Annotated in this window: 38 protein-coding genes and 1 pseudogene (1 of these 39 cut by a window edge); 26 read left to right on the top strand and 13 right to left on the bottom strand. The window is 70.2% G+C overall.

The window, feature by feature from the left end; genetic code table 11:
• Positions 1-2,098 carry the 5' portion of an FdhF/YdeP family oxidoreductase gene (locus E3T48_RS13950; RefSeq protein ID WP_134524637.1) on the bottom strand. 218 nt of this gene lie to the left of the window's left edge, so only the first 2,098 of its 2,316 coding nucleotides appear in the window; it begins with the start codon at positions 2,096-2,098; its stop codon lies beyond the left edge, outside the window.
• A gap of 231 nt (positions 2,099-2,329) precedes the next feature.
• Between E3T48_RS13950 and E3T48_RS13955 the strand changes: the two genes are divergently transcribed.
• Both E3T48_RS13955 and E3T48_RS13960 read left to right on the top strand, forming a co-directional pair.
• The gene (locus E3T48_RS13955; protein ID WP_134524638.1) at positions 2,330-4,567 is read left to right on the top strand and encodes a glycosyltransferase; all 2,238 of its coding nucleotides are present in this window, start codon (positions 2,330-2,332) and stop codon (positions 4,565-4,567) included.
• Entirely contained in the window at positions 4,564-5,877 is a 1,314-nt protein-coding gene (locus E3T48_RS13960; RefSeq protein ID WP_134524639.1) for a glycosyltransferase, read from the top strand. The genes E3T48_RS13955 and E3T48_RS13960 overlap by 4 nt, the downstream gene beginning before the upstream one ends.
• A gap of 185 nt (positions 5,878-6,062) precedes the next feature.
• On the opposite strand, the gene E3T48_RS13965 is transcribed toward E3T48_RS13960, so the two are convergent.
• The 4 genes from E3T48_RS13965 to E3T48_RS13980 form a co-directional block, all read right to left on the bottom strand.
• A complete protein-coding gene (locus tag E3T48_RS13965) occupies positions 6,063-6,611 on the bottom strand; it encodes a DUF2017 domain-containing protein (protein WP_478213393.1) in 549 nt (182 codons plus the stop codon).
• Positions 6,611-6,895, bottom strand: a complete 285-nt coding sequence (clpS, locus tag E3T48_RS13970) for an ATP-dependent Clp protease adapter ClpS (RefSeq protein WP_241974927.1) — start codon at positions 6,893-6,895, stop codon at positions 6,611-6,613. The genes E3T48_RS13965 and clpS overlap by 1 nt, the downstream gene beginning before the upstream one ends.
• Positions 6,896-6,973: 78 nt before the next feature.
• The gene (locus E3T48_RS13975) at positions 6,974-7,663 is read right to left on the bottom strand and encodes a YoaK family protein (RefSeq protein ID WP_338145243.1); all 690 of its coding nucleotides are present in this window, start codon (positions 7,661-7,663) and stop codon (positions 6,974-6,976) included.
• A gap of 83 nt (positions 7,664-7,746) precedes the next feature.
• Positions 7,747-8,469: a nucleotidyltransferase family protein gene (locus E3T48_RS13980; RefSeq protein WP_134524641.1), complete on the bottom strand. Its 723-nt coding sequence runs from the start codon at positions 8,467-8,469 to the stop codon at positions 7,747-7,749.
• 149 nt (positions 8,470-8,618) lie between these two features.
• Here E3T48_RS13980 and E3T48_RS13985 point away from each other — a divergent pair, with 149 nt between their 5' ends.
• Together E3T48_RS13985 and pulA are read left to right on the top strand one after the other, a co-directional pair.
• Positions 8,619-9,104, top strand: a complete 486-nt coding sequence (locus E3T48_RS13985) for a SixA phosphatase family protein (RefSeq protein ID WP_134524642.1) — start codon at positions 8,619-8,621, stop codon at positions 9,102-9,104.
• 574 nt (positions 9,105-9,678) lie between these two features.
• Positions 9,679-15,426 carry a pullulanase-type alpha-1,6-glucosidase gene (gene pulA, locus E3T48_RS13990; RefSeq protein WP_134524643.1) on the top strand — a complete coding sequence of 1,916 codons (5,748 nt, stop codon included), beginning with the start codon at positions 9,679-9,681 and terminating at the stop codon, positions 15,424-15,426.
• A 170-nt stretch (positions 15,427-15,596) separates the two neighbouring features.
• On the opposite strand, the gene E3T48_RS13995 is transcribed toward pulA, so the two are convergent.
• From E3T48_RS13995 to E3T48_RS14005, 3 genes are all read right to left on the bottom strand, one after another.
• A complete protein-coding gene (locus E3T48_RS13995; protein ID WP_134524644.1) occupies positions 15,597-18,398 on the bottom strand; it encodes a molybdopterin-dependent oxidoreductase in 2,802 nt (933 codons plus the stop codon).
• Positions 18,395-19,255: an FAD binding domain-containing protein gene (locus E3T48_RS14000; protein WP_134524645.1), complete on the bottom strand. Its 861-nt coding sequence runs from the start codon at positions 19,253-19,255 to the stop codon at positions 18,395-18,397. Before E3T48_RS14000 ends, E3T48_RS13995 begins: the two co-directional genes overlap by 4 nt.
• 159 nt (positions 19,256-19,414) lie before the next feature.
• Entirely contained in the window at positions 19,415-19,936 is a 522-nt protein-coding gene (locus tag E3T48_RS14005) for a MogA/MoaB family molybdenum cofactor biosynthesis protein (RefSeq protein WP_241986828.1), read from the bottom strand.
• 114 nt (positions 19,937-20,050) lie between these two features.
• Here E3T48_RS14005 and E3T48_RS14010 point away from each other — a divergent pair, with 114 nt between their 5' ends.
• The 6 genes and pseudogenes from E3T48_RS14010 to sufU all read left to right on the top strand — a co-directional run bounded on the left by E3T48_RS14010 (position 20,051) and on the right by sufU (position 25,210).
• Complete coding sequence (locus E3T48_RS14010; RefSeq protein ID WP_134524647.1) at positions 20,051-20,455, top strand: TOBE domain-containing protein; 405 nt, start codon at positions 20,051-20,053, stop codon at positions 20,453-20,455.
• Positions 20,452-21,273: a molybdate ABC transporter substrate-binding protein gene (modA, locus tag E3T48_RS14015; protein ID WP_241986829.1), complete on the top strand. Its 822-nt coding sequence runs from the start codon at positions 20,452-20,454 to the stop codon at positions 21,271-21,273. Before E3T48_RS14010 ends, modA begins: the two co-directional genes overlap by 4 nt.
• Before the next feature lie 58 nt (positions 21,274-21,331).
• Positions 21,332-22,096: an ABC transporter permease gene (locus E3T48_RS14020; protein WP_241986833.1), complete on the top strand. Its 765-nt coding sequence runs from the start codon at positions 21,332-21,334 to the stop codon at positions 22,094-22,096.
• 58 nt (positions 22,097-22,154) lie between these two features.
• Positions 22,155-22,904, top strand: a pseudogene (locus E3T48_RS14025) (sulfate/molybdate ABC transporter ATP-binding protein); the annotation flags it as partial.
• Positions 22,905-23,381: 477 nt separating this feature from the next.
• On the top strand, positions 23,382-24,698 hold the full coding sequence (locus E3T48_RS14030; RefSeq protein ID WP_134524649.1) for a SufS family cysteine desulfurase: 1,317 nt from the start codon (positions 23,382-23,384) through the stop codon (positions 24,696-24,698).
• Positions 24,695-25,210, top strand: coding sequence for a Fe-S cluster assembly sulfur transfer protein SufU (gene sufU / locus E3T48_RS14035; protein ID WP_134524650.1), 516 nt, complete (start codon positions 24,695-24,697; stop codon positions 25,208-25,210). Before E3T48_RS14030 ends, sufU begins: the two co-directional genes overlap by 4 nt.
• Positions 25,211-25,359: 149 nt before the next feature.
• On the opposite strand, the gene E3T48_RS14040 is transcribed toward sufU, so the two are convergent.
• The 4 genes from E3T48_RS14040 to E3T48_RS14055 are packed head-to-tail and all read right to left on the bottom strand — an operon-like array spanning position 25,360 to position 28,648.
• On the bottom strand, positions 25,360-25,773 hold the full coding sequence (locus E3T48_RS14040) for a flagellar assembly protein FliW (protein ID WP_241986830.1): 414 nt from the start codon (positions 25,771-25,773) through the stop codon (positions 25,360-25,362).
• A complete protein-coding gene (flgL, locus tag E3T48_RS14045; protein WP_134524651.1) occupies positions 25,770-26,693 on the bottom strand; it encodes a flagellar hook-associated protein FlgL in 924 nt (307 codons plus the stop codon). Before flgL ends, E3T48_RS14040 begins: the two co-directional genes overlap by 4 nt.
• Before the next feature lie 3 nt (positions 26,694-26,696).
• Positions 26,697-28,166, bottom strand: coding sequence for a flagellar hook-associated protein FlgK (gene flgK / locus E3T48_RS14050; protein ID WP_134524652.1), 1,470 nt, complete (start codon positions 28,164-28,166; stop codon positions 26,697-26,699).
• Positions 28,163-28,648, bottom strand: coding sequence for a flagellar protein FlgN (locus E3T48_RS14055; protein WP_134524653.1), 486 nt, complete (start codon positions 28,646-28,648; stop codon positions 28,163-28,165). The genes flgK and E3T48_RS14055 overlap by 4 nt, the downstream gene beginning before the upstream one ends.
• 432 nt (positions 28,649-29,080) lie before the next feature.
• On the opposite strand from E3T48_RS14055, the gene E3T48_RS14060 reads away from it, so the two are divergent.
• The 5 genes from E3T48_RS14060 (at position 29,081) to E3T48_RS14080 (ending at position 33,472) form a co-directional block, all read left to right on the top strand.
• Positions 29,081-29,893 (top strand): sigma-70 family RNA polymerase sigma factor, encoded by an 813-nt coding sequence (locus E3T48_RS14060; RefSeq protein WP_134524654.1) that lies wholly within the window; start codon positions 29,081-29,083, stop codon positions 29,891-29,893.
• A gap of 111 nt (positions 29,894-30,004) precedes the next feature.
• Positions 30,005-31,153, top strand: coding sequence for a flagellin N-terminal helical domain-containing protein (locus E3T48_RS14065; protein WP_134524655.1), 1,149 nt, complete (start codon positions 30,005-30,007; stop codon positions 31,151-31,153).
• A 171-nt stretch (positions 31,154-31,324) separates the two neighbouring features.
• On the top strand, positions 31,325-32,710 hold the full coding sequence (gene fliD, locus E3T48_RS14070; protein WP_134524656.1) for a flagellar filament capping protein FliD: 1,386 nt from the start codon (positions 31,325-31,327) through the stop codon (positions 32,708-32,710).
• Complete coding sequence (fliS, locus tag E3T48_RS14075; RefSeq protein WP_338145244.1) at positions 32,707-33,153, top strand: flagellar export chaperone FliS; 447 nt, start codon at positions 32,707-32,709, stop codon at positions 33,151-33,153. Before fliD ends, fliS begins: the two co-directional genes overlap by 4 nt.
• Positions 33,146-33,472, top strand: coding sequence for a hypothetical protein (locus E3T48_RS14080; RefSeq protein WP_134524657.1), 327 nt, complete (start codon positions 33,146-33,148; stop codon positions 33,470-33,472). Before fliS ends, E3T48_RS14080 begins: the two co-directional genes overlap by 8 nt.
• Here E3T48_RS14080 and E3T48_RS16840 read toward each other — a convergent pair.
• Positions 33,451-33,600, bottom strand: coding sequence for a hypothetical protein (locus E3T48_RS16840; RefSeq protein WP_166789748.1), 150 nt, complete (start codon positions 33,598-33,600; stop codon positions 33,451-33,453). The two genes, E3T48_RS14080 and E3T48_RS16840, sit on opposite strands and share 22 nt — an antisense overlap.
• Positions 33,601-33,982: 382 nt before the next feature.
• Between E3T48_RS16840 and E3T48_RS14085 the strand changes: the two genes are divergently transcribed.
• The 11 genes from E3T48_RS14085 to E3T48_RS14135 all read left to right on the top strand — a co-directional run.
• The gene (locus tag E3T48_RS14085) at positions 33,983-35,104 is read left to right on the top strand and encodes a DUF222 domain-containing protein (RefSeq protein ID WP_166789749.1); all 1,122 of its coding nucleotides are present in this window, start codon (positions 33,983-33,985) and stop codon (positions 35,102-35,104) included.
• An 899-nt stretch (positions 35,105-36,003) separates the two neighbouring features.
• Positions 36,004-36,345: a flagellar basal body rod protein FlgB gene (locus E3T48_RS14090; RefSeq protein WP_134524659.1), complete on the top strand. Its 342-nt coding sequence runs from the start codon at positions 36,004-36,006 to the stop codon at positions 36,343-36,345.
• A gap of 13 nt (positions 36,346-36,358) precedes the next feature.
• Positions 36,359-36,751, top strand: coding sequence for a flagellar basal body rod protein FlgC (locus E3T48_RS14095; protein WP_134524660.1), 393 nt, complete (start codon positions 36,359-36,361; stop codon positions 36,749-36,751).
• The gene (gene fliE / locus E3T48_RS14100; protein WP_174844176.1) at positions 36,751-37,065 is read left to right on the top strand and encodes a flagellar hook-basal body complex protein FliE; all 315 of its coding nucleotides are present in this window, start codon (positions 36,751-36,753) and stop codon (positions 37,063-37,065) included. The genes E3T48_RS14095 and fliE overlap by 1 nt, the downstream gene beginning before the upstream one ends.
• Positions 37,065-38,705: a flagellar basal-body MS-ring/collar protein FliF gene (gene fliF / locus E3T48_RS14105; RefSeq protein ID WP_134524662.1), complete on the top strand. Its 1,641-nt coding sequence runs from the start codon at positions 37,065-37,067 to the stop codon at positions 38,703-38,705. The genes fliE and fliF overlap by 1 nt, the downstream gene beginning before the upstream one ends.
• Positions 38,702-39,721 carry a flagellar motor switch protein FliG gene (gene fliG / locus E3T48_RS14110; protein ID WP_174844177.1) on the top strand — a complete coding sequence of 340 codons (1,020 nt, stop codon included), beginning with the start codon at positions 38,702-38,704 and terminating at the stop codon, positions 39,719-39,721. Before fliF ends, fliG begins: the two co-directional genes overlap by 4 nt.
• On the top strand, positions 39,711-40,319 hold the full coding sequence (locus E3T48_RS14115; protein ID WP_166789750.1) for a FliH/SctL family protein: 609 nt from the start codon (positions 39,711-39,713) through the stop codon (positions 40,317-40,319). Before fliG ends, E3T48_RS14115 begins: the two co-directional genes overlap by 11 nt.
• Positions 40,316-41,641, top strand: coding sequence for a FliI/YscN family ATPase (locus tag E3T48_RS14120; protein WP_134524664.1), 1,326 nt, complete (start codon positions 40,316-40,318; stop codon positions 41,639-41,641). Before E3T48_RS14115 ends, E3T48_RS14120 begins: the two co-directional genes overlap by 4 nt.
• Positions 41,641-42,075 carry a hypothetical protein gene (locus E3T48_RS14125; protein ID WP_134524665.1) on the top strand — a complete coding sequence of 145 codons (435 nt, stop codon included), beginning with the start codon at positions 41,641-41,643 and terminating at the stop codon, positions 42,073-42,075. The genes E3T48_RS14120 and E3T48_RS14125 overlap by 1 nt, the downstream gene beginning before the upstream one ends.
• Positions 42,072-42,737, top strand: coding sequence for a C40 family peptidase (locus E3T48_RS14130; RefSeq protein ID WP_134524666.1), 666 nt, complete (start codon positions 42,072-42,074; stop codon positions 42,735-42,737). The genes E3T48_RS14125 and E3T48_RS14130 overlap by 4 nt, the downstream gene beginning before the upstream one ends.
• A partial coding sequence (locus tag E3T48_RS14135) for a hypothetical protein (RefSeq protein WP_420898381.1) occupies positions 42,734-43,728 on the top strand: 995 nt, incomplete at its 3' end. The genes E3T48_RS14130 and E3T48_RS14135, both read left to right, overlap by 4 nt.

Below are 43,728 nucleotides of genomic sequence, written 5' to 3' on the forward strand. Positions count from 1 at the left end.
CGACGAGATCGCGGTCGGCGAAGCCGAGCTCCGTGGCGTCGTCCTGGTGGATCAGGATGACCCGGCGGCCGCCCGAGATACCGCGGTAGCGGTCATCCAGCCCGTAGAAGGTGGTGTTGTACTGGTCGTGGCTGCGGATGGTCTGCAGAATCAGGTGCCCCGCCGGCGGGGTCAGATACTCGAGCGGGCTGACCGTGAACCGGGCCCGGCCGATGTCTGTGGCGAAGCTGCGGGTGTCGCGCGGGGGATTGGGCAGCACGAAACCGTTCTTCGTCTTGAGCCGCTTGTTGAAGTCGGCGAAGCCGGGCAACACCCGGGAGATGTGGTCTCGGATGAGGTCGTAGTCCTCCGCCATCGCCTTCCAGTCGACCACGTGGTCGTGGCCCAGGGTGGCGGTGGCCATCCGCGCGACGATGACCGGCTCGGCGAGCAGATGTTCGGAGACCGGCTCCAGCCGGCCCTGCGTCGTGCGCACGACCGACATCGAGTCCTCGACCGAGAGCACCTGGCGGCCGCCGGGATGCTTGTCGTCGGTGTCCGTGCGGCCGAGCGTCGGCAGGACCAGCGACGTCGTCCCGTGCATGATGTGGGAGCGGTTCGGCTTGGTCGACACGTGCACCGTCAGCCCCACCCGCTGCATTGCGGCCTCGAGGGCCTCGGTGTCGGAGCAGGCGAGCGCGAAGTTGCCGCCCATCGAGACGAACACGTCGACGTCGTCGTTCTCGAACGCCTCGACCGTGTCGACGGAGTCGAGCCCGTGCTCGCGCGGGGTCTCGATGCCGAATTCCTTGTCGAGCGCGGCGAGCATCCACTCGTGCGGCTTCTCCCAGATGCCCATCGTGCGGTCGCCCTGCACATTGGAGTGGCCGCGCACCGGGCAGGCACCCGCGCCGGGCTTGCCGAAGTTGCCCTGCAGCAGGAGCAGGTTGATGATCTCCTTGAGCGTGTTCACGGAGTGGGGCTGCTGGGTGAGGCCGAGCGCCCAGCATATGATCGTGGCCTTCGAGGCGACCAGGAGCCGCGCGACCGTGGCGATCTGCAGCCTGGACAGGCCGGTCGCCTTCTCGGTCTCGTCCCAGTCGATCACCTGGCGGGCGGCCCGGTACTCGTCCAGACCGGCGGTGTTGGCTTCGACGAAGGCGTGGTCGACGACGGAGCCGGGCACCCGCTCCTCCTCCTCGAGCAGCAGGTGGCCGAGCGCCTGGAACAGGGCCAGGTCGCCGCCGACCTTGATCTGCAGGTATTCGCCGGCGAGGGCGGTGCCGTCGCCGACGAGGCCGGACACCGATTGCGGGTCCTTGAAGTTGAACAGCCCGGCCTCCGGCAGCGGGTTGACGGCCACGATCTTGCCGCCGTTGTCCTTGCACTCCTTGAGCGCCGACAGCATCCGCGGGTGATTGGTGCCCGGGTTCTGGCCGACGACCAGGATCAGCTCGGCCTCGTGGATGTCTTCGAGGGAGACCGTGCCCTTGCCGATGCCGATCGTGGGGTTCAATGCCGATCCCGACGACTCGTGGCACATATTGGAGCAGTCCGGCAGGTTGTTCGTGCCGATCGAGCGGGCGAACAGCTGGTAGAGGAATGCCGATTCGTTGGCGGTGCGACCGGAGGTGTAGAACACGGTGCGGTCCGGTGTCGTCGCCCGGATCCTCTCGCCGATCAGCTCAAAGGCGTCGTTCCAGGTGATCTGCGAGTAGTGAGTGTCGCCGGGCCGGATGACCACCGGATGCGTGATCCGGCCCTGGTTGCCGAGCCAGTACTCGGTCTTCGTTGCCAGTTCCTCGATCGAATGCTCGGCCCAGAACGCCGGCGTCACGGTGCGCACCGTGCTTTCCTCGGCGACGGCCTTGGCGCCGTTCTCGCAGAACTCGGCCGTCTTGCGGTGGCCCTGCGACTCCGGCCAGGCACAGCCGGGGCAGTCCGTGCCGTCGCGTTGGTTCAACCGCAGCAGCGCGCGGGCGGTGCGGCTGACCCCGGCCTGGGCAACCCCGCGTTCGAGCGCGACCGCCACGGCCTCCAGCCCGGCCGCGGACTTCTTGGGCTTCTTGACGCGCAGGTTGTCCTCGTTGATGTCTTCGATCGGTGCGCGACGTGTCATGCATCCATCCTGCCCCCAATGATCGGCAAATGGGCGCGGCGGGGGAGTCTCGGCTGATTCCCAGCCGGTTTCTGCACGCTGGTCAGGTCAATGGCGTTGACTCGATCGGGTGCGAATTCGCCGACCGGCAATCCGAGCGGTTTCTCGTTCCGAAGTATCATCGGCAGCACCGCAGCACCGCAGCACCGCCAACGACCGACCGCTCGCACCCGACGACAGGGAGAACGCTCCGTGGGAACCCACACGACCCTGGATACCATGCGTCAGGCCCGATCGATCCTGGCCGGGATTCGGGCCGCCGACGACCTGACCGTCGCCGCGAGCAGGGACGGCGGCGTGCGCGCCGTACGCCTGCTCGCCCAGGCTGCGGTCGACCCGGGCGACCAGCTCACCGCGATCGCGGCGATCCACTCGCTCGCCCAGGTCTTCGACGAATCCGCGGACGACGTGCTGGTCTCCCTGCTCGGCCACGACACCCTGTTCATCCGCGAGCACGCGGCGTGGGCCTTCGGGGCCCGCCTTCCCCGCCTCGACGCCATCTCAGGGCTGGTGACCATGGTCGTCGCCGGCGGCTTCCCCGGGATGATCGCCCAGCGCACCCTCGAACAGTGGGCGTCGTCGGTGCCGGAGCACGTGGGACTCGCCGTCGAGGGAGCCCTGGTGGGTGTCGGCGAGGCCGGGGCCCGGTCCCGCCTGGTCGAGACGATCGGCCTCGTCACCGGCCGCATCCCGGAACGCTTGCTGCGCCGCATCGCCGTCGACCCGGCCGAGGCGACCGAGGTGCGCGTTGCCGCGATCGCCGCCCTCGGCGACCTCGGCCCGAACGACGCCAACATCGCGATCGTCACCGACCTTGCCCTGGGCGAGAATGTGCTCGCCGAGGTGGCCAGGCTGGCCCTGGACGACCTGACCGTGCCGAGCTATCCGCGCGCGCCGTGGAGCCAGGGGGCCACCATCGCCCAGCTTTTCCTGCACGCCGACATCGACCGTGACCTCAGCCAGGTCGGCGCCGGCGACAACGGCGGCATCGCCACCCTGCTCGTGCGCCTCGGCGACGCGCTCGTCGCCGGCCCCACGCCGGGAGAGGACGCCTTCCTGCCCGACGGTGAGGATGCCCGCAGGGAGCAGCGGGTCGAACGCGTGCTCACGGTCTCCAGGGGCGGCTTCGCCGACGCCCTGGACTGCCTCCCCGAGGTCGGCTCCACCCTGGCCGGTCACGCCTTCGCGACCGTCCCGTTCCTCGGCGAGCCGGTCGCCTCGGTCGACGCCTGGCCGCGCCGGATCGCCGCCCAGCGCGGCATCAGGCGCATCCTCCGCGCCGCGGGCACGGTCGACGCGATCCACCTGCGGATGGCGGATGTCGGCACCCTTGCCGCCTCCACCGTGGCCCGGGAGCTGGACATCCCCATCGTGTTCACGGTGGCGCCCGACCCGCACAGCGTCATCCACTCGCTGGATGCCGCTGGCGCCCTGACCCGCGCGAACTTCGGCACGGTCGACGAGACCGAGCACTTCTGGTTCCGGGTGCGGCTGGTGCAGCGGTTGGCAGCGGATGCCGCACACACCGTGTTCTTCCCCCGGCCCGACCTGCGGCGCGACATGCGCGACCTCGTCGGAATCGACATCCGGCAGCATCCGGAACGCCACTCGGTGATCGCGGAGGGCATCGACCTGGCCGTGATCGAGCGTTCCCTCACGGATGCTGCGGCGTCCATTGACGACTCCGCCACCGGCGGCCCCGATCGGCTGAGCGCGACCGGCGCCGTCGCATTCGCCGCACTCGACGACTTGCTCGCGACCCTCCCAGCCGAGCGACGGGGACTGCCGCTGGCCATCACTGCGGGTCGGCTGCACCGGGTGAAGGGCATGGCCGCCCTCGTGGAGGCCTGGTCGGCGGACCCGGTGCTGTCCGCTGCCTGCAACCTGCTCATCGTCGGCGGAGACCTGCGCACCCCGTCGGCCGACGAGCGCGCCCAACTGGACCGGATGGCCGCGGCCGTTCCACCCGCCGAGGCCGCCGGGAGGGGGCTGCTGCTCGCCGGGCACCGCAGCAACGACACCGTGGCCCGGTGGTTCGCTGCCGCGCGCCTCGGCCGACCAGGCCTGGCCGCCCCGAACGGCGTGTACGTCTGCGCCAGCGTGAAGGAGGAGTTCGGGATCGCCCTGCTCGAGGCCATGGCGACCGGCCTCTCGGTGGTCGCGCCGCACTCCGGCGGACCGGCCACCTACGTGCAGGAGGGAGTGACGGGCTTCCTCGTGGACACCGGCAAACCGGCTGCGCTGGCAGGCGGGATCACCGATGCCCTCACGATCGCCTCCGGACCGTTCGGGGCGGAATACGCCGAGCGCGCCCGCGAGATGGTGGCCCGCTCGTTCACGATCCAGGCCATGGCGACCACGCTGGCGGCGGTGTACCGGGAGGTCTCCATCACCGACGGACCGAATGCCTGGGCGATGAGCCTGATATGACACTGTTGATCATCAGCCCCGACTACGCCTCCCATCTCTTTCCCCTGGCCACCCTCGGCACCGCCTGGCAGCAGGCCGGTGAGCGCGTCGTCGTGGCCAGCGGCCCCGCCACGGCCGACATCGTGCGAGCGTTCGGTTTCGAACGGATCAACCTGCAACTGGGCCGGGGCTCGAACCCGGGCACGATCCGGGCCGAGCAGCAGCCGAGCGGCGAAGACGATGCCCTCCGCGGGTTCTTCGCCGCGACCCGCCGCGGCATGGTGGAGACGCTCTTGTTCCAGGCCGAGGCGCGAAGCAACGACCTGCTCTGGAACCCGGCCCCGGTCGCCCGCGAGGTGCAGCGGATCGTGAACGAGGTGCAGCCCGACCACGTGATCGTCGACCACCTCGCGTTCAGTGCCCGGCTCGCGCTGCGGAGTGCGGGCATCCGTCACGCCGACGTCGTGCTCGGGCACCCGTCCGCGTTGCCGGTGGGCGACGAGGTCTACGGTTACCCGCCGGACTGGCCGGTGGCGTTCCGGCCCGGCCCGGCAGCGCTGGAGGCCCTTCGATCGGCGTGCGACGACGTGCGCGACGCGTTCACGGCCCAATGGAACGACGCCCTGCGGAGCCTCGACCCCGCGGCGATCCCCAGCCGGGACGCCTTCACGGAGTCGGGCGACGTGCTCCTGCTCAACTACCCGGCCGAACTGCACGACCCGGCGCGCACCGCCCTGCTGCCGCCGCACGCCTTCCTCGGCTCCGCGGTGCGTGAGGAGGCCGTCGACGACCAGGTCGAGCGGTGGCTGACCGCCGGCGACCTGCCGGTCGTTTATCTGAGCTTCGGCAGTTTCCTCTCCGTGCGCGGCGACGTGCTCGCCCGGGTCGCGGAGGCGCTGCGCGGGCTCGACGTGCGGGTTGCCATCGCCACCGGTGCGACCGACCCGGCCGAGCTCGGGCCGATCCCCGGTTCCTGGCTCGTGCGCGGGTTCCTGCCCCAGGTCACCCTGCTCCGTCACGCGGCCCTCGCCGTCACCCACGGCGGAAACAACAGCGTCACCGAGGCGATGACCGCCGGGGTTCCGCTGGTGGTGCTCCCGTTCTCGACCGACCAGTTCGCCGGCGCCGCCGCCCTGGAGACGGCAGGATTCGGGCTCTCCTTCGACCCGAACGTCGTGACGGCCGACGAGCTGCGTGCGGCGGCCGAGGCCCTGCTCGCCCTCGACGGAGCGGCCAGGCTGCGCCTGGACCGGCTGCGCGCATCCCTCGCCGACGGTGAAGGGCCGCGCCGCGCCCGTGAGGCGCTCCTGGCCGTTCCCGTGGTGGGCTAGCACGCTGGACGAGCGTGCCCCGGTGGTCGAGCTTGCCCCGGTGGTCGAGCGTGTCGAGACCGGGATTTCGACAGGCTCAATCACCGTCGGTGGTCGAGCGTGCCCCGGTGGTCGAGCGTGTCGAGACCGGGATTTCGACAGGCTCAATCGCCGTCGGTGGTCGAGCTTGTCGAGACCCGGCCCGATCACACGTCGATGGCGTAGACCAGGGATTCCTGCACCATCCCGAACCATTCGTAGACGTCCCGCAGGAACGGGGCCTCATCGTCGTCTCGCCGCGGCCGGCCGTCCGGACCGATGTCGAGGCGCTCGGCCAACGTCAGGCGCAGGTCGGTGAGGGTGCGCAGCCATGACTGCACGTCGGGCGGGTCAAGCACGATCGCCAGCGGGGCGTCGTCCGGCGAGTCGTGGAGCAGGGCCTCGTCCGGTTCGTCGGAGATCGGATCCAGCGGTTCCTCACCCAGGGTCGCCAGGACCACCTTCGCGTTGAGCACCTTGCGGTCGAGGAGATCGCCGGCGGTGAAGCGACGGAACTCCGCCGCGGCCTCCGGGTCGCCCCGGTAGGCATCCGGGAGCAGCCGTTTCAGGGCCGGGTCGGCGGTCGGTCCGGGAGCGTGGGCATCGGCGGCCTCCAGCAGCTCCACCAGCTGGCTGGTGGCGAGGCGGAGCAGCCCCACCTCGACCAGTTCGAAGTGCGCGGACACGCGACCCTCCGCGGACGGCTCGAATTGCATCACGAGTCGGCCCTGGCCAGCGTCGCCCACAGGCCGTAGCCGTGCATGGCCTCGACGTGTCGTTCCATGGCCTCCCGGTTGCCCGTGGCGACCACGGCCCGGCCGGTGTTGTGCACCTGCAGCATGAGGCGTTCCGCCTCCTCGGCGGTGACCCCGAAATAGCTGCGGAAGACGTAGGCGACGTAGGACATCAGGTTCACCGGGTCGTCCCAGACGATCGTGATCCACGGGCGGTCCAGTGACACCGTCTCCTGCAGATCCGGGCGTTCGACAGTCTTCGGCACCCCTCAAGGCTCCCACGACGGGGAACGGAATTCCACCGAGTCCAAGCCGCGATCCGCCTCCGCATCGTCCGGGCCGGGTCAGGGCGCGTGATGCGGCCGGCCGGCCGCGTGGCCGAGCGCCGTGACGACCAGGGTGATCACCGCCGACAGGGCGACCCCCCAACCGATGTGCGCCATCAGCAGCAGGGCGCCGACCGCGGCGCCGGCGCCGATCAGCACGATGGCGGCGAGCCGGCGGAACCAGGGCTGGCCCTTGCCGCCGCCGAGCCGGGAGTCGGCGGCGAAGCCCGTGATGGTCGAGGTGACCACCACCGTGGTCACGTCCTTCACCCCGATGTGGCGGGCGATCGACGCCTGCAGGCCCATCACCGCGGCGAGGAAGCCCGTGATCACGAGGTCGAAGGGGGCCGGCGGCCGGCCGCCGCCGAGGAACAGGGCGATCGAGAGGGCGGCCATGACCAGACCCTGCACGCCGAAGAGCACGCTGGCGTGCGTCGTCCAACCGATCGCGACCGGTCGCAGCACCCGCCCGCCGACGGCGGCGCCGAGCATGAACGTGAACAGCGCGAGCAGCGGGCCGGCGACCGGCAGGTTGTTCGCCCCGGCCAGGGCCATGCCGAGGATCACGACGTTGCCGGTCATGTTGCCGGTGAACACCCGGTCCAGGCCGAGGTAGCCCACGGCATCCGCCACGCCGGTGGAGAAGGTGAGCGCGAGCATGAGCCCCAGGTGCAGGTTCGCGGGGTGGCGGCGGAGTGTCTCGAGCACGGGATCCTTAGGAAGCGGTGACGGCCGGGGAACGCGGCGGCGGGCGCGGGAACCCCCATGATTCCACGGATGCCGCCCGGGAGTCACCGATCGCGCGGATTCCCGGGGGCCCCGCCGGCGTCGGCATCACGTTCAAACCCGGCGTCGATGTTCACGTCGATGTTCACGTCGATGTTCACATCGATGTCGGCGCCGGTCTCCAGATCGCCGCATTCCACCGGCACGGCCTGGTGTGCGAGCAGGTAGGGACGGGCCCCGGTGTCTCCACTGACCGAGGCGATCAGGTCGGCCCAGTGCGCGCGCCCGATCACGACCGGATGCCCCGGCCGGCCCTCGAAACAGGCCTGCCTCAGGCTGTCCGGGCCGATGGCTGCCGGGCCGATGGGTGCCGGGCCGTCGGGTGCGGCTCCGGCGGCCCCAGGGCCGATCAGTCGCCGGACCGTGGCCTCGGTCAGCCCGGGCACGTCGACCGGGACGACGGCCACGGCGAGCGGACCGGGGCCGAGCGCCGTCGCCGCGCGCAGCCCCGCCTTGAGCGAGGCGGAGAGCCCGCCGGCCCAGTCCTCGGCCCGCGAGAGCACCAGTTCGCCCGGCCGATAGCGGCCGAGCAGCGCCTCCGCCTCGTCGGCCCCGGCCCCGAGCACGACGATCACCGGGTAGCAACCGGCGGAGGCAAGGGTTTCGACGGCCCTGACCAGCCAGGACCGACCCTCGCACGTGACTGCGAGCGCCTTCGGCCGGCCATACCGGGAGCCGGCGCCGGCGGCGAGCACGAGGCCGGCAACAGGGGCAGCGATGGGCGTCATGCCTGCCATCGTAGGCCGACCCTGGCCTCTCGTTGCCGGACTGGGGCCGAGCCATCGGTGGCAGACTGTGGGGATGGTGCAACAGCGCAACGGGTTGTCGATTCACGGGCCGTCTCTCCACGGGGCAGCGCCCCAACGGGCAGCCGCTCATGGCTGAGCGCACGCTGATCCTGCTCCGGCACGCCAAGTCCGACTGGTCGGGCGACGAGGCCGACATCGACCGTCCCCTCAACGGCCGGGGCCGCCACCAGGCGCCGCGCGCCGGGAAGTGGCTGGCCCGCAGCATCCCTGTCATCGACCTCGCGGTCGTCTCGCCGGCGAACCGGGCACGCAGCACCTGGGAACTGGTCTCGGCGGAGCTCGACGCCGTGCCGCCGACCCAGGTCGACGACCGCGCCTATGCCGCGTCGGCCGGGCAACTGCTCGGTGTGCTGCGCGACCTGCCGGACCACGCCGGCATCGTCGTGCTGGTCGGCCACAACCCGGGGATCGAGAACCTGGCCTCGCTGCTGACCGGGGAGTCCGTGCCCATGCCGACCTCGGCGATCGCGGTGATCGGCCTGGCCGGCCCGTGGACGGACGCCGGTCGCTTCCCGGCGGTGCTTCGCGCCTCGGGCAGGCCCCCGGCGGAATAGAGTCGGCATCGGCATCGGCATCGGCGTCGGCGGTTGGAGTCGGCTCAGTGGGCTGACCACGCTCGGCGCGAACAGGGCTTGCCCTCCGGGACCGAGTGCGCGTGACCGGTGGTCGAGCTCGTCGAGACCCGGTGGCGTGATTTCGACAGGCTCAATCACCGGAGGGGCTCAATCACCGGACAGGCTTAATCACCGGACGGGGTCGAGTTCCGGTGGTCGAGCGCGTCGAGACCGAGTCGCCATGATTTCGACAGGCTCAATCACCGGACGGGCTCACTCACCGGACAGGCTTAATCACCGGACAGGCTCGACCGCCGGTGGTCGAGCTCGTCGACCTGGCCAATTCGCCGGGGTGGATGCCGATGGCGTCGCACAAAGTGTGCAAACGTTTGCACGATGCGGGCTGGCCGAAATGCGGGGATTTGGCTCTCTGATGAGGGGTGTTTCCCGCGATTCGGTCGAATCGGACAAATCCGTGACCAAAAACATGTAAACGCTTGCAGGATCGGTGTGGCGCGGAGTAGCGTCTGACCCGTTGTCCTTTGCGCAGCACCGCGCCGAACGGGGAGAGTCAATGCTGACCAATCGCACCGCCGCACGCCGAATCCTGGCCACGATCGGCTCCGGGGCGATCATCGTCTCCGGCCTCGTCTTCGCCCCGATCGCCGCCGCAGCGGCCACGCCGACCGTCGCCCTCGCCGGCAGCCTCCAGAACGAACTCGGCTGCACCGAAGACTGGCAACCGAGCTGCGCCGCCACCGAGCTCGCCCCGACCGGGACCGACGGGATCTGGGCGGCCGAGTTCACCCTCCCCGCGGGCAGCTACGACTACAAGGTGGCCCTCAACGACACCTGGGACGTCGCCTACGGGCTCGACGGCGGAGCGGACAACATCCCGCTGACCATCGCCGGCGACAGCACCCTGCGTTTCACCTTCGACCTCGCGAAGAAGCGGGTCGGCCTGGAGGCGCTCTCCCTTGAAGGGCCATACTCCCAGACGGATGCCCCGCTCGCGGCCGCCCCCATCCGCGAACCCGGCAGCGACGAGCAGTTCTACTTCGTGATGACCGACCGGTTCAAGGACGGCGACCCGACCAACAACACCGCCGGTCTCGGCGCCGATCCGCAGGTCTCCGGCTTCGACCCGACCAACAAGGGCTTCTACAACGGCGGCGACCTCGCGGGTCTCCGCTCCTCCCTCGACTACATCCAGGGGCTCGGCACGAGCGCCCTCTGGCTGACACCGTCATTCATGAACAACCCGGTCCAGGGCGTCGGCGTGAACGCCTCGGCCGGCTACCACGGCTACTGGATCACCGACTTCACCAGGATCGACCCGCACCTCGGCACGAACGCCGAACTCGAGGCGCTCATCGCCGACGCGCACGCCCGCGGCATCAAGGTCTACTTCGACATCATCACCAACCACACCGCCGACCTGATCGACTACGCGGAGAAGAAGTACAGCTACATCGACAAGGCCACCTCGCCGTACACGACCGCGGCCGGCGTCGCCTTCGACCCGGCCGACTACGCAGGCACGCCCGACTTCCCCGTGCTCGACACGACCTCGTTCCCGTACACGCCGACCCTGACTCCGGCCAACGCGAACCGCAAGGTGCCGGCCTGGCTGAACGACCCCACGCTCTACCACAACCGCGGCGACTCGACCTTCGAGGGCGAGAGCGCGCTCGACGGTGACTTCTCCGGCCTCGACGACCTGATGACCGAGAACCCGGCCGTCGTGAACGGCTTCATCGACATCTACAAGACCTGGGTCGACCTCGGCATCGACGGCTTCCGCATCGACACCGTCAAGCACGTGAACCTCGAGTTCTGGCAGACCTGGTCCACCGCCGTGCGCGACTACGCCCGCGCCAAGGGCAAGCCCGACTTCTTCATGTTCGGCGAGGTCTACGACGCGGATGCCGCCAAGACCTCCCCCTACGTGCGGAAGACCGACCTCAGTTCGGTTCTCGACTTCGGCTTCCAATCGCAGGCCACGAGCTTCGCGGCCGGCAACTCCGCCAAGGGCCTCAGCCAGCTGTATGCCGGCGACGACCGGTACACCACCCCCGACTCCAACGCCTACGCCCTGCCGACCTTCCTCGGCAACCACGACATGGGCCGGATCGGCTCCTTCCTCAAGAGCACCGACTCCCCGGTGCAGCGGGACAAGCTCGCCCACGATCTCATGTACCTCACCCGCGGCCAGCCCGTCGTCTACTACGGCGACGAGCAGGGCTTCGCCGGCACCGGCGGCGACAAGGACGCCCGCCAGTCCCTGTTCGCCAGCCAGGTCACCGACTACACGAACCAGCCGCTGATCACGGGGGAGACGGCCGGGTCGGTCGACCGCTTCGGCACGGATGCCCCGCTCTACACCCACATCAGCGCCCTCTCCGCGCTCCGGAGGAACAACCCCGCCCTGGCCACCGGCGCCCAGATCGAGCGCTACACCGACACCGGAGCCGGCATCTACGCCTTCAGCCGGGTCGACCGCACCGCGAAGATCGAGCACCTCGTCGCCGTGAACAACTCGGCCACCGCCAAGACGGTCACGGTGCCGACCCTCACCAAGAACGCGGCCTTCTCCGTGCTCTACGGAGCCGGTACGCCGGGCACCGCCACCGCCACCGGCGAGCTCTCGGTGACCGTGCCCGCCCTCGGCTCGGTCGTGCTCGTCGCCGACCGCCCGGTCACGGCGCCGAGCGCGGCCACAGCGATCACGGTCGCCGCCCCGAAGGCCGGCGCCGGCGTATCCGGAGTCTCACCCGTGGCCGCCGCGGTCGACGAGGGCACCTGGGCAGAGACCGGCTTCGCCTGGCGCGTGGTCGGCTCCCCGGACTGGACCGCCCTCGGCACCGCGGAGGACACCACCCCCCGGGTGTTCCACGACACGGCCGGCCTCGCCAAGGGCACCCTGGTCGAGTACCGTGCGGTGACCACGGATGCCGCCGGCCAGCGCGCCGCCGCCTCCACCTTCGCCTCGGTGGGCAACACCGTTTCCCTTGCCGACACCGGCACGCCGACGCCCGCCATCGACATGGTCACGGTCGCCGGCAACCTCGACTCGGAGATCGGCTGCGCGGGCGACTGGCAGCCCGGCTGCGAGGCCGCGAAGCTCACCAAGCGCGCCGACGGCATCTACGCCGGCACCTTCGACCTTCCGGCCGGCGCCTACGAGTACAAGATCGCGATCAACGGCTCCTGGGACGTCAACTACGGTGCGGGCGGCGTGCCGAACGGCGCGAACGTCGCCTTCACCGCACCGGGCGGACCGGTGACGTTCTACTTCGACCCGCGCAGCAACTTCTTCCAGAACACCGCTCAGGGCCCGATCGTCGTGGCGGCCGGCTCCTTCCAGGAGGAGGCAGGGTGCCCCGGAGACTGGAAACCCGACTGCCTCGCCACCTGGCTGCAGGACATCGACGGTGACGGCATCCTCACCTGGAGCACCAGCACCCTGCCCACCGGCAGCTACGAGGCCAAGGCCGCGCACAATCTCGGCTGGGACGAGAACTACGGCGCGAACGGCGTGCCGAACGGCGCCAACATCGGCTTCAGCGTGACCGAGGGAAAGCAGACCACGTTCAGCTACGACCTGGCCAGCCATGTGCTCACCATCCAAGCGACAGACCCGCCGCTCGCCGGCACCGGTCAGCAGCGCGCGCACTGGCTGAGCGAGAAGACGCTGGCCTGGCCGCGGGACCTGCTGCCGGTGAACGCCGATCCGGCCGATCTCGTCTACGCCCTGAACACCTCACCGGATGCCACCCTGGCACTCGCCGACGGGGCTGTGACCGGCGGCGACACCGTGAAGCTCGCCTACGACAAGGCGGGCCTGACCGACGCGCAGAAGAAGGCGTTTCCCGCGCTGGCGAACTCCGTCGTGTTGCGCCCGGTCGGCACCGACCGGGCAGGCATCGAGCGTCTGCTCACCACCCAGCTGCAGGTCAGCCAGGCCGGTGCCGACGGAGTGCTGAGCGCGCTCACCGGGGTGCAGCTGCCCGGCGTGCTCGACGACCTCTACGCGGATGCCGCCGCCTCCCGCCCGCTCGGCGTGACCTGGTCGAAGAAACGGCCGACCGTCGCGGTCTGGGCGCCGACCGCCCAGAAGGTGGACCTGCTCGCCTGGACCGCCGGCGACGCCGCCGAACTCGAGCGGGTCGCCCTGAACCGCCAGGCCGACGGCACCTGGACGGTGACCGGAGCGAAGGGCTGGGCCGATGCATCCTTCGTCTTCGAGGTCACGGTCTTCGCGCCGACCACCGGCAAGATCGAGGTCAACCAGGTCACCGACCCGTACTCGGTTGCCCTGACCACCAACTCGACCCGATCGGTCTTCGTCGACCTGGCCGACCGGAAGTACCGGCCGAAGAAGTGGGAGAAGGCGGAGTCGCCAGAGATCGACAACCCCGTCGACCGATCGATCTACGAGCTGCACGTTCGTGACTTCTCGATCTCCGACGACACCGTGCCGGAGCCGCTCCGCGGAACCTACGGCGCCTTCGGCGTGGACAGCGCCGGCACCCGGCACCTCGCCGAGCTGGCGGATGCCGGCCTGAACACCGTGCACCTCCTGCCGACCTTCGACATCGCCACGATCGAGGAAGACCGGAGCAAGCAGGCCGTGCCGGCCTGCGACCTCGCCTCGTTCGGGCCGGCCTCGCCGGAGCAGCAGGCCTGTGTGCAGGCCACCGCCGACGCCGACGGCTTCAACTGGGGCTACGACCCGCTGCACTTCCAGGCGCCGGAGGGCTCCTACGCGGTGAACCCGCGGGGCGGAGGCCGGGTGGCCGAGTTCCGCAGCATGGTGGGCGCCCTGCACGAGGACGGCCTGCAGGTCGTGCTCGACGAGGTCTACAACCACACCGCGGCGAGCGGCCAGACCGCCAAGTCCGTGCTCGACAAGGTCGTGCCCGGCTACTACCACCGGTTGAACCCGTTGGGCGCGGTCGAGACCTCGACCTGCTGCCAGAACGTGGCCACCGAGCACCGGATGGCCGAACGGCTCATGGTCGACTCGGTCGTGCTCTGGGCGAGGGAATACCGGGTCGACGGCTTCCGATTCGACCTGATGGGTCACCACTCGAAGGAGAACCTGCTGAACGTGCGGCGTGCGCTGAACACGCTCACCGAGAAGAAGGACGGCGTAGACGGCAAGTCGATCTACCTCTACGGCGAGGGTTGGAACTTCGGCGAGGTGGCGAACAACGCGCTGTTCGAGCAGGCGACGCAGGGCCAGCTCGGCGGCACCGGCATCGGCACCTTCAACGACCGGCTGCGCGACGCCGTGCACGGCGGCAGCCCCGTCGACGGCGGCACCGCGCAGCAGCAGGGCTTCGGCACCGGGCTCGGCACCGACTCGAACGGCGCGGCGATCAACGGCACCCCGGAGCAGGCGCTTGCCAAGCTGGCCCAGGCGAGCGACCTGGTGCGACTCGGACTCGCCGCGAACCTGAGGGACTTCAGCTTCGTGACCAGCGACGGCACCGTGAAACGCGGCGACCAGCTCGACTACAACGGTTCCCCGGCCGGTTACGCCGACCAGCCCGACGAGGTGATCAATTACGTCGACGCGCACGACAACGAGACGCTCTTCGACCTGCTCGCGCTCAAGATGCCGGCCGACAGCGCGATGGCCGACCGGGTGCGGATGAACACCCTCTCCCTGGCCACCGCGACCCTCTCCCAGTCGCCGTCGCTCTGGCACGCCGGCACCGACCTGCTCCGCTCCAAGTCGCTTGACCGGGACAGCTACAACGCGGGCGACTGGTTCAACCGGATCGACTGGACCGGCCAGACGAACAACTTCGGGGTGGGTCTGCCGTCGGCGGCCGCGAACAAGGACAAGTGGGACATCCAGCGGCCGTTGCTGGAGGACCCGGCGCTCGTTCCGACCCCGGGCGACATTGCGGCCGCGTCGAACCAGGCGCAGGATCTGCTCCGGCTCAAGCAGTCGACCGGGCTGTTCCGGCTCGGCGACGCGAAACTGATCAAGCAGAAGCTGACCTTCCCGGCCGCCGGGACCGCGGCGACCCCGGGGGTGATCGTGATGAGTATCGACGACACCGTCGGTGCCGACGTCGACCGCAAGCTCGATGGGGTGCTCACGGTGTTCAACGCGAGCCCTGAGCCGCAGACCATTCGACTGGCGGACCTGGCCGGGAAGACCTACACGCTCAGCGCCATCCAGGCGAAGGGCGCGGATGCCTCGGTCAAGACCACCACGTGGGCTGCGGCCACCGGCACGGTCACCGTGCCTGCCCGCACCGTGGCCGTTCTCGTCGACGACCAGAAGAAGTCGGGGAGAAGGTAGTCGAACCCCGGTGGTCGGGCCGCGGTGGTCGGGCCGCGGTGCCGGTGGTCGAGCTTGTCGAGACCCGCGCCGGCGTGATTTCGACGGGCTCAATCACCGCGGTGGTCGAGCTCAGGTACCGGTGGTCGAGCTTGTCGAGACCCGTGCCGGCGTGATTTCGACGGGCTCAATCACCGCGGTGCCGGCGTGATTTCGGCGGGCTCAATCACCGCGGTGGTCGAGCCTGTCGAGACCTCACCGGGGTGCATCAGGCGCCAGATCCGGTCGCGGGACATCGGCAGCTCGTAGGGGCGGATGCCGATGGCGTCGCGCACCGCATTGGCCAGGGCCGGGGCGACCGGGTTGTAGGGCGACTCGCTCATCGACTTCGCGCCGAACGGGCCGAGCGCATCCGTCGTCTCGGCGAAGTACACCTCGGTCACCGGCAGGTCGGCGAGCAGGGGGATGTGGTAGTTGCGCAGCACGCCGGTGGTGACCGTGCCGGCCCCGTCGAGGATGACCTCCTCGAACAGCGACGAGCCGATCGCCTGGGCAACCCCACCCTCGACCTGGCCCCGGCACTGCTCGGGGTTCATCACGACGCCGGCATCCGCGGCCTGGATCGACTGCAGGATGCGCACCTCGCCGGTGAGGCTGGACACCGCCACCCGGAACGCCTGCACGTTGAACGCGACCGAACGCCTCGCGCCGTCCTCCTCGGCTTCGGCGCTCACGGGAGCGGGCCCGGCGGTGCCGGTGCGAAGTTTCTCCGCCAGGCGCGTCGCCGCGCGCAGCACGGCCTTGCCGGCGACGACAACCCCGGCCGAACCGAACGCGCCCGTGTCATAGCCGGAGGCGTCGGTGTCGGAGTGCAGGATGTCGATCAGGTCGGGGTCCGTGTTCAAGGCCGTCGCCGCGAGCTGGGCGTGCACGGTGGTCGTTCCGTTGCCGAACTCGGCCGTGCCGACCCGCACGGTGTACCGGCCGGTCGGTTCGAGGGTCACCGAGGCGTGCGCGAAGTGCCCGCGGGGCGGCATGGTGGCGATCATCGCGGTCGCCATCCCCTCGCCGACCTGCCACTCCGGGCCCTCTGGCGACGGCACGCCGTTGCCGCGCTCGAGCGCGGCCTGGGCCAGGTCGAGGCACTGGTCGAGGCCATAGCTGCCGAAGATGAGGTCGGCGCCCTCCACCTGGGTCACCACGAGCGGGTCGGCGGGGCCGACGCAGTTGAGCCGGCGCAGGTCGAACGGGTTCATCCCGAGGTCTCGGGCGAGGTCGTCGATGGCCGACTCGACCCCGAAGATCACCTGGCCGAGTCCGTAGCCGCGGAACGCGCCGGAGGGGAGGTTGTTCGTGTACACGCTCTGGGCATCCACCCGCTTGTTCGGCACCGAGTAGAGGCTGACCGACTCCGAGGTGCCGTGGAACATCACACCGGGGCCGTGGTTGCCATAGGCGCCGGTGTCGGCGAGCACGCCGAGCTTGAGCGCGGTGAGCCGGCCGTCATCGGTCGCGCCGACGGTGACCTGCACCCGCATCGGGTGACGGACCGGCGCCGCGGTCAGCTCGTCGGCGCGGCTGAACTCGTACTGCACCGGGCGCCCGGTCCGCAGAACGGCGAGGGTGACGACGTCCTCGGTGAGGATCTCCTGTTTGCCGCCGAACCCTCCGCCGACCCGGGCGGTGAACACCCGCACATCGGCCGGGTCGAGCTCGAACAGGCGGCAGATCTCCCGGTGCACCAGGAACGGCACCTGCGAGCTCGTGCGCAGTACCAGACGGTCGTCCTCGAGCCAGCCGATCGTGGCATGGGTCTCCAGATGGGTGTGCGCCACCCGCTGGGTCTGCCAGCTGCCGGTGACGAGCCGGGTGGCGTCGGCCAGGCCGGCCTCGATGTCACCGTGCTCGCCGTGCAACTCGGCGACGAGGTTGCGCCCGGGGTCGGCCAGGCGGCTCTCGGCGGCATCCTTGTCTCCGTGCACGAGGGCGGCCCCCGGGAGGAGCGCCTCGTCCGGGTCGAAGACCGCGGGCAGCGGCTCGTAGTCGACGTGTATCAGCCGGCAGGCTGCCTCGGCGATCGCCACGGTGTCGGCGACGACCGCCGCGACCCGCTGGCCGCGGAACCGCAGCACCCGGTCGAAGACGAGGCTGTCGTCCGGGTCGTCGAGCCGGTCCTCGTGCCGGGCGGTGGAGAAAAGGGTGGCGGGGGAGTCGGCGTGGCTGAGCACGGCGTGAACGCCGGGCAGGGCGGCGGCCGCGCGGGTGTCGATCGAACGGATGCGCGCGTGGGCGTGCGGGCTCCGCAGCACGCTCAGGTGAGTGAGGCCCGGCACGGCGACGTCGAGCGTGTACGGTTCCTGCCCGCTCACGATCCGTTCGCTCGCCGGGGCGCGCAGGGACGTGCCGACCCGGCCGGTGCGGATCACCCGGCCGAGAGTCGAGGCAGGGGCACCGACGGGCGTGCGGGTGTCGGCGCGGGCATCGGCGCGGGTTTCGTCGGCATCGACCGGGGCATCGGCCGGGGCATCGGCCGGGGCATCGACCGTGCCGGAGCCGTCGGTCGGCGTGCGGGTGCCGCGGATGGCATCCGCGATCGAGCGGTAGCCGGTGCAGCGACACAGATTGCCCTTGAGCAGGCGCGGCAGGTCGTCGTGGTCGTGCTCGGTCAGGGTGGAGGCGGTCACGACCATGCCCGGGGTGCAGAAACCGCACTGGAAACCGGCGGCGTCCACGAAGCGCTGCTGCACCGGCGCGAGACCGCCGGGCAGGCCCAGCCCGGCCGCCGTCGTGACGGCCGTGTCCTCGGCGCGGAACGCCGGGAAGACGCAGGAGTGCACGGGGGTGCCGTCGACGAGCACCGAGCAGGCGCCGCAGTCTCCCGTGTCGCAGCCCTTCTTCACCTCGAAGTGCTCCTGCTGGCGCAGGAAGGAGCGCAGGCACTGCCCCGGGGCGGCCGGGGCGTCGACCGTCGAACCATTCACGGCGAGCCTCATGCCCGCACCTCCTCGCGCGCGTCCTCCCAGGAGAACGCCGGATCGGCCTGGCCCTGCGCGAGTTCGGCCCGGATCTCCTCGCCCAGCACCCCGCTCACGGCGCGGCGCCAGTCGGCGCCGCCGTGGGCATCCGTGAACCAGACGTCGATCGCGGCGATGTCACGTTCGAGCGCGCTCGCCGAAGGAGTGGAGTCGTAGCGGAGCTGCACCGGATGGACGGTGCCGGCCGTGACGGTGAGCACGAAGGCCCCGTCGGCGTCGGTCCGGCCGATCAGCAGGGTGCCGGACCGGCCGAGCGGGGAGAGGGCGATCCGGCGGAAGGCCGTGCGGGAGTCCAGCGTCGACGCCGGGAGGAGGATCGAGCGCAGCACGTCGCCAGGGTCCAGCCGATTGGCCTGGTTGCCGGTCACGAAATCCACGGCGGGCAGGCGCTCGTCGCTCCCGTCGCTGCGCCAGAGGAGGACCTCACCGTCGAGGGCCGCGGCCAGGGCGGTCATCGGCCCGGCCGGTAGCGACGCGCACAGGTTGCCGCCGACCGTGGCCACGTTCCAGATCTTGAACGAGCCGTAGAGAGCGGCGGAGCACTGGAAGAAGAGCGGATGCGCGACCCGGCCGATCGCTTCCGGCAGCCGGGACAGCTCCGCGATGGTGCAGGTGGCGGCGATCTCCAGGCCGGCGGCGGTGACCGTGAGCGGCTCCCAGCCGAGGGTCTGCAGGTCGACAAGCCCGGTCAGGTGCACCTGCGGCTCGCCGAACAGGTCGCTGCCGCCGGCCAGCGGCGCCACCGTCGGCCCGAGCGCGGCCAGGTCGGCGCGGGTGCGGGCCGGGGTGAGAGTCAGAACGGTGTTCAGGTCCATCGCTTCTCCCCAATAGACTGAGTTGCTAAGTTTCTGAGATAGAACCTAGCCGGGGGAGCGCGGGGTCGCGTGACCCACGCGCATCCTCACGGCCTCTTCACACCAACGGCGCGGTCGCCGCCGCTGGTTTGCAGGCACGATAGCGCGAAATCGGCCGAGTCAGGCGGAGTGATCGACGCCGTGCAGCTGGTCCAGGATGTGGTCGAGCACCTTGTCGAGCACGTCGAGCCCGTCGCGCACCCCGCCGCTCGAGCCCGGCAGATTCACGATCACGGTGCGGCCGCGGGCGATTCCGGCCCGGCCGCGGGAGAGCACGGCCAGGGGCGTCGAGGCGGCACCCCGCCTGCGCAGCTCCTCCATCAGGCCGGGCAGCTCCAGGTCGAGCAGTGGCGCGGTCTGCTCCGGGGTGCGGTCGTGCGGGCTGATGCCGGTGCCGCCCGTGGTGATCACCAGGTCGTAGCCGGCGTCGACGGCGGCCCGCAGTGCGGCCCCGACCGGGTCGCCGTCCGGCACGACGTGGCGGCCGAGCACGGTCCAGCCGCGGTCGATCAGCCAGGCGTCGATGACGGGGCCGGTGCGGTCGGTGTAGATTCCCGCCGCCGCGCGCGTCGACGCCACGATGACCTGGGCGGTGCGCTCCGGGTGCGGGACGCGGATCGGGGTCGTTGAGGGTGCGTTCACGCCTCCATCCTGCCCCACCGACCGGCCCCACCGACCGGCCCGACCGTTCCGACCGGCTCGAATCGTCGACGGGCGGGCAAGCGAAACCGCAGATACGGTAATAAGATGCATTCCATGTCGCAGATACGGATCAGGGACGCCGCCGGGTACCTCGGGGTGAGCGATGACACCGTGCGCCGCTGGATCGACAACGGCATCCTGGCCGCGTCCGACGACGACTCGGGGCGCATGGTCGTCGACGGCCTCGACCTGGCCCGGCTGGCCAGGGAGAACGCGCTCGCGCCGGCCGACCCGGCCGACACGGCCAGCTCGGCGCGCAACCGTTTCGTCGGCCTGGTGACCAGCGTGCTCAGCGACCCGGTCATGTCCCAGGTCGAGCTCCAGTGCGGCCCGCACCGGGTGGTCTCCTTGATGAGCACGGAGGCCGTGCGGGAGCTCGGCCTCGTGCCCGGTTCCGTCGCCGTCGCCGTGGTCAAGGCGACCAACGTCATCGTCGAGACGCCGAGAGGGCACCAGTGACGGCGCGCCGCCGTCCTCTCGCCGCGCTCGTGCTGCTCGCGGCCGCAGGGCTCACCGCAGGCTGCGCCGGCCAGGGAGGCTCCCCGGGCGCACCGTCGGCAGCTCAGTCGGCCGCAGCCTCGTCGTCCGCCTCGCCCGCCGCGTCCGAAACGCTCACCGTGTTCGCCGCGGCCTCCCTGACCGGCACGTTCACCGCTCTCGCCGACCGATTCGAGGCCGCGCACCCTGGCGTCAGGGTGACCCTCAATTTCGCCGGCTCGGCCGACCTTGTCACCCAGATCACGGAGGGCGCCCCGGCCGATGTCTTCGCGGCCGCCGACACCAGGAGCATGGACAGGCTCGCCGCCGCCGGCCTGGTGGCCGGGAAACCGGTGGTCTTCGCGACCAACACTCTCGAGATCGCGGTGCCGCCCGGCAACCCGGCCGGCATCGCGACCTTCGCCGACCTGGCCCGCCCCGGCGTCGCCGTGGTGGCCTGCGCGCCCCAGGTGCCCTGCGGCGCCGCGGCAGCGAAGATCGAGGCGGCGACCGGCATCACGCTCGCACCGGTCAGCGAGGAGAACGCCGTCACCGATGTGCTCGGCAAGGTCTCCACGGGCGAAGCGGATGCCGGGCTCGTATACATCACCGACGTCACCGCGGCAGGCGGGGCGGTCCGCGGGATCCCGTTCCCCGAGTCGGATCGCGCCGTGAACCGCTACCCGATCGCGGTCGTGGCCGGCAGTGCGCAGGCGAAGCTCGGGGCATCCTTCGCCCGGTTCGTCACCGACCCGGGCGGCCGGAAGATACTCTCGGCGGCCGGTTTTGGCACTCCCTGAGTCGTCGGGGCGGCCACAGACCCGCGGCTCCGCACCGGCCGGGCCGGTCACGCTCGGCGTGCCGCGGTGGATCCTCGCGATCGCCGCTCTCGGCGCCATCTTCATCGTGCTGCCGGTCGTCGGCATGACGGCGCGGGTGGACTGGGCCCATTTCGGCAGCCTGGTCACCTCGCCGTCCGCGGTCGCGGCACTGCTGCTGAGCCTCCGCACCGCGGCGGCGAGCACCGTGCTGTGCCTGGTCCTCGGGGTGCCGATGGCCCTGATGCTTGCCCGCAGCCGGTTCCCCGGGCAGCGGCTGGTGCGCGCCGTCGTGCTCCTGCCCCTCGTGCTGCCGCCCGTCGTGGGCGGCATCGCCCTGCTGTCGACATTCGGCCGCCGCGGGCTGCTCGGCCAGGCCTTCGAGGTTCTTGGAGTGCAGATCGCGTTCTCGACCGCCGCCGTCGTCCTCGCCCAGACCTTTGTCGCCCTGCCGTTCCTCGTGCTCAGCGTCGAGGCCACCCTTCGGGCCTCCGGCGCCCGCTACGAGGCCGTCGCCGCCACCCTCGGCGCCACTCCCAGCGTCGTGTTCTGGCGGGTGACGCTTCCGCTCGTGCTGCCCGGCCTGGTCTCCGGCGCCGTGCTCGCCTTTGCCCGCGCCCTCGGTGAATTCGGCGCGACCCTCACCTTCGCCGGCAGCCTCGAGGGCGTCACCCGCACGCTTCCGCTGGAGATCTACCTGCAACGCGAGACCGACCCGGATGCCGCGGTGGCGCTGGCGCTCGTGCTCGTCGCCGTCGCCGTGGTGGTCATGGTCGCGACGCACCGGCCGCGGGCCCCGTCGTGACGTTCGAGCTGGCTGCGGTGGTCGCCCGGCGCGGACTCGACGTGTCGTGGGGGGTCTCGTGACGTTCGAGCTGGCTGCGGTGGTCGCCCGGCGCGGACTCGACGTGTCGTTCACCGTGGCGCCGGGGGAGACCGTGGCGTTGCTGGGCTCCAACGGGGCCGGCAAGTCCACCGTGGTCGAGATCAGCGCAGGCCTGCTCCGCCCCGACGCCGGCCGGGCAAGTCTGGCCGGCCGGGTGCTCTTCGACCTGGGCGGGGGCCGCCCGGGGGTCTGGCTGCCGCCGCACGCCCGCGGCACCGCGCTGCTCGCCCAGGAACCGCTCCTGTTCCCGCACCTCACGGTGCGGGACAACGTGGCGTTCGGCCCGCGCAGCGCGGGCGAGTCCCGGGCCAGGTCGCGGGAGATCGCCGACGAGTGGCTGGCAGCGGCCGAGGTCGCCGACCTGGCCGACCGCCGGCCGACCGCGCTCTCCGGAGGGCAGGCCCAGCGGGTGGCCGTGGCCAGGGCCCTCGCGGCGGATCCGCGCCTGCTACTGCTCGACGAGCCGATGACCGCCCTCGATGTGGCCGCGGTACCCGCGCAGCGCAGGCTCCTGCACCGGGTGCTGGCCGGCCGGTCCGTCATCCTGGTCACCCACGACCCGCTCGACGCCCTGGCCCTGGCCAGCCGGGTGATCGTGCTCGACCAGGGCCGGATCGTGGAGGAGGGCCCGACGCGCACCGTGTTCGCGCGGCCGCAGACCGAGTTCACCCGCGCCCTGACCTTCGGCCTCGACCTCTCTGCCGGCCCTGCTCGCCCGGACGCTGGCCCTGCTCGCCCGGACGCCGGCCCTGCTCGCCCGGACGCCGGCCCCTGAACTCCCGCCTCCCCGTGGCCAATTCAGGAGAATCAGATGCCGGCGACCGTGATTCCGCGTGATTCCGGGCGCTGGTGCGGGACATCCGGGCAAATCTCCTGAATTAGACACACTCCGGCGGCGTGACGCGCGCGAAGGGCAGGGCAGGGCGGGCAGGGCGGGCAGGTGCCTGCGGCAGATGCATCTCACTCGCGGCCTGATGGCGCCGTTCCTCGGTGGCTAATTCAGGAGAAACGGATGCCGGACGCCAGACTCCCGCCGGATTCCGGGGGCTGGTGCGGGACATCCGGGCAAATCTCCTGAATTAGGCACACTTTGGCGGCGCCACACAAGTCGGGCAGGCAGCAGGGGGCAGCAGGCAGCAGGGGGCAGGGCAGCGGCGGGCGTCACGCGGCGCGCATTCTCCGGGCGAAGGAATACCCTTAAGGCATGACCGTTTCCGCACCCTTGTCCGCCCGTGCGACCGCGCGCCCGTTGAAGGACGAGGAGGTGGCCCGAATCCGCAACGATTTCCCCATCCTGGAAACCCGGGTGAACGGGCATCCGCTGAACTACCTGGACTCGGGTGCCACCTCGCAGAACCCGGTAAGCGTGATGGAGGCGGAGCAGGAGTTCTACGAGCAGCGGAACGCCGCCGTGCACCGCGGGGCGCACACCCTCGCCTTCGCCGCCACCGAGGCATTCGAGGCCGCCCGCGCCACGGTTGCCGCCTTCATCGGTGCCCGGACCGACGAGATCGTGTGGACGTCGAACGCCACCGAGGCGGTCAACCTGGTGGCCTACTCCCTCTCCAACGCGTCGCTCGGGCTCGGCGGCGAGGCGGCGAAGCGTTTCCGGCTCGGCGCGGGCGACGAGATCGTCGTCACCGAGATGGAGCACCACGCCAACCTGATCCCGTGGCAGCAGCTCGCGCTGCGCACGGGCGCGACCCTGCGGTTCATCCCGGTACAGGATGACGGCACCCTCGATCTGGCCGCCGCCGGCACCGTGGTCGGCACCCGCACCCGCCTGCTCGCCTTCACCCACGCCTCCAACGTCGTCGGCACGATCAACCCCGTCGCCGAGCTCGTCGCCCTGGCCCGAGCGGTCGGCGCGCTGGTGCTGCTGGACGCCTGCCAGTCCGTGCCGCACCTGCCCGTCGACGTCGCCGCGCTCGACGTGGACTTCGCCGTCTTCTCCGGCCACAAGATGCTCGGCCCGACCGGAATCGGCGTGCTCTACGCCAAGGCCGAACTGCTCGCCGACCTGCCGCCGTTCCTCACCGGCGGCTCGATGATCACGACCGTCGACATGCACACGGCCGAGTTCCTCGCCCCGCCGCAGCGGTTCGAGGCCGGTACCCAGCGCATCTCGCAGGCGATCGCCCTGGCCGCCGCGGTTGACTACCTGACCGAGACCGGTATGGCCCGGATCGAGGCCCGGGAGGCGCAGCTCGGCCACCGCCTCCTCGCCGGGCTCAGCGACATCCCCGGTGTGCGCGTGCTCGGGCCGGGCCTCGGCGCGGAACGGATCGGCCTGGCAAGCTTCGACCTGGCCGGCGTGCACGCGCACGACGTGGGCCAGTACCTCGACGAGGCCGGAATCGCGGTGAGGGTCGGTCACCACTGCGCCCAGCCCCTGCACCGGCGCCTCGGCGTCACCGCGTCCACCCGCGCCAGCACCTACCTCTACACGACCACCGACGAGGTGGATCAGTTCCTGGCAACCCTGCGCGAGGTTGCGCCGTTCTTCGGAGTCCGTTCATGACCAGCACCGCCATGCAGCAGCTCTACCAGCAGATCATCCTCGACCACGCGAAGGCCAGGCACGGCGCCTCGGCCGAGGCGTTGCCGCCGCTCCCGACGCGTCTGTCGGCCGCTGCGTCGGTCGACCCGGCTCCCGACGGCCTCCGGGTGGGCGAATCGCACCAGGTGAACACCACCTGCGGCGACGAGGTCACCGTGCGGGTGGGCGTGCGCGGCGCGGGCGATGAGGCCGTGATCGAGACGTTCGCGTGGCGTGGCGACGGATGCTCCATCTCCTTGGCTTCGGCATCCGTGCTGCACGACACCGTGGGTGGCGTCACCGTCGGCGAGGCCAGGGCCATGCTCGATCTCTACCGGGAGATGCTGCGCTCCCGCGGCACGATCGAACCCGACGAGGAGGTCCTCGGCGACGCCGCCGCCTTCTCCGGGGTCTCCCGTTACCCGGCCAGGGTCAAGTGCGCGATGCTCGCCTGGGTGGCCTTCGAGGCCGCAGTGCTGCCCGTCGCCGAGTGAGGTCGGGTCGGTAGTCGAGCCCGTCGAGCTCGACTCGGGTGACCTGGTCTCGACAAGCTCGACCACCGGGGCGCTCGACCACCGGTGGTCGAGCCTGTCGAGACCCCATCCGTACCGGTGGTCGAGCTTGTCGAGACCCCGCCAACAAACTACGCCGAACGAGCCCCCAGCTCGGCGCGGAGCGGCCAGTCCTGGCCGTCGAGGATGATCTGAGCGCAGCGGCCGGTGAGCGAGTTGACCACGATCGGCGCCATCAGGTTCACGGTGGTGCCGCTCTCGCCCGGGTTGGTCACCACGAGCACGAGCGCGTCGGCCGGGTCGGACAGCTCGAGCGAGCCGGCCTGGTCGTCGCTGATCACGGGGGAGTAGTCGGGAAGGTAGACCGAGGCATCCAGCACGAACAGGCGGGTGCGCTGGTCGGTGGCGGACTGCAGCGTGAAGAGTCCGGCCGCGCCGGGAATCTCGATCAGCGCGAACTCGGTCAGCGGAGCGAGCCCGGGAGGAGGGGACACGAAGGTCAGGGTGGCGTTCATCGTTGCCGTTCTCGCTTGCTGCATGATCATCTGAGGAAGTCCATCAGGGTCGGCTGGAGGACCTTGGCAGTCACCGCGAGGGCCGACTGGTAGACGACTTCCTGGAGCTTGAGGTCGAGGATCGCCTGGCCGAGGTCGACGTCCTCGATCGAGGAGCGCTGCGCCTCGAGGGCGCCCTTCTGCTTCACGAGGGTGTCCCCGGCCTTCTGGATCTGGCCCTGACGCACGCCGACGTCCGCCTGGGCGGTGAGCACGGTCTTCATCCGTGCGTCCACGTTGGCGAGGAAGTGGCCGATGTTGCTCGGCGGCATGCTGGGCGTGCCGCGCAGGGCGGCGCTGATGTCGTCGATGAGCGTGAACACCGAGGTCGCGTTCGTCGCGTTCAGGTCGAAGACCTCGCTGCCATCGACGTCGACCTTGATGGTCGTGTCCGCGTCGATCCGGCGTCCGACGGTGGAGCCCGGGGCGCCAGTGAAGGACGCCAGCTTGGTGACGGGGTCCACGGTGAAGGCGACGCCGGCATCCGAGTTGCCTGCGAACACGGTGCGGCCGAGATAGGAGGAGTTCGCCTGGCTGAGCAGGTCCTGCTTGAGGCCGTCGAGACGCACGGCGATCGCTTCCTTCGCGGTCTGCGAGAGGGAGCCGTCGTTGGCGCCCTGCACGGTGAGATCGCGCACCTGATTCAGGATGTCGGTGGTGCTGGCGAGGGCGGTGTCGGCGGTGGTCAGCCATCTGTTGCCGTTCTCGGCGTTGCGGCTGTACTGGGCGACGGCACGCTGGTCGGTGCGCACGGCCAGGGAGTCCGCCGCCTTGGCCGGGTCGTCGGAGGGCCGCTCGATGGCCCTGAGCGAGGATGCCCGCTCCTGCAGTTGGGCCATCCGGGCGAGGTTGGTCTGCAGATTGCTCTGCGCCGAGCGCATCTGGGTCTGGGTGGTGACGCGGGAGACCATGGCTTACCTTCCTACCAGTCCGGTGCGGTTGATCAGGGTGTCGAGCATCTCGTCCACGGCCGTCATGACCCGCGCGGCACCCTGGTAGGCGTGCTGGAACATGAGCAGGTTGACGTTCTCCTCGTCCAGGTCCACCGAGGCATTCGACAGCTGCGCGCCGACGGCGGCGGTCGAGGTGAGGTCGGCAAGCGACGCGTGCTGCAGTTCGGTGCGGGTGGTCACGGCGAAGCTCGTGACGAAGTTCGACCAGTCGGTCGAGGGCGACTGCACGAAGGCGGGAGGCGGACCAGCGGATGCGACGGCCCTGCCCGCGCCGAGCTGGGCGAGCTCGTCGGCGATGGAACCGTCGAGGGCGCCGTTCACGGCGAGGCCAGTCGAGAGTTCGGCGGCGGTTTTCGGAAGAACGCTCAGCCCGGTTGCCGCGGGGACGCCGACCGTGACCAGGAAGAAGTCCCCACCCGGCAGGCTCGAGTTCGTGCCCTTGGCATAGATGGTGTTGACCTTGGTGGCCAGGTTCGTGGCGAACCGGTTGTACGACTCGGCGGTTTCGGCCAGGGCGCCGCCGGTTCCCGCGCCGGCACCGGATGTCACGGCGGGGGCGAGCAGGGAGATCGCACCGGCCAGTTCGCCGCCGTCGACGGCGACCGGTCCGGCGGAAGGCTTCCCGGCCCATTCGACGTGAGGGGCTGACCCGGCTTCGGTCATCGACTTCGCGCCGATCGCGACGAGCTTCTGGGCCGAGTCGCCGGTGACCAGTGCGTTGCCGCCTACCAGCACGTCGACGGTGCCGTCGCCGCGGTCGACGACCGTGCCGCCGGTGAGGGCGGCGAGGGTCGTGGTGAGGGAGTTGCGCTTGTCGAGCAATTCGTTTGCGCCGCCGCCGGCGGTCTGTGCATTGCGGATCTGCACGTTGAGCGCGGCGACCTGTTCCGCGGCATTGTTGATTTCGGTGACCATGCCGTCGACGCTGTTGCGGGTGGTCGACCACTGGTTGACGGCGGACTGGTAGCCCTGGGCGATCTGGGTGGTGAGCACGGCGGCCTGGCCGAGGAGCACCCCGGCGGGGGCGGCGTCGCCCGCGGCGTTGGCCACGTCGTGCCAGCCGGCCCAGAACTCGTCGAGCTGGGCGGAGAGCCCGTTCTTGCCCGGCTCGTTCATCGAACCTTCGACGGCGATGAGAGCGTTGGAACGCACGGCGGAGTATCCGGCGACGGCCGCGGAGGAGCGCACCCGGGCATCCAGCTGGGCACTGCCGAGGCGGGCGACGCCGTCGACGTTGACGCCTTGGCCGGCCTGCACTCCGGCGCTCATCAGGCCGACGCGGCTGATCGCATCGACCGAAGACGTCGTGATGCGCTGCCGGGTGTAGCCCTGCGTGTTGGCGTTGGCGATGTTCTGGCCGACGACCTCGAGGCCCTTCCGGGCGGCGATCAGGCCGGTGTACGCGGTGTTCAGCCCGCCGAAGGTGCTCACAGGATCTGGTCGAAGAGTCGGGAGGCGGCGGTGCGCACGTCGGACGTGCCGCGGGAGTCGTAGGTGTTCGTGTTCGTGCGCACGTCGGCGAGCGTTTCCTGGCTGGAGCGCACGGCGGCCCGCAGCAGCTGCTCGTTGGCGTCGCGCAGTTCCTTGATCTGGATGGTCAGCTCGCCGAGCGCCGCGAAGTGCGAGGCCATGATCTCGGTCCAGGGCCCGACCGGGGCGTGGGCGACGAGTTCGCGCAGGGTGGCGTCTTCGGCGGTGCCCCATTCGGCGGCCAGGGCGGACACCTCGACGGAGCGGGCCAGGCCGGCCTCGCGCACGTGGCCGAGAACCTGTTCGACCTCGCGGGTGGCCTGCTGGAGCCAGCGAGTCTTGCCGTTGGCAAGGAGAAGCTGTTCCTCGTCGAGCTTGAAGATCAGCAGTTCGAGGAGTTCTCGTTCGCGCCACAGCAACGCTGACAATTCATTGGCGCCCACGGGTCCTCCACCTGCCTCTCGTTTCTCTGCCGGGTAACACCATTGAACGCGTGGACTCCGGCTTCTGAGAGGCACTATCGGCACGGTGCCGTCCACGGTTAGCGACGAGCTGGAAACAGACTGCCAGTCGGGCGCCGCGCTTGTCCACTAAAGGGAGGACACAATCCGCGGACCGGCTCAACGGATGTCCCTCCTTTCGGGGTCATTCGCCCCGGACTGGGGGTCTCTTTCCCCATAGTGGGGGGTGCTGCTCCGGATCTGCCGCGTGCCGCCCCCATACGTTTTAACCAGCGGGCAAAAACTCCCGTCAGGGGCCCGAAACCCCGCACAACCGTTCGATGAAGTCCCCGTGCTTACCCGGCAAAACGCGCTCGACCTGGCTCGCCAGTCTCGATCCGCACCCCGTCCGTTCAGCATCCAGGGAGGTCCGTTGTGAATCGGGCAGAACGCAACCAGCTGGTGATTGAGAACCTCCCACTCGTGGGCTACCTCGTCTCCGAAGTCTGGGCCAAGGCCCGCCACCTCTCCCGCGACGACCTGGCCTCGGCCGGTTCCCTCGCGCTGATCACCTCCGCGGATGCGTTCAACCCCGAGCTGGGAGTCCCCTTCGGAGCCTTCGCCCGCCGCCGCATCATCGGCGCCTTCGCCGACGAGATGCGCTCCAACGACTGGGCCACCCGGATGGCGCGCCGCCGGATCAAGGAAACCCGCGCCGTCCAGGAGACCCTGGCCGCCGCCCTCGGCCGGGCAGCCTCGGTCGACGAGGTCGCAGCAGCCCTCGGCGTGGACCGCGAGACCGCAGCCGCCGGCCTGGCCGACTCCGAGCGCACCCTCTCCACCCTCGACGACGCCACGGCCGAGTTCCTGGTCTCCGGCACCGAACTGCCGGAAGAGTCCCTCCTCTCCGCCGAGCGTCTCGCCTTCCTGCGCAAGGCGATCGACGCCCTGCCGGAGAAGATGCGCGAGATCATCCAGCAGGTCTACTTCGACGACCGTTCGGTCAAGGAGATCGCCGCCGAGCTGGGGATCACCCACTCGGCCGTGTCCCAGCAGCGCGCGGAGGCCATCCGTTTGCTCCGTGACGGACTGGGCACCCACTATGCCGACGACGCCGAGGCCGAGTACGTGCCGGAGTCCCGCATCGCGCCGGCCCGCCGCAGCGCCTATCTGGCCCGCCTCGCCGACCAGTCGATGTTCGGGCTGGCCACCGCGGCCGGCGCGCTCTACGCGGCCGAGTCCGCGTAGCCCGAAAGTTTTTCGCTGAACGGCTAACGCGGTCCTGACCGGGGCCGATAGCTCAAGGTGTCGACCCATGGATGGGTCGGCGCACCACACCCAATCACGGAGGAATACATCATGGGTATGCAGATCAACACCAACCTCGCGGCCAACAACACGTACCGCAACCTGGCCGCAACGCAGAACGACATGTCCAAGTCCCTGGAGAAGCTGTCCAGCGGCCTCCGCATCAACCGCGCAGCGGATGACGCGGCCGGCCTGGCCATCTCCGAGGGCCTCAAGTCGCAGGTCGGCGGCCTCACGGTCGCCAGCCGCAACGCCCAGGACGCCGTCTCGGTCATTCAGACCGCAGAAGGTTCCTTGAACGAGGTGCAGTCAATCCTGCAGCGCGTTCGTGACCTCGCCGTTCAGGCCGGCAACGACTCGAACAACTCCGCGTCGCGCAAGGCGATCACCACCGAGGCGACCGCGCTCACCACCGAGCTCACCCGCATCAGCGCGGGCACGAACTTCAACGGCACCCAGCTGCTTGACGGTTCGAAGGCCGCGCTGAGCTTCCAGGTCGGCGCGAACAGCGACGCAAGCAGCCAGATCACGGTGAACCTCGCCAATGTGAAAACCGTCGCGAATGCTCTCAAGGGCCTCGATGGTGCCGGTGTCGCACTCACAGGGGCGAAGAACAACACTGGCGTGACGGTTAGCGCGACCGCAACGGATGTCACCATTACCCAGGCGAGCGGCGGCGCATCCTTCACTGCCACTTTCACCGCAGGCTCGACGAGCGCCGTAGTGCTCGCAAGCCTGCAGAGTGCAGCGGGTTCAAACTTCACGGTGACCGCCAATGCCACCACTGGGTTTGACATCGTGTCCAACGACGCATCAAAAACGGGGGCAATCGCAGCAACAGGAACAGTAGTGGGAAGCGTCGGCGCTGGTACCATCGGGACCGCCGCAGCCCCCTTGGCGTTGGACTTCTCCTCAGCAACGTCCGCCGCGGCATCCATTGCGACACTCGACAAGCAGATCGCTGCGGTTTCTACCGCTCGCGCCGACCTTGGTGCGAACCAGAACCGGTTCGAGAGCGTCATCAAGAACCTGGCCGTCTCCAAGGAGAACCTCACCGCTGCCGGCTCGCGTATCCGCGACACCGACATGGCCGAGGAAATGGTCACGTACACCCGTTCCAGCATCCTCTCGCAGGCCGGTACCGCCATGCTCGCGCAGGCGAACCAGTCCGCACAGGGCGTGCTGTCGCTCCTCCGCTAACCCGGAGTAGCTGACCTTTCGGGAAACCGCACGGTGAACTATGGCTGGTGGTGACCGCGAGATGAACTGGACCTCATCCCTCGGCCGCCACCAGCCATTCACGTGTGCACCACGACCAGCCGGCACGATCGCCCCAGACTCACGATCGGCCAAGACCAAGGAGGGGAAGACATGGCGAATGCCATCGACGGACTCGTTTCAGGGCTTGACACCACGACCCTGATCAACTCTCTGATGAAGGTCGAGGCGGTGCCGCAGGCGCTTCTCAAGGCCAAGGTCTCCACCTCCCAGAACCTCATCGCGGCGCTGCAGGGGCTGAACACCCAGGTCGCGGCCCTTGCCGACCTCGCCACCACGGCCGCGAAGCCTGCCGCGCTCGACCTCTACTCCTCGTCGAGCAGCTCCCCGACCGTCACCACGACGGTCTCGGCCGGCGCCGGCGCGGGGCAGCTCGACATCGTCGTCGGTGCCCTCGCCCGAAGCCAGGTGGGCGTGTCCGCGGCGATGACCGCGTGGCCGACCGCGCCCGCGGTGCTCACGATCGTTTCCAAGGGCGTCAGCACCGAGATCACGGCCGCCACGACGTCGCTCGACGATGTCGTCACGGCCGTCAATGCCGCCAATACCGGCGTGACGGCCACCAAGGTCGCCTCCGGAGTCAATGCCGGCGGTGTGGCACAATACCGGCTTCAGTTCACCGGAAGCGCATCAGGGGCCGCCAACTCCTTCGACGTGTACCAGGGCACCAAAGCCGCTGTCGCGGCGGCGACGGCGCCCAATCTGCTCAGCGCCCCCGGGGCCGCGGTCATCCGCACCGCCGCAGACGCCAGCGTCACCCTCTGGGCGGGCACCGCCGCCGCGCAGACCATCACCTCGTCCACCAACACCTTCGCCAACCTGCTTCCCGGCGTCGCGATCAGCGTGTCCGCGGTCTCGGTCGACCCGGTCACCGTCAAGGTGGCCCGCGACGACGCGCAGATCGGTTCGATCGCCTCCGGCCTGGTCAGCTCCCTGAACGGAGTCTTCGCCCTCATCTCGACGAAGTCTGTCGTCGTCAACAGCACGAACGCCTCGGGCGCGGCCGTGCTCTCGCCCGGAGTGTTCACCGGCGACAGCACCGTGCGCGACGCGAAGCAGAAGCTTCTCACCGCGGCATCCGCCCCCGTCAACGGCCGTTCGCCGTCGGAGTACGGGATCATCATCACGAAGACCGGCACGATGGAGTTCGACGCGGCCAAGTTCGCCGCGGCTCTCGCCAAGGACCCGGCCACGGTGAAGGCCGCCGTCACGGAGATCGCCACCCGCGTCGCGGCGGCGGCGACAGCGGCATCCGACAAGTACGACGGGCAGATCACCGCCAGGATCACCGGTCAGCAGTCCACGGTCAAGGACCTGGGCAGCCGGATCGAAGCGTGGGATCGCAACCTGGCCACCCGCCGGGCGACCCTGCAAAGCACCTACACCGCACTGGAAACCCAGCTCAGCGCAATGAAGGCACAGTCATCGTGGCTGTCTGCCCAGGTCGCCGGGCTCAGTAGCTCTACCTCGAACGGATGATGATGGCAGTGATGAGCATGATGGGCGGAACCCAGGCCCGCCGGGCGCAGTTGAACCGCGAGGCCGTGCTCTCGGCGACTCCGGTGCGCCTGCTGACGATGCTCTACGATCGCCTCCTGCTCGACCTGAACCGCGCGGAAGCCGCGCAGGTCGTGGAAAACTGGCAGGCCGCATCCGAGAACCTGCTGCACGCGCAGGCGATCGTCTCCGAGCTGTCCACGTCGCTGAATGTTGCGGCCTGGGAAGGCGGCGAGGGCCTGTTCGCGATCTACACCTACGTGTCGAACTCGCTGATGAGCGCGAACATCCACCGCGACGTCGACCGCACCCGCGAGAGCATCGCGCTGCTCGAGCCGCTGCGCCAGACCTGGCACGAGGCCGTCGAGCTGGCACCGGCCCAGGCGATGTCCGCCCACCTCGGTGGGGAGCTTGGAATTGCCTAGGCAGTCCAGCCGTCACGACGAGTGGCTGGAGGTGCTCAACCAGCTCGAGACGAGTCTCGGCTCCGGCGCGCGCGACGCGGTGCTTGCCGCGGCGGGGGAGCGGTTCTCCACCGGCGTGCAATGGCGCGCCCCCGAGCACCTCGGCCAGTTGCCGCCCGATCTGGAGGAGCGTGCCCGCAGCCTGCTCGCCGGCCAGCTCGAACTGATCCGCGAGATCGAGGATGCCCGGCGTTCGGCGAGCGTGCACCTCGCCGCCGTGCGCAACATCCTCTCTACCAAGCACACCGAGCACGCGGTCTACCTGGACGTAGCCGGCTGACCCGCCGTCTCGCGCGTCCGGTGGTCGAGCAGCTCCCGGTGGTCGAGCAGCTCCCGGTGGTCGAGCAGCTCCCGGTGGTCGAGCCTGTCGAGACCCCCGCGAACCCTGATCTCGACAAGCTCGATCACCGACGTGGTCGAGCCCCGGTGGTCGAGCCTGTCGAGACCCGCGTCGGTGGCCCAGCCCGTCGGTGGTCGAGCCCGTCGAGACCCGGCCGCGCACGCTCGCCCTCCCCGCTCGCCGCTCTGCGCCACGGCCGCGCCGGATACGGCAGCCCGCGCCCCCGGGCGCGGTATCGGCCTGCGGATTCGGGCGCGGCCAGGCGGTCTCCGACCCGGGCGACGGATGCCGCCCGCCGGCTGAGAGGCACCCCTCCGCCGTCCCTCCACCACCCCTCAGCCCCCCTCCACCGTTCCTCCACATTCTGGGTTTGATCAGGTTATCCACGGCGTGTTTGTGGGGGTTGTCTCGGGTGCGGGAATGTCGGTGGGTGCCCGTAGTGTGACCGGTATGACAGCATCGTTCATCGCCCGGCAGGAGGGCCTCGGCTCCCGGTTCGAGGCGATCGCTGCTGCCGAGCGGGAGATCGCGGCCGCCTTCGCCCGGCGGGCGACCCTGGTGGATGAGGCCCGCCGCTACAGCGAAGCCACCGCGGCCAGCCGGGCCGTGCCGGGCGGCCGGTGGCCGGCGGGCGTGGTCGCGGAGCGGGAGTTCGTCAGCGAACTCGCCGTGACTCTGCGGTTCCCGCAGCGCACCGCGGAGAACCTGATTGAGGCCAGCCGGGCCCTGGCCGAGGACCTGCCCGCGACCCGGGCGGCCCTGCAGACCGGGCAGATCAGTTACCGGCACGCGCAGGTGCTGATCGGGCAAGCCCTGACGGTGCCCGCGGCGGCCAAGGCCGGGTTCGAGGCTGCGCTGTTGCGGTCGGCCGGGCACCTGACCGTGGCCAAGCTGAAGTACAAGGCCCGGGTGCTCCGCGAACGACTCCACCCCGAGACGATCCTCGCCCGGCACACCGTGTCCGTTGCCGACCGGAAGGTCGGGATCGAGGCCGAAGCCGATGGGATGGCGTCGATCTGGCTCTATGACACGGCCGAGAAGGTCAACGCCGCGCACCTCCGGGTGAGCGTCGCGGCGCAGAGCCTGCAAGGCGCGACCGAGTCCCGCACCCTGTCCCAGCTCCGGGCGGATGTGTTCGCCGATCTGCTCCTGGACGGGGTCACCCCGGCCGGTGTGGGCGCCGGGATCCGGGCTACGGTGAACGTGACCGTCCCGGTGCTCACCCTGCTGGGCCAGTCAGAGGAACCCGGTCACCTCGAAGGGTACGGGCCGATCGACCCCGACACGGCGAGGCGACTGGCCGGGGGTGCGGCCGGGTTCACCCGGCTGCTCACCCATCCCGAGACCGGGGTGGTGCTCTCGGTCGGCCGGGACCACTCCCGAAACCCCTCAAGAAGTGGCTCCGGCTGCGAGATGAGACCTGCCGATTCCCCGGCTGCAACAACCCGGCAGCGCACTGCGACCTCGACCATTCCCTCGACTGGCAATTCGACGGCCTCTCCGCCCACGACAACCTCGCAAATCTCTGCAAAGGCTGCCACGGCCTCAAAAGCGAGACCGGGTGGACGGTGACACACCTGGACAACGGGTTCCTGCACTGGACATCACCGACCGGGCACACCTTCACCACCGAACCCGCGACCATCATCCACACCACCCCACCGCCCGCCAGCACAACCACGCCACCGGACCCGGAACCCGCACCGCACGACGAGCCCAACTCAGAGCCCGCCCTGTTCTGACCGGCACGGCCGGCACGACCAGCCCCGGCGAGGCCGGTGGTCGAGCTCGTCGAGACCCTGCCGCGCAACCCGATCTACCAGGAATCTGGCTCGCCGATTCGCTAAATCACAATGGCGCGAAGCGGCCCAACAGGTCGATAGGCTCGGTCACCGCATGGTCGCGAGCAACGTCGACCCGGGCCGCCGGTGGTCGAGCTGGTCGAGACCCGGGGCGAAAATTTCGAGGACCGGGGCCGCTACCGTGATCGCAGTCCGCTAAGGCGGTCGCGGGCGCTGCTTGCGGAAACCGGCGCGGCCTGGGTGCGCGGGTGGTGCGCCGGTGGTGCGCCGGTGGTGCGCCGGTGGGTGAGGCGGAGTGCGGCGGCCGGGTTCGTCAGTGGGGACCGTGCCGAATTCAGGTGCAGAGCCCGGAACAGTGCGACGGATGCCGCCCGGGCACTGAATCTGGGGCTGTACTCCTGAATTCGGAACGCCCTCGACCGCCGGTCTGTCTGACAGCCTCGATCACCGGAGCCAACCGAGTCCCCGAACCGGAGCGGAACATCCGCACCGGCCCCCAGAATGAGGCACGCAGCCCAGTGAAACAGGGGCTCGTGAGCATCCGCACATTTTCTTCCTAAGAATCCCCTTACTTTGCTGACGCGGTGGTCGATAGCTAGAACCGAGCAGGGATGGCTCAACCTCAGGCCACGGATCGGCCGTCTTCATTTGACGACGAATCGGGAAACCGTGCTTGAATCCGTGACCGCCACCGCGCTCTCCAGCGCCCTGGACGGACTCGCCCTGCGCCAGCGCACCATCGCGAACAACATCGCCAACGTCAACACCCCCAATTACCACGCCAAGCGCGTCGCGTTCGAGGCGGCCTTGGCCAGGTCGGTCGAAGCGGGGGACGGTCGCACGAGCGCGACGACGGCGAGCTCGCTCGAGCCCACCCGCCTCGACGGCAACAACGTCAACCTTGACACCGAGACCCTCTCCAACACCGAGACGGTGCTGCGCTACCAGTTCGCGGCCCAGGCCGTCAACAGCCCGTTCACCGCCATCCGCTCCGCGATGCGGACCAGTTGATGGGTGCGCACGCATGAGCATCGACGCGATCGGCATCGCCGGCACCGGCCTCACCCTGCACCGCAAGTGGCTCGACGCGGTCGCCGACAACATCGCCAACGTCAACACGGTCACGCCCACCAACGGCAAGGCATTCCAGGCCCGCTACATCGTGGCCCAGGAGGGCCAGGGCGTCACCGGCGCCTACGTCTCCGGAACGGCGCTCGGCTCAGAGACCGGCATCCTCACCTACGACCCCGGCAACCCGCTCGCGGATGCCACCGGTTACGTCCGTCGCCCCGACATCGACCTCGGCGAGCAGATGGGTCAGCTGATCATGGCCCAGCGCGGTTACCAGGCCAACGCCGCCGTCGTCGACCGCGCCAAGACCAGCTACGAGGCAGCACTTCAGATCGGACGTGGCTGATGGCCATCGGCATGATTCCCGCTGTTCAGTCCGTGGTCGGCACCGGTTACCTGCCCGGCATCCAGAACATCAAGAACACCCAGGCCACCGACGGCGCGGGCTTCGGCTCCGCCCTCGCCGGCGCCGTCGACAACCTGCAGGCCCTGCAGTCCACCTCCAACACCCTCGCGGTGCAGGCGGTCACCGGAAACCTGAGTGACATCCACTCCGCCACGATCGCATCGACCAGGGCGCAGGTCACCCTCGAACTGGTCGCCGCCGTGCGCAACAAGGGCGTCGACGCGTTCAACGAGATCATGAGGATGCAGGCCTGATGCCCCGCCCCATTACGTCGGCCTTCCAGAACATCAGCCGCAGCATCCGCGAATTCACCGTCGCCCAGCGCACGGTCGCCATCATCGGTGTCGCCGTGCTCGCGCTCGGCATCGCCGCCCTCACCATGTGGGCCACCAAGCCGGCCTACACGCCGTTGTTCTCCGGCCTCAGCGGCTCCGACGCGAACACCATCGTCGACCAGCTGCGCACCGACAACGTTCCCTACGAACTCAGCGACGGCGGCGCCACGATCATGGTGCCGCAGGAGAACGTCTACGACGAACGCCTCAAGAGCGCCGCGGCCGGCCTGCCCTCCTCGAGCACCGGCGGCTACTCGCTGCTCGACAAGATGGGCGTCACCGCCTCCGAGTTCCAGCAGTCGATCACCTACAAACGGGCGCTCGAAGGCGAACTGGCCAACACGGTCCAGGCCATGAAGGGCGTCAAAACCGCCTCCGTGCGTCTCGCGATCCCCAAGGACACCGTGTTCGCGTCCGAGAAGACCGACCCCACCGCATCCGTCTTCGTGGAAACGCAGACCGGCGTCACCCTTAATTCCGACCAGGTTCAGGCCATCGTGCACCTGACCAGCGCCTCGATCGACGGAATGAAGCCCACCGACGTCGCCGTCATCGACGCCAAGGGTGTCGTGCTCTCCGCCGTCGGCGTCGGCGCCACCGGCTCCGCCGACCAGCAGGCCGGCGACTACGAGCAGCGCGTGCGCGGTGCCGTGCAGGCCATGCTCGACAAGGTCGTCGGACCGGGCAACGCCACAGTCGTCGTCGCCGCCGACATGAGCACCCAGTCGGCGCAGCGCGTCGAAGAGTCCTTCACCACCCCCACGGATGCGCCCGCGCTCAACGAGGCCGTCAAGACCGAGACCTACACGGGCAGCGGTGCCGGCGGCGCGGCGGCCGGCGTTCTCGGCCCGGACAACATCGCCGTGCCGTCCGGTACAGGCACCGACGGGTCGTTCACCTCCGCCGACACCACCAAGAACAACGCCGTCAACAAGGTCACCGAGACCCGCACCATCCCGGCCGGCCAGATCAACCGTCAGACCGTCTCCGTCGCGGTGAACGCCGACGCCGTCGGCAATCTCAACGTCGCCGACGTCACCTCCCTGGTCTCCTCCGCCGCCGGAATCGACGCCAAGCGCGGCGACGCCGTCACCGTCGAGGTCGTCAGCTTCAACGCCTCCGGCGCCACGGATGCCGCCACCGCCCTCAAAGCGGCCGACGCCTCGGCAGCGGCCGACCGTTTCTCGGAGATCCTGCGCATCGGCATCATCACCGCCGGCATCGTCATCACCTTCGTGCTCGGCCTCATCCTCTACGCCCGTCGCTCGCGCCGGCAGAGCCGGGAAGCGATCGAGATCGACGAGCTGGTCGAGGCCCGCCCGGTGCTCGCCGCGGCGAACGTCCCGTTCGGAATCACCGCCCAGAACAGCCCGATCATGATCGACCCGACACCCACGGTCGCCTACGGCGTGAGCGGCATGAGCGGCGTCGGCGGTGGCACGGCCGCCTCCGGCGAAGCCGACCGGATGCGGGTCGAGATCGACTCTCTCGCCCAGCGCGACCCGGCACGCACCGCCGAGTTCCTCCGCGGCCTGATGGATGACCGGCAGCCCGCATGATCGAGGTGAAGGTTCCCCTCACGGGAACGCAGAAGGTCGCCGTCGTTCTGATGAACATGGACCGCCAGCGCGCCGCCGAGGTGATGAAGCAGTTCACCGAGACGGAGGCCGCCGACATCGCCGCCGAGATCGTGCAGCTGCGCCGCGTCGAGCCCGACGTCACCGAGACGACGGTGCTCGAGTTCCACGACATCACCATGAAAGGCTCCCGCAACCCGCGCGGCGGCCACGCGTTCGCGGTCGGCCTGCTCGAGGCCTCCTTCGGCGCCGAGAAGGCCGCCGGCGTGATGAGCAAGGTGGCCTCGTCGATGGCCGGCAAGGCCTTCGAGTTCCTCGACACGGCCGAGCCGCTCCAGGTGCTCACCCTTCTCGACGGCGAACTGCCGCAGACCATCGCCCTCGTGCTCGCACACCTGCGCCCGGAGCACGCCTCTGCGGTGCTCGCCGGCCTCGACGGCTCCCTGCCCGTCGAGGTCGCCCAGTGCATCGCCACGATGGGCACGGCCACTCCCGAGGCGATCAAGGTGGTCACCGACACGCTCAAGGGCCGGGTCGGCGCCATCTCCTCGTCGCGGGACACCAACGAGGTCGTCGGCGGCATCCAGCCGCTCGTCGATATCATCAACCGCGCCGACGTCGCCACAGAGCGCGCGCTGCTCGAGGCCCTTGACGCGAGCGACCCGATCCTGGCCGAAGAGGTCCGGTCCCGGATGCTGACCTTCGCCGACATCGTCAAGCTCGAGAACCGCGACGTGCAGCAGGTTCTCCGCGGCATCGACGCGGCCGTTCTCGCCGTCGCGATGAAGGGCTCCACCGAGGGCGTCATCGAGACCATCCGCACCAACCTGTCCGAACGCAACCGCGAGATCCTCGACGACGAGGTCAAGGCCATGGCGCCCGTGCGGGTGTCGCAGGTCGAGGAGGCCCGCGCCGCGATCGTGCGTGCCATCCGTGACCTCGCCGCGCAGGGCAGCATCACCGTGCAACGAGCGGACGAGGATGACTATGTCGTCTGACGCCGGATTCTCCACCCTCTCGTTCCCCACCCTCCGGGACGTCAACCGCGACCTCGGCCACGAGCAGTCCCGTGCCCGCGGCCATGCCGCAGGCTATGCCGCAGGGCTCCGGGCCGCCGCGGACGAGATCGACGCCAGGGCCGCCCGGCTCGACGCCGAGCACGCCGCCGCCGTGCGCCACGGCCAGGCGCGCGTGGACCACGCCGTCGCCATGCTCGGGGCGGCCGCCGTGGCCCTCGACGAGCGCACCATCCCGGTGCTGCGCGACGCGGAGAACACCCTCGTCACGACGGCCCTCGACCTGGCCGAAGCCATCATCGGCCACGAACTCGACGACGCCGAGAAGTCGGCGCGGTTCGCCCTCGGCCGTGCCCTCAACCACACCACCGCCGTCCAGCCGCATTCGGTGCGGATGAACCCCGACGACCTGGCGGTGCTCGACGAGTCCACCCGGGCCCAGGCCGGCGTCGAGTTCGCCGCCGACCCCTCCCTCGCCCGCGGTGACGCGATCACCGAATTCCCCGACGGATTCCTCGACGCCCGAATCGGCACCGCCCTCGCCCGCGCGAAGGCCGTCCTCCAGGGCGGTGCCTCATGACCCTCACCTGGCAGCCGCACGCCGCCAAGCTCGGCTCGGCACTGGCCGCCGCCCGGCCGCAGCGCGTCGGCGTCGTCTCCTCGATCGTCGGCCTCGGCCTCGAGGTGCGCGGCCTCAACTCCGCCATCGGCGACCTGATCACCATCGGCGAGCACGGCGAGGTCGACGCGGAGGTTATCGCAACGACCCGTGAGGGCATCCGCTGCATGCCGCTGGGCCGGATGACCGGCATCCGCGTCGGCGCCCCGGCCCGGTCGGACGGCGCTCCTGACTTCGTGCCGACCGGCACCGGCCTCTTCGGCCGCGTCATCGACGGACTCGGCCGCCCCATCGACGGCAAGGGACCGCTCGTCGTCGCCAGCCGGGTCTCCCTCGACCACGACAGCCCCTCCGCCATGGCGCGCTCCCGCATCGTCACCCCGCTCCAGCTCGGCGTGCGCGTGCTCGACACCCTCACCACCGTGGGCAAGGGCCAGCGGATGGGCCTGTTCGCCGGCTCGGGCGTCGGCAAGTCGTCGCTGCTCTCCATGATCGCCCGCGGCACCGACGCCGAGGTCTCCGTCATCGCCCTGGTGGGGGAGCGTGGCCGCGAGGTGCGCGAGTTCCTCGAGGACGACCTCGGCCCGGAAGGCCTCGCTCGTTCGATCGTCGTGGTCTCCACCTCCGACGAACCGGCCATGATGCGCCTGCGTGCGGCCTTCGTCGCCACCCGCATCGCCGAGTCGTTCCGCGACCAGGGCGCCGACGTCATGCTGATGATGGACTCGCTCACCCGCGTGGCCATGGCCCAGCGCGAGATCGGCCTGTCGGTCGGCGAACCGCCGGCCACCCGGGGCTACCCGCCCTCGACCTTCTCCCTCCTCGCCCGGCTGCTCGAGCGCGCCGGCACCGACGAGACCGGCTCGATCACCGGCGTCTACACGGTGCTCGTCGACGGCGACGACCACAACGAGCCGATCGCGGATGCCGCCAGGTCGATCCTCGACGGGCACGTCGTGCTCGACCGCAAGCTCGCGGTGCTCGGCCATTTCCCCTCCGTCGACGCCCTCGCCTCCATCTCCCGGGTTGCGTCACGGGTCAACAGCCCGCACCAGAACGAGATCGCAGGCGTTCTCCGCAAGGTGCTCGCCGCCCGCCGCAACGCCCAGGACCTGCTCGACGTGGGCGCCTACCGCACCGGCACGAACCCGCTGGTCGACGCCGCCGTGGCCCACGAGGGCGCGATCAACGCGTTCCTCCAGCAGCGCATGAACGACCAGACCCCGGCGGCCTTCGCCTGGGACCAGCTGGCCACCCTCACCCGACAGCTCGGAGGCCTCTGATGGCTCGTACATTCGCACTCGCCGGACTGCTTCGACTGCGGCACCTTCAGCAGGACCAGGCCGCCGGCGATCTTGCCGCCGCGAACGCCATCGCCCGGGCGAACACCCTGCGCCGGGCGCAGGCCCGCGCCACCCTCGAGGTGCTGCCGAGCAGTGTCACCGGAGCCGAAACGCTCTACGCGGTCGCCGCGGCCCGCGCGTCGACCCGCAGCATGCTCGCCGAGATGGATGCCCTCGGCCGCAACCACCAGACGGCCGTCGGTGAGGCGCAGGCCGCCTACGACGCCACCCGCGCGGAGTCGGTGACCCTCGAAAAACTCGAGGGCCGGCACGGCCAGACGGTCGCCGCCGAAGACCTGCACGCCGAGCAGACCATCCTCGACGAGATCGCCTCCACCTCCTGGCACCGCAACGGCAACGGACCGCTCCGATGACTATGGTCGCGATGCTGAGCCGGGTCAGCGACATCCGCGCCACGCTGGAGCAGCTCTCGACCGTGGACGCCACCGCCAAGTCGGCGGCGACGACCGCCGCCGGCAACGCGTCCTCGAGCACGTTCGCGGATGTCCTGGCCTCCGCCGCTGGCGCCTCAACAAGCGCCACCGCAGCGACCGGCACGGTCGCCGCGAACCCCGGCAGTGCGACCGGCGCGGACGTGGTGAAGGCCGCTGAGAAATACCTCGGCGTTCCCTACGTCTTCGGCGGCGAAGACCGGAGCGGCATGGACTGCTCCGGACTCGTGCAGAGGGTTTACGCGGACATGGGCATCACGGTGCCGCGTCTCGTCTCCGGCCAGATGAAGATCGGCACCGAGGTTGCCTCGCTGGCCGAGGCCAAACCGGGCGACCTCATCGTCACCGGCGGCGGCGACCACATCCTCATCTACGCCGGCGACCACAAGGTCATCCACGCGCCCTACGAGGGCCGCACTGTCAGCAAGGTCGAGGCCTACATGGACGACTCCGAGATCACCACGATCCGCCGCGTCATTCCGGATGCCCCGGCCGCCGCGGCAGGCTCGACCAGGAGCAGCGCCGGCACGACCGACCTCGTCAACGCCGCCTTCGCCTCCCTGCTGAAGGGCGGTTCCCAGTGAATTCGGCATTTCTCCGACCGGCCGTTCCGGCGCCCGCTCCCACTCCATCCCGCGGCCAGGCCGGCAGCCCCTCCGGTGCCGGAGCACGCGGGGGCGCCGGCGCGTTCGCGTCGATCATGCAGGGCACGCTCGACGCCCGCGGCGTGGCGACGAGCCGAGCCGCCCGCCACGAGCCGGCCGCCGATTCCGCCTCGGTGGCAGCTCCAACCGGCGATGGGACGGCCGACCTCCTCGGACAGGCGGCCCTGCCGCCGACGACCTCGGTTCCGGCGCCGTCCGACACCGACGCCCCGTCCGACGAGGCCGGTTCCCCCGAGTCTTCGGATACTCCCGACTCGACCCTTTTCGTCCCGGCAACGGTCCTCCCGGCCATGCCGGCGACTGCCATCGCGGCTGACCTTGTCCTGCCCGTCGGGGCACGCCCCGCAGACGCCACTTCGGATGACACTCCTGTGGATGACACCGGATCGGACAATGCCGGGGTCGCAGGCGCTCCGACCATGACTCCCGTCATCGATGTCGGCACGAGCGCAGCTGCTGCCGCAGCCACGGCTTCAGCCGCCGGGGCCGCCGTCGCCGTCGCCAATCCGGTCCTCCGAACCGCCGCCGAACCGCCGCCGCCCGCCTCAACAGCGAAATCGGACGAAACGCAGGACGCCCACGCTCCCGCGGGTTCGGGCGCGCCCCGCACCGTCGAAGCGACCGCGGCCCTCGTTGGAATTGCGGCACAGGCAACGGCAACGGGAACCGGAACGCCGACCGGAACCGCTACTCCGAACGGCGCAACGGCCACGACCGGCACGGCCACGGGTGCCACGGCCCCTGCCGGGCTCGAGCCCGCTGCCATGTCAGGCGCGTTCGGTGCGGCACTGGCCGGCGCCACCGCCCGCACCGAAGCCGCGGCTCCGGCCCACGAGGCCGCTGCTGCTCCCGCAACCGTGCCGGCTCCGGCCGGCGCAGTCCTCACCGCGACGCCGACGGCGACACCCGT

The sequence above is a fragment of the Cryobacterium fucosi genome (genome assembly GCF_004403515.1).
Taxonomy (GTDB): Bacteria; Actinomycetota; Actinomycetes; order Actinomycetales; family Microbacteriaceae; genus Cryobacterium; species Cryobacterium fucosi.

Bases quoted from the DNA above. Each gene is read 5' to 3' on its own strand.
- E3T48_RS13960 (WP_134524639.1), top strand. From the start codon at position 4,564: ATGACACTGTTGATCATCAGCCCCGACTACGCCTCCCATCTCTTTCCC.
- E3T48_RS13965 (WP_478213393.1), bottom strand. From the start codon at position 6,611: ATGCAATTCGAGCCGTCCGCGGAGGGTCGCGTGTCCGCGCACTTCGAA.
- E3T48_RS13980 (WP_134524641.1), bottom strand. From the start codon at position 8,469: ATGACGCCCATCGCTGCCCCTGTTGCCGGCCTCGTGCTCGCCGCCGGC.
- E3T48_RS13985 (WP_134524642.1), top strand. From the start codon at position 8,619: ATGGCTGAGCGCACGCTGATCCTGCTCCGGCACGCCAAGTCCGACTGG.
- pulA (WP_134524643.1), top strand. From the start codon at position 9,679: ATGCTGACCAATCGCACCGCCGCACGCCGAATCCTGGCCACGATCGGC.
- E3T48_RS13995 (WP_134524644.1), bottom strand. From the start codon at position 18,398: ATGAGGCTCGCCGTGAATGGTTCGACGGTCGACGCCCCGGCCGCCCCG.
- E3T48_RS14000 (WP_134524645.1), bottom strand. From the start codon at position 19,255: ATGGACCTGAACACCGTTCTGACTCTCACCCCGGCCCGCACCCGCGCC.
- E3T48_RS14010 (WP_134524647.1), top strand. From the start codon at position 20,051: ATGTCGCAGATACGGATCAGGGACGCCGCCGGGTACCTCGGGGTGAGC.
- E3T48_RS14030 (WP_134524649.1), top strand. From the start codon at position 23,382: ATGACCGTTTCCGCACCCTTGTCCGCCCGTGCGACCGCGCGCCCGTTG.
- sufU (WP_134524650.1), top strand. From the start codon at position 24,695: ATGACCAGCACCGCCATGCAGCAGCTCTACCAGCAGATCATCCTCGAC.
- E3T48_RS14040 (WP_241986830.1), bottom strand. From the start codon at position 25,773: ATGATCATGCAGCAAGCGAGAACGGCAACGATGAACGCCACCCTGACC.
- flgL (WP_134524651.1), bottom strand. From the start codon at position 26,693: ATGGTCTCCCGCGTCACCACCCAGACCCAGATGCGCTCGGCGCAGAGC.
- E3T48_RS14065 (WP_134524655.1), top strand. From the start codon at position 30,005: ATGGGTATGCAGATCAACACCAACCTCGCGGCCAACAACACGTACCGC.
- fliD (WP_134524656.1), top strand. From the start codon at position 31,325: ATGGCGAATGCCATCGACGGACTCGTTTCAGGGCTTGACACCACGACC.
- fliS (WP_338145244.1), top strand. From the start codon at position 32,707: ATGATGATGGCAGTGATGAGCATGATGGGCGGAACCCAGGCCCGCCGG.
- E3T48_RS14085 (WP_166789749.1), top strand. From the start codon at position 33,983: ATGACAGCATCGTTCATCGCCCGGCAGGAGGGCCTCGGCTCCCGGTTC.
- E3T48_RS14095 (WP_134524660.1), top strand. From the start codon at position 36,359: ATGAGCATCGACGCGATCGGCATCGCCGGCACCGGCCTCACCCTGCAC.
- fliE (WP_174844176.1), top strand. From the start codon at position 36,751: ATGGCCATCGGCATGATTCCCGCTGTTCAGTCCGTGGTCGGCACCGGT.
- fliF (WP_134524662.1), top strand. From the start codon at position 37,065: ATGCCCCGCCCCATTACGTCGGCCTTCCAGAACATCAGCCGCAGCATC.
- fliG (WP_174844177.1), top strand. From the start codon at position 38,702: ATGATCGAGGTGAAGGTTCCCCTCACGGGAACGCAGAAGGTCGCCGTC.
- E3T48_RS14115 (WP_166789750.1), top strand. From the start codon at position 39,711: ATGTCGTCTGACGCCGGATTCTCCACCCTCTCGTTCCCCACCCTCCGG.
- E3T48_RS14120 (WP_134524664.1), top strand. From the start codon at position 40,316: ATGACCCTCACCTGGCAGCCGCACGCCGCCAAGCTCGGCTCGGCACTG.
- E3T48_RS14125 (WP_134524665.1), top strand. From the start codon at position 41,641: ATGGCTCGTACATTCGCACTCGCCGGACTGCTTCGACTGCGGCACCTT.
- E3T48_RS14130 (WP_134524666.1), top strand. From the start codon at position 42,072: ATGACTATGGTCGCGATGCTGAGCCGGGTCAGCGACATCCGCGCCACG.